The organism is Caulobacter sp. SRI_008, from assembly GCF_057586355.1.
In genome coordinates this window covers 53,783-109,028 of record NZ_JBYCZS010000010.1, presented here as the reverse complement: position 1 = coordinate 109,028, position 55,246 = coordinate 53,783, and the positions used below count along the sequence as shown (strand labels likewise).

Genomic DNA, 55,246 nt, shown 5'->3' with positions numbered 1-55,246 from the left:
AGCGTGCGGGCGTAGCCGTAGAGGTCAGAGCCGCCGCCGGCCGAGGTCTCCAGCTGGCGCATGGTCACGAACTGGTCGGCGAGCGCGACCTGCGCCTTGTCGATCTCGCCCCACGGGTCGCCGATCTCGGCCGACAGCTTGGGATCGGCGGCGACCTTGGTCTTCAGGTCCGTCTCGGCGGCGCGCTTGGCGTCCATGAACTTCTTGTCGCTCAGCACGAACTGTTGGCCGAAGAAGACCTTGAAGCTGTTCTCCACCCCGGCCAGCGGCTGGTTGGCGATGCGCTTGTTCTCTTCGCTCCGCTCGCCGAACTGGATCAGGCGGCCGCGCATCTCCGAGCGCTGCAGCTGGCCGACCGGGATGATCAGGTCGCGGTTGGTCTCCAGCTGCGAGACGGTCAGCTGGCGCTGGGTGGTGCCCGGATTGCCGGCCACGAAGGTCGGCTCGCCCTCGACCGGGGCGGTGGCGCGCCAGGTCAGGTGGCTGGGGGTCACCGCCGGCTTGCCGTCCTCGTACAGGCGCAGGAAGGCGCTATCGAGGTTGAAGCGCGGGAAGTTGAAGTTGTCCGGATCGCCGCCGAAAAAGGCCGTGGCGTATTCCGGCGCGAACACCAGGCGCACGTCTGCGTAGCGGCGGTACTTGTACACCTTGTACTGGCCGCCCCGGTAGAAGCTGATGGTCTGGCAGCGCAGGGTCTTGTCCTGGCCGCAGGCGGCCAGCTCGGCGGTGGCGAAGGCCGCGTCACGCGCCTTGACGAAGTCCTGGCCGGTCTTGCCCGCGCCCGCGGCCTTCACCTGGTCGGTGACGTCGACGATCGACAGCAGCACCTCGGCCTGCATGCCCGCGCACTTCAGTTCTTCCTCGCGCGCGCCGGTCAGGAAGCCGTCCTTGACGTAGTCCTTGCCCTCGCTCGACAGCGACTGCGAACAGTCGGCCACGCAGTGGTTGTTGGTCAGGACGAGGCCCTGCCCCGACACCACCGAGGCCGAGCAGCCGGTGGTCAGGCGCACGGCCGAGGCGCGCACGGTGTCGAGCCACTTCTGGTCGATGTCGACGCCGTAGGTCTGCTTGACCTTGGCCGAAGGGAAGTTGTCGAAGGTCCACATCCCCTCGTCGGCCTGGGCGGCGCCGGCGGCCGCGAACGAGAGCACCAGGGCCGAGGCGGCCAGAGTCGAAATCTTCATGAGGCGTCCTTGCCTAACGCGTGTCCCTGACGCGGATGATTACCTGGGCGTCGCCGATGCCGATACCGGCGTACAATGTAACAGTTCATAGCCAAGCCGAACCATCGCCGCCAGCCCTGTTTCAGAGGTCGGCGCGCCGACGCAACAAACGTGCTCACGCACGGCGTTTCGTCGAAGGGATTTAGCTTACCCCGATTTAACTTGGCCGCACGGCGATCCCGCTGTTCTCCTACAACCGTGAATTGGGGGAGCAGTCCGTAATGTCGTTGGCCTTGGCCACGTTGCTGTACGAGTGGCGTCGATACATGGCGGCCGTCGTCGCCCTGGCCTTCTCGGGCCTGCTGGTGCTGGCGCAGGTCGGCATGTTCGTCGGCATCGGCAAGGGCTTCACCGCCCAGATCGACCGCGCCCGCGCCGACATCATGGTGCTGGGCCCCGGCGCCAAGGCGCTGTTCGGCGGCCCCTCGGGCCTGCCCCGTCGGATGATCCCGCTGGTCTACAGCCACCCCGAGGTGATCCAGGTCGCCCCGCTCGACGGTTCGGGCGGCCGCTTCCAGAACATCCTGTCGCCCGAGGAGACGGCCAAGGCCGAGGCCCGCGCCAAGCGCGGCGAAAAGGGCGGCAACGGCCGCAAGACCGAATTCGTCAACGTCACCGTCATCGACGCCATCCCCGGCTACGTGACCGTGCCGACCGACTACACCAGTTCGATGATCGAGGCCCTGCGCCGCCCCTATGCCGTGGCCGTCGACCAGACCGCGCTCAAGCGCCTGGGCGTCAAGAAGGGCGACAAAGCTCTCTACAACGGCAAGACCATCACCATCGGCGTGGTCACCACCGGCTATCCCAACATCATCCAGCCCACCCTGGTGATGTCGCGCGACACCCTGCGGATGCTGGGCGAGGCCGACACCGGCCAGCGCGTCGGCCCGCTGATGGTGCAGATCCGCGACCCGGCCCACGCCGAGGTCGTCGCCGCCCAGCTCAACAAGAAGGCTGACGGCAAGTTCCGCGCCTGGACCCGCCAGGAACTGGCCGACGCCAATTCCGGGGCCATGCTGGAGGACCAGATCATCGGCATCATGCTGGGCTTCTCGGCGTTCCTGGGCCTGCTGATCGGCGTGGCCATCACCTGGCAGACCCTGCGCGGGGCGATCATGGCCAACATCAAGGAGTTCGCCTCCCTGCGGGCCCTGGGCGTCTCCATGGGCGACCTGCGCAACATCGTCATGGAGCTGTCCTTCTGGGTCGGGATCGTCGGCGTGTTCGCCGCGGGCCTGCTGACCTGGCTGGTCAGCCTGCTGGCCGTCGCCGGCGGCGTGCCGATGTACTTCCCGCCGGTGCTGGTCGCGGTCGTCGCCGTCTTCCTCGTCGTCATCGCCATGCTGTCGGGCTTCCTGTCGCTCGGCGTCCTCAAGAACAGCCAACCCGCGGACCTGCTGCGATGAGCGGAAACAACAACGCCCACAAGCGCGGCGAGACCGCCCTGGCCGCCAAGGGCCTGGTCAAGCGGTTCAAGACCGGCCGCACCTTCATCGAGGTGCTCAAGGGGGTCGACTTCAACGCCCGCCACGGCGACGTGACCATGGTCATGGGCCCCTCGGGCTCGGGCAAATCCACCCTGGTGGCGGCGCTCTCAGGCCTGCTCAAGCCCGACGAAGGCCACGTCTCGGCGCTGGAGGCCGACGACCTGTGGGCGCTGCCGCCCGGCCGCATCGACCGCTTCCGCCTGGATCACTGCGGCTTCATCTTCCAGGGCTTCAACCTCTTCCCCGCCCTCACCGCCAAGCAGCAGGTGATGACGGTGCTGAAGTACCAGGACGTCGGCCCCGGCGAGGCCGCCCGCCGCGCCCAGGCGGCGCTGGAGTCCGTGGGGCTTGGCCCCCGGGTCAACCAGCGCCCGTCGGAACTGTCGGGCGGCGAGAAGCAGCGCGTGGCCATCGCCCGGGCGCTCGCCAAGAACCCCAACCTGATCTTCGCCGACGAACCGACCTCCGCCCTCGACGGCAAGAGCGGCGAGACGGTGATCAAGCTGCTGCGCGCCGCCGCCACCGAGCGCGGCGCGGCGGTGGTCTGCGTGACTCACGACCCGCGGCTCGAGGCCTATGCCGACCGCGTCATCCACATCGAAGACGGCCGGATCCTGGACGACGTGCGCCGCACGCCGGACGCCGATCCCGCGCCGCTCAGCCACTGATTTCCCGGGGGAAGTTCCACATGCCCAGGTTCCTGCGCCGTCCGGCCTTCTGGATCGTCATCGTCGTCATCGGCCTGCTCGGCGGCGGCTTCTTCTACGTGAAGGGCCAGGCAGCCGAGAAAAAGAAGAAGCTGGAGGTCGCCGCCGCCCAGGAGGAGCCCTCCCCCTACGCGGCCATCGCCAACGGCAAGGCCGACGTCGAGGGCGGCGTGATCCAGGTGGCCGCGCGCCGCCAGGGCATCGTGCGCCAGGTCTTCGTGCAGGAAGGCGACGTCGTGGTCGCCGGCCAGCCGCTCGCCAAGCAGGAGGACGACGAGCCGCGCCTGGCCGCCCAGACCGCCGCCGCCAACCTCGCCTCCGCTCGCGCCCAGCTGGCCCTGCACCAGGTGCAGCTGCGCACCGCCCAGCGCGAGTACAAGCGCCTGCAGAACCTGTCGGCCTCCAACTTCGTCGCCGCCCAGCGCCTCGACCAGGCCAGCGACCAGATCGCCCAGGCCCAGGCCAATATCGGCGCCCAGCAGGCCGCCATCGCCGTCGCCACCGCCCAGGTCGGCCAGGCCAACTTCACCCAGGAGCTGACGGTGATCCGCGCGCCGGCCAACGGCCGCATCGCCCGCCGCTACGCCAATCCCGGCGCCGGCGCCTCGACCCTCAACGTCACCTCGATGTTCGATCTCGAACCCGACACCCAGCGCATCGTCCGCGCCGAGATCGTCGAGGCCGACCTGCCCAACGTGAAGCCCGGCCAAGAGGTCGAGATCCAGCCCGAGAGCGACCCCGACAAGGTCTACATCGGCCGCGTCCTGCGCCGCGCCGCCGTCTTCGGCGCCCGCAAGCTGGCCTCCGACGACCCCAGCCAGCGCAGCGACGAACGCGTCGTCGAAGTCGTCGTCAGCGCCGACGGCGCCCCGCTGCTGGTCGGCCAGCGCGTGCTGGTGAAGTTCATGAAGCCCGGCAAGAAAGCCGGCGCGAAACGCGACAAGCCGACCGCCCCGGTGGCCGGCGGCCTGACCAAGCCGAAGAAGACCTGACGACGAAGCCCAAGGCGGGGGCGCCCTTGACGCCCCCTCCCCGCCGCCGCACAAACGCGCGAAACCAAACACGCGTTTGAGGGAGACTTAGGGCATGGCGGACGACATTCGCTTCGACGGTCAGGTGGCGATCGTCACGGGCGCGGGCGGCGGGCTCGGGCGTCAGCACGCCCTGGAGCTGGCCCGGCGCGGGGCCAAGGTGGTGGTCAACGACCTGGGCGGATCCGTCGACGGCTCGGGCGGCTCGTCCGACGCGGCCAAGGCCGTGGTCGCCGAGATCGAGGCCTTCGGCGGGCAGGCCATCGCCCACGGCGCCTCGGTGACCGACGACGCCGGCGTCGCCGACCTCGTGAAGACCACGATCGACACCTGGGGCCGCATCGACATCCTGGTCGCCAACGCCGGCATCCTGCGCGACAAGACCCTGACCAAGATGGAGCTGGCCGACTTCGAGGCCGTGATCCAGGTCCACGTCTTCGGCACCTTCAAGCCGATCAAGGCCGTGTGGGACATCATGAAGGCCCAGAACTACGGCCGCATCGTCGTCACCACCTCGTCCTCGGGCATGTACGGCAACTTCGGCCAGTCCAACTACGGCGCGGCCAAGATGGCGGTGCTGGGCCTGATGAACACGCTGAAGCTCGAAGGCGCCAAGAACAACGTCAAGATCAACGCCATCAGCCCGGTGGCCGCCACCCGCATGACCGAGGGCCTGATGCCGCCGGAAGTGCTGGAGAAGCTGAAGCCGGAATACGTCACCCCCGGCGTCGTCTACCTGGTGTCGGAAGACGCCCCGACTGGCGCGATCCTGACCGCCGGCGCCGGCGCCTTCGCCCTGTCGCGGATCTTCGAGACCGAAGGCGTCTATCTGGGCGAAGGCGGGCTGTCGGCCGAGGAAGTCCGCGACAGCTGGGAGCAGATCACCGCCGAGCCCGGCCAGCAGGCCTATTTCAACGGCGGCGAGCAGGGTCAGAAGTTCTTCAGAAAGCTCGCCGGCGGCTGAAGCTTCCCTAAGGTAAAGCATTACGGCGCGGGCGCGGGATCCAGGTCTCGCGCCCGTCGCTTTTCAAAGCTGACAAAATTGTCAAAAGAGCGCCATTCGCGATTTAGGCGAATACATGGCTTTACCTAAGGGAAGGCCGCGTTTCTGACGTAACGACGAATAGAGTGAGACCTAAAAGCCGCCATTTCTTTGACGCGATGAACAAAATTCACCGCGAAGCGAATAAATAGCAACGTTTTTTGAAAAGATCAGTTAGAGGCGACAGCAACCTCCAGCGCTGCAAGGCGTTTGGCGGACCGAACAGCCTCCCCAAGCTCCCTTAGAAGGTGCGTCAGTCATGTCTCTCTCGCGTAAGCTCCTGGCCGCCGGCGCGGCCGTCGTCGCCCTCGCCGCCGCCTCGCAAGCCTCGGCCTCGGGCTTCTACCTGCAGGAACAATCGGTCCGCGGTTCGGGCCGCGCCTATTCGGGCGAAGTCGCCGACACCGGCGCCGCCAGCCTGTGGTGGAACCCGGCCGCCATCGCCAGCGTCGAGCACGCCGAAGTCTACGGCGGCCTGCACGCCATCCTGGTCAACTCGGACGTCAAGAACACCGGCTCGACCATCACCCGTCCGGGCCAGGCGACCACCGCCATCAGCGGCGAAACCCGCGAGAGCAACCCGATCCTGAACGGCCTGCTGCCGAACTTCGCCGGCGCCTGGCGCCTGAACGACAAGATCGTCGTCGGCCTGTCGACCGCCGCCCCGTACAACTTCACCACCAAGTACGGTGAAGGCAACTTCGCCCGCTACGACGCCCTGAAGTCGCGCCTGACCTCGATCGACATCCAGGGCACGGTGGCCTACCGCCTGACCGACCAGATCGACCTGGGCGTCGGCGTCAGCGCCGAATACGCCGATGCGAACCTGACCAACGCCCTGCCGCAGGTCTCGCCGCTGCTGGCCGACACCGGCCGCCAGTCACTGACCGGCGACGGCTGGGACTACGGCTGGACCGTCGGCGGCCAGTTCCGCCCGACCTCGACCCTGACCGTCGGCGCCAGCTACCGCTCGAAGATCGAACACACCCTGAAGGGCCAGGTGACGATCGCGGGCCTGAGCAGCGTCCTGGCCGCCAGCAACGGTTCGTTCGACGGTGAAGCCACCATCACCACCCCGTGGATGGCCACCCTCGGCGCCCGCTGGGCCGTGACCCCGAAGACCACCCTGAACGCCTCGGTCAGCCGCATCGGCTGGAGCGAGTTCGACGCCATCCGCGTCACCCGCGCCGCGGGCACCACCGTGATCGACCAGGACTACAAGGACATCACCACCATCGCCATCGGCGTCGATCACCAGCTGACCCCGCGCCTGACCCTGCGCGGCGGCGTCCAGAAGGACCCGACCCCGACGCCGGAAGTCGGCCGCACCGCCCGCGTGCCGGACGGCGACCGCATGCTCTACGCCGTCGGCGCCACCTGGGCCGCCAAGCCGAACCTGATGCTCGACGTCGGCGCCAGCTACATCGACTTCGACAAGGCCGTGATCACCCGCACCGACGTCTCGTACGCCGGCACCGCCGCGGCCACCACGACCGTACTGAAGGGCGAAGCCACCGGTTCGGGCGCCGTGCTCTCGACCGGCGTCCGCTGGACCTTCTAAGGCTTTCCAGCCTTGCGAAAACGGAAAGGCCGCCCGGATCGCTCCGGGCGGCCTTTTTGTTTGTCCGGGGGAGACCCCCTCCGGCCCTCCGGGCCACCTCCCCCAGAGGGGGAGGATTTACGCCGCGCAGATGCTCCCCCTCTGGGGAGCTGTCGCGAAGCGACTGAGGGGGTTTTAACCCCCGACCGTCGCCCAAACCGCCTTGGCCGCCTGCACGAACGCCTTGGCCGCCGCGCTGTCCGGCGCGGCCAGCACCACCGGCCGCCCGGCGTCGCCGGCTTCGCGCACGGCCATCTCGATCGGCACCTGGGCCAGCACCGGCACGCCCAGGGCCTCAGCCTCCGCGACCCCGCCGCCAGAGCCGAAGATCGGGATCGGCGCGCCGGTCGCCGGGTCGGCGAAGAAGGCCATGTTCTCGACCAGCCCCAGGATCGGCGTCGCGGTCTTGGCGAACATCGCCGCCGCGCGGCGAGCGTCGATCAGGGCGATCTCCTGCGGGGTGGTGACCAGCACCACGCCGTCGATGCGCAGCTTCTGCACCAGGGTCAGGTGGATATCGCCGGTGCCCGGCGGCAGGTCGACCACCATCACGTCCAGAGGCTCGACCTCGGAGCCCCAGGCCACGTCGTGGATCAGCTGGCGCACCGCCGACGAGGCCATCGGCCCGCGCCAGATCATCGCCCGGCCCTCGTCGACCATGAAGCCGATCGACATCAGCTTCACGCCGTGGGCCTCGAGCGGCAGCAGCTTCTTGTCCTCGAAGGTCGGCTCGCCGTCGACGCCCATCATCCGGGGCGCCGAGGGACCGTAGATGTCGGCGTCCAGCAGCCCGACCTTCAGCCCCAGCCCCGCAAGCGCGCAGGCGAGGTTCGTCGAGACGGTGGACTTGCCCACCCCGCCCTTGCCCGAGGCCACGGCGATCACGTGGCGCACGTGGGCGGGCTTTTCCGAGGCCGGCGGGGGGGCGACCTGGGCCTGCGGGTCGTCGGCCACCCGCGCGCCCTTGCGCACCCGGGTCGTCTCGGCCGGAGCCTGGGCGGTCAGCACCACCTGGGCCCGGGTGATCCCCGGCAGCGCCGCCAGCGCCTTCTCGGCCGCCTCGCGCACCGGCGCGTAGCCGCCCACGCGTGAGGCCGGCACCTCCAGCACGAAGCCGGCCTTGCCCTCGCGCACCACCAGCCCCTGCACCAGGCCGGCCTTCACCAGGCCGAGCCCCGTGGCCGGATCCTCGATGCGATCGAGGGCCTCGCGGGCGTCATCGGGAGTTGCAGAAGAGCTTGCGGTCACGTCAGTGTCTTGCCTTGTCGCGTGGGGGTCCTCATATCCGCGTGCGGGGTTTGTTTTACAACCCCGCCAGCCAACAAGCCTGAGGAGGTCGCCCCGCGGCCTCCGCACCAACAAGCCCAAGGAGGTTGCCCGCAACCTCCGCCAACAAGAACGAGCGACGGGAAGACAGCGCCGCCCATGCCCTGGAACGACAACGCCGGACCCGGCCCCTGGGGCTCGCCCCCGCCGGGCGACGACAAGAACGACGGCGGGCGCAAGTCCGACCCGACACGCCGCCCCCCCGGCCCGCCCGGCGTTCCGCCGCCGCCCATCGACGTCGCCGAACTGGTCGACCGCCTGACCGGTCGTCTGCGCGAGACCTTCGGCGGCCCTGGCCGCGGCAAGGCCATCGCCCTGGGCGCCGCGGCCGTGGTCGGCCTGTGGCTGGTGTCGGGCGTCTATGTCGTCCAGCCCAACCAGCAGGGCGTAGTCACCACCTTCGGCGCCTACAGCCGCACCAGCGATCCTGGCCTGCGCTACCGCCTGCCCTGGCCCATCGAGGACGTCGAGCGCGTGCCCGTCACCTCGATCCAGACCCTCGACGTCGGCGGCGTGCCCGGCGCGGAAGTCCCGGCCGAGCGCCTGATGCTGACCGGCGACGAGAACATCGTCGACCTCAGCTTCACCATCCAGTGGAGCGTGTCGGACGCCGGCAAGTTCGTGTTCAACGTCCGCGCCCCCGACGCCGTGATCAAGGACGTGGCCGAAAGCGCCATGCGCGAGGTGGTCGGCAAGACCGCCCTGACCCCGATCCTCACCAACGGCCGCGGCCAGGTCGAAAGCCAGACCCGCGCGCTGATGCAGCAGACTCTGGACCGCTACAACATCGGGGTCCGCATCGAAGGCGTCCGCATCCAGGTCGCCACAACCCCCGCCCCGGTGCTCGACGCCTTCCGCGACGTGCAGCGCGCGGCCCAGAACGCCCAGTCGGCGGCCAACATCGCCCGCGGCGAGGCGGCCACCGTCATCCAGCAGGCCAAGGGCTACCGCGAGCAGGTGGTGCGCGAGGCCGCCGGCGACGCGGCCCGCTTCAACCAGGTCTACGAGCAGTACAAGCTGGCCCCCGGCGTCACCCGCGAGCGCCTCTACATCGAGACCATGCAGCGCGTGCTGGCCAAGTCCAACAAGGTCATCATCGACAGCAAGGGCGCCAACGCCCCGGTGATCCTGCCGTCCGACACCTTCCGTCCGCGCGTCGCTCCCGCGCCCGTCGATGGAGCCGCCCGATGAGCCGCGTCCGCAATCCCAACACCCCGCTGATCGCGGCCGGCGCCACGGCCTTCGCCGCCCTGATCCTGCTGTCGACCACCGTCTACCAGGTCGACCAGCGCCAGCAGGCCCTGGTGGTGCGCTTCGGCGATCCGGTGCGCGTGGTCCTCGACCCCGGCCTCCACCTGAAGGCCCCGATCGACAAGGTGCTGCGCTTCGACAAGCGCAACATCGACATCGCCGCCAACCAGGAAGAGGTCACGGCCGCCGACCAGGAGAAGCTCGTCGTCGACGCCTTCGTCCGCTACCGCATCTCCGATCCGCGCCAGTTCTACCGCAAGCTCGGCCGCGAGAGCGTGGCCCGCGACCGGCTGGACCGCATCGTCAACGCCGCCCTGCGCGAGCAGATCGGCCGGCGGAACTCCGAGGACGTGATCGCCGGCAAGCGCGCCGAGATCATGGCCGACATCCGCACCGAGGTCGCCCGCCAGGTCGCCGGCTCGCAGCTGGGGCTCGAGATCATCGACGTGCGCATCAAGCGCGCCGACCTGCCCGAGCCCAACCAGCAGGCGGTGTTCGAGCGCATGCAGACGGCCCGCAAGCAGGAGGCCGCCGAACTGCGCGCCATCGGCGACCAGCAGCGCCGCGAGATCGTCGCCACCGCCTATGAGGAGGCCGAGAAGATCCGAGGCGAAGCCGACGCCCAGCGCGCCCAGCTGTTCGCCTCCAGCTTCGGCCGCGACCCCTCGTTCGCCGCCTTCTACCGCTCGATGCAGGCCTACGAGCAGTCGCTGGGCCAGGGCGACACCACCCTGGTGCTCTCCCCCGACAGCGCCTTCTTCAAATACTTCGACAAAGGCCCGGCAGGTTAAGATCCTCCCCCTCTGGGGGAGGTGTCGCGGAGAGACGGAGGGGGAAGCGGTTACGCCCCCTCCCGTAAAATCCCCGCGAAAGCGCAGCCGCCTGATCCCTCTCCCCTTGCGGGAGAGGGTGGCCTGCGAAGCAGGTCGGGTGAGGGGTCTCTCAGAACTGAAAACCGCTTGCGGCGGTCAAGCCGGGTGATGCGTCTCAAGTTTGAGAGACCCCTCATCCGTCGGCCTTCGGCCGCCACCTTCTCCCGCAAGGGGGAGAAGGATCGCTGACGGGGATCGAGCGCTGCCAATCCCCATCGACTGCGAACCAAACCCCAACCAATCCAGCCGCTTACAACTTTCTCACCGCCCTGGATCAGACGCGCCCAGAACCGCTGCATAATAACCCCGTCTCGCCGCACCGAAGGGGCGCGCGGCCAGCGACCATGCGGCGGTGGGATGCGATCGAGCGGGACTGGGGCGGATTGGGAAGATCCGTCGCGTCCGGGACCTGGCGCTGGCCAGGCCCGCCCGCCGTCGGCTTGGGCGAGGATTACAGAGCACCCCTCTCCTCGTCGCCGTCCAAACGGGAAACCCGGCGGATGGTCCTGGTAAGGCGTTAAGAGCGCCGCCGCCCGGGAAGCCGGCAGCCAAACGACCGCGCGGAGCGTCTAGGCTTCGTCGAAACGGTATCTGTCTACACACCTCCGGGCGTCGCCCGGGCGCTCCGCTCTCCTTCATCCACTCGCAGCGAAAGCGCGGGGACGAAGCGCCGTGCTTACCCCCTCAGTCGCTCCGCGACAGCTCCCCCAGAGGGGGAGCATCTTGAAGAGCGCCGCGCCAACCAGATCCTCCCCCTCTGGGGGAGGTGGCCCGGAGGGCCGGAGGGGGTCGCCGCAGGCGACTACCGCCGCTCCACCGTCTGGCGCGCCATCGGGGCCAGCTTGGCGAGCAGCTTGTTCTGGGCGGCGAAGGGCACGCCTTCCTTGTCCATCGCCCACTGCAGGTTCTCGACCAGGGCGTTGAAGTCGCGGGGCGTGATGCCCTGGTCCTTGTGGGCCTGGGTCATGTCCTTGCCGGTGTAGTCGCAGCCGCCGCCCAGCACGTAGCAGAACTGCTCGGTCAGGGTCCGCTTCAGGCGCACGACGTCGGCGGTGGCGAAGATGTCCTTGATGCGGGGGTCGGCGAGGTTGCGGTCCACCAGATCGCTGGTGATCCGGGCCAGGCCTTCGCGGCCGTGGAAGGCCTCGAACACCGCCCTGTCGCTCATCGGCGCCGCCCCGGCGTTGGCGTTGGACTGGACATAGGGGTCGACCGGCTGCTCGCCGGGCGGAACGGCGGCGTCCTGGGCCTGGGCGAGGCTCGAGAAGCCAAGAGCGAAACCAGCGGCCAGGGCTGCGCGGAGGGCGTTATGACGGATCATGCGAACGATCTCCTAGAAGCCGGCCTGCAGCGAGACATAGAGCCCGCGCTGGTCCTTGAAGGTGGCGATGTCGCCCAGGTCGACATAGGCCACGGTCACCGAGACGGTCTTGTTGACGGCGTAGGCGGCGAAGACATCGACCCAGTCGCTTTCCTTGGCGAAGCCGAGGTTGTCGGGCTTGGTGCGGTACTCGGCCCCCAGCGCCAGGCGCTTGCTGACCAGCCAGCCGGCCGAGCCCTCGAACTGGGCCCGGTAGCTGTCGTTCCTGTCGCCGCCGAAGCCCAGCAGGCCGGTCTGGTTGGCCTTGGTCAGCCGCACCGCGCCGTTGAGCAGCAGGCTCTTGTCGAGCAGCAGCTTGGTGGCGGCCGCGTAGTAGTCGACGCCGCTGTCGTCCTTGCCGCCCACGGCCCGCACGATCGCGCCCTGGTCGTTCTTCTTCCACTGGGCGCCGACAGCCACCTGCGGGACCCAGGTGTCCTGGTCATAGACCAGGTCGCCCAGCACCCGCACCTTCACGCCGACCACGTCCTGCTTGAAGGTGAAGCCCTTGCCGAGCCCCAGCTTGGCGCCCGTCGCCCCGGTGTCGAACTCCTGGCGGGCGAGCGACAGTTCAACCCGGTCGAACAGCCCCACCGCCCCGCCATAGGCGCGCAGTTCGTAGTCGGGCACGTTGACATAGGTGGCGTGGACCTTGCCGCCGACGCCGCGCGAGGTCTCGTTGCCGGCGATCACCGCCCAGGTCGACAGGCCTCCGCCGGCCCCGCCTTCCAGGGCGCTGACGCCGCCGGTCAGCAGCAGCTTGCCGCCGGGCTCCATCTCGCCGGCCAGGGCCGATCCGCCCCACAGCGCGCACCCCAGCGTCATGGCGCAATACGCACCCGCCAGCACCGCCGTCTTCGTCCCGCCCATGCCGCCCCGATCCCCGAAATCCATGCGGGCGACGCTAGGGACAAGACTTTACGTAATCGTTAGAACATCTCACCTAGGGTTAGACTTCAGCGCTGCGACAATTTGTCCATCAGCTTCGGGGAAATCATGCGCAAGATCGTCGCCAGCTCGATGAAGATCGCCTCAATACTATTTTCGGTTGCGATTTTCTCGACGCACGCCATGGCGGCGGACCTCACGCTCTCGGTGCGCGGGAGCGACGGCAAGCCCGTGGCCGACGCCGTCGTCACCGTCTATCCGGGCGGCCAGCCGACCAAGGGTCCGATCAAGTTCGACTGGCCCTATCGCGTCGCCCAGCAGAACATCCAGTTCAACCCGTTCGTGCTGATCGTCCCGGCCGGCGCCGAGGTCTCGTTCCCCAACCTCGATAAGGTGCGCCACCACGTCTATTCGTTCTCGGCCGGCAACAGGTTCGAGCTGAAGCTTTACGGCCGCGAGGAGAACCGGGTCGTGCGCATGCCCGCCGTCGGCGTGGCGGCCATCGGCTGCAACATCCACGACCAGATGGTCGGCTTCATCAAGGTGGTCGACACCCAGTACGCCGCCAAGACCGACGCCTCGGGCAAGGCCGTGATCCGCGGCGCGCCCGACGGCCCGGTCGTGGTCAAGGTCTGGCATCCCTATCTGCGGGCGCCCAAGAACGAGAAGACCGTCCCGCTCGCCGCCCTGCGCGGCGCGGTCTCGCAGGACGTCTCGATCGAGCTGCGCGCCCCGGCGGCGATGAGCCACTAGGGCCGACCCGATGTTCAACCGTCTGCAGACCAGGCTGACCGTCCTCTACGCCGGGCTCTTCGCCCTGGCGCTGGGGGCGATCGCGGTCACCGTCTACCTGACGATCGCGGCCACGGCCCAGCAGGCGGTGCGCCAGGAGCTGGCCGCCACCGGTGGCGTCTTCGACCGCGTCTGGGCGCTGCGCACCCAGCGCCTGCGCGACGGCGCCGACCTGCTGTCGCGCGACTTCGGCTTCCGCGCCGCCGTCGCCACCCGCGACGCCCCGACCATCACGTCCGCCCTGGCCAACCTGCGCGGCCGCATGGGCCTGGACCTGGCCGTGATGATGAACGTCGACGGCGAGCTGACCGGCGTCGATCCGTCCAAACTCGACGCCGAGCGCCTGTGGACCGCCCTCGACGCCGAGGACGGCGCCGGCGGCGTCTTCATGGTCGGCGGCGAGCCCTACCAGCTGATCTCGGCCCCGATCCTGTCGCCCACCCTCACCGGCTGGGTCGTGTTCGGCGTCCGCCTCGATGACCGCGAGATGCGGGCTCTGGAACGGTTGTCGGCGATCCGCCTCGACGCCGACGTCTTCAGTCGCGAGACGGGGCGCGACGGCGAGCCCTGGCGCGCCCAGGACGCCAGCCGCCAGACCCCCGCCCTCACCGCCTTCGTCGCCAAGACCCTCAAGGGAGACGGCGCCCCAGGCCGCGTCCAGGGCCCGGCCGGCGACGAACTGGTGCTGGCCAAGCCGCTGAAGGCGCTGGGCGGCGGCGCCTCGGCCCTGGTGCTGCGCTATCCCCTCGCCCTGGCCCTGGCGCCCTATCGGCTGCTGCTGGCCGCCGTGGCGCTGGCCGGCCTGGTCGGCGCGGCCCTGGTGATCGCCGCCAGCTGGATGCTCTCGCGGGGTCTCGCCCGTCCGATCGCCGAGCTCGACGCCGCCGCCCGGGAGCTGGAACAGGGCCGCGAGGTGCAGGTCGCCGTCCAGACCCGCGACGAGATCGGCCGCCTGGCCGAGAGCTTCAACCGCATGGCCGACGGCATCCGCGACCGCGAGGCGCGGATCACCCACCTGGCCATGCACGACGCCGAGACGGGCCTGGCCAACCGCCACGCCCTGGAAACCGAGATCGCCGCCCGCATGGCCGCCGATCCGAGCCAGCCGGTGATCATCGGCGCCCTGGGCCTGGACCGCTTCACCTTCGTGCGCGGGGCCATCGGCTACGCCCTGGCCACCGAACTGATCGTCGAGATCGGCGAGCGGGTCCGGTCGCACAATCCCGACGTCATGGTCGGGCGCCTGACCACCTCGACCCTCTGCGTCGTCTCCAGCTTCACCGATCTAGACGAGGCGGTCGCCGTCGTGACCTCGGCGACGCCGATCCTGGAGGCGCCCGTGCGCCTGGGCGGCGACCTGGTGGACATCCACGTCAGCAACGGCCTGGCCGCCGGCCGCCAGGGCGAGAGCGACCCGCACCGCCTGATCGAACAGGCGATGATCGCCCTGGACCAGGCCCGCGACGCCGGCAAGAAGGCCGCCGCCTTCGACGAGACGGCCTATGGCGACCCGGCCAGCAACCTCTCCCTGATGAGCGAGATGCTGGAGGCCGTGCGCACCGGCGCCCTCTTCCTCAACCACCAGCCCAAGCTGGATCTGCGCACCGGCGCGATCACCGGGGCCGAGGCCCTGGTGCGCTGGATCCACCCCACCCGCGGCTTCCTGGGTCCCGACCTCTTCGTCGGCATGGCCGAGGAGACCGGCCACATCCGCGCCCTCACCGACTACGTCATCGACCAGGCCATCGCCGACCAGCAGGTGCTGCGCGCCGCCGGCCACGACCTGCTGATGTCGGTCAACATCTCCGGCCGGCTGATCGACGACCTCGGCTTCGCCCGTCAGGCCATCGAGCGCGTCACCCAGGCCGGCGCGCGCATGTGCTTCGAGATCACCGAGACGGCCGTGGTCGGCAACGCCGCCGTGGCCCTGCAGGTGCTGGAGCAGTTCGCCGCCGCCGGCGTCGCCGTGTCGATCGACGACTACGGCTCGGGCCTGTCGTCCCTGGCCTATCTCAAGCAGATCCGCGCCGACGAGCTGAAGATCGACAAGGCCTTCGTCATGGGCATGGACCGCGAGGCCAAGGACGCCCTGCTGGTCAAGTCGACCGTCGACCTGGCCCACAGCCTGGGCCTCAAGGTCGTCGCCGAGGGCGTGGAATCGCGCGAGGCCCTGGCCATGCTGCAGGTCATGGGCTGCGACATCGCCCAAGGCTATCACATCGCCCGGCCGATGGGCCTGCCGGCCCTGACCGAGTTCCTGACCGCCTGGGGCGCCGAGGAAGAGGCGGCCGATCCCCAGGCCAAGAAAGCCTGAGCCTTCAGGCCTGCCGCTTCAGCAGGTCGAGCACGACGTGCAGGCTGTCGGCGATGTGGACGCACTTCTCGTGCATCTCCTCGGTCGGATCGAGGATGTCCGGGACCATGATCGTCATCATCCCCGCCCCGTGCGCCGCACGGACGCCGGGATGGGAATCCTCCAGCGCCAGGCACAGCGCCGGATCGACGCCCAGCCGCTCGGCGGCCAGCAGGTACGGGTCCGGGAACGGCTTGTGCCGCGTCACGTCATGGTGGGCGACCACCGCGTGGAAACGGGGCAGCAGGTCGAAGCGGCCCAGATACCGCTCCACCGCCGGCAGGCCGTTCGAGGTGGCGATGGCGCGCGGCAGACCCAGGTCGTCCAGGTGATCGAGGATCTCCTCGACGCCGTCCTTCAGCCGGATCTCGGCTTCGAGCAGCAGCTCGACGTCGGTCCACAGCCGCTCGAAGAACGGCTTCACGGGGAAGTCCTCGCCGTAGAGCTCGCGCAGCATCACCGCGCACTCGGGATTGGTCTTGCCGACCATCGAGGCGTAGGTCGCCGCCGTGATCGGCGCGCCGAACACCTTGCCGGCGTCGATCATCGCGGCGCGATAGACGGTCTCGGTGTCAAGCAGCAGGCCGTCCATGTCGAAGACCACCGCTTCGACCCGGCGCGGGAAGCTCACTGGGCGAACTCCTCGGCGCGATAGCCCTGGAAGTAGAGCAGCGCCGTCAGGTCGGCATGGTCGACCTTGGCGTGGGCCCGCGCCGCCACGATCGGCTTGGCCCGATAGGCGACGCCCAGGCCGGCGGCCTCGATCATCGCCAGGTCGTTGGCCCCGTCGCCCACGGCCAGGGCGTCGGCGGGAGTCAGGCCCAGGGCGGCGGTCTCCTCGTTGAGGGCGGCCAGCTTGGCCTCCTTGCCGAGGATCGGATCGCCGACCTCGCCGGTCAGGGCGTCGTCGGCCTCGATCAGCGTATTGGCGCGGTTCAGGTGGAACCCGGCGGCATCCGCCACCCGGCTGGTGAAGAAGGTGAAGCCCCCCGAGACCAGGGCGCAGCGGGCGCCGTGGGCGGCCATGGTCTTCACCAGCGTCTCGGCGCCGGGGTTGAGCCGCACGCGCTCGTCGAAACAGGTCTGCAGGGCCGTGGTCGCCAGCCCCTTCAGCATGCCGACCCGCTCGCGCAGCGCGCCCTCGAAGGCCAGCTCGCCGCGCATGGCGCGCTCGGTGATCTCGGACACCTTGTCCTTGACCCCGGCGAAGTCAGCCAGCTCGTCCAGGCATTCGACGTTGATGATCGTCGAGTCCATGTCGGCGATCAGCAGGCGCTTCCTGCGGTTCAGGGCCGGCTGGATGGCGAAGTCGACGGGCTTGTCGGCGATGGCGGCGATCACGCGCTCGCGGATCGGGGCCGGATCGGCGTCGAAGGTCACCTCGACCGCGTCAGGGCCGAGCGCGACGACCTCGCCGAGCGACAGAGCTGCGGCGAGGGTTTCGGCCTCCGGGCCGACGAGGGTCAGGACGTGCATGAACGGGGCGGCTAAGCCAGTCGCCCCGCCCCGTCAAGCAACTTGCAGAGCGAACCCGCTCAGCCCGCCTCGATCCCGGTGCATCGCTGCAGCAGGGCGACGCCGGCGCGCTTGCCGGCCGTCTCGGCGGATTCGCCCGGCGCCGGCTTGACGTTCTCGAACAGGAAGTCGAGCCCGTCCTCGTAGACCTTGCTCGCCTTGACGCCCTTCTCGGCGCCATCCTCGAAGGCCTCGTCCATCATCGTGCGCCCCTTGGCCCCGAAGGCTTCGAGCACGAACTGCATGCCGCGCCCGTCGGCGCCCTTGCTGGCGAAGACCTGCGGATAGCTGGTCGCCACCTTGCCCAGGATCACCAGCACCGCGCCGCAGCCGGCCTTCTCCTGAGGCGTCAGGTCAGGCGCCGGCGTGGCCGCCACGGCGGCGGCGGCGGCCGAAGGGGGCTTGGACTTGCTGGGCGTGACCGCAGCCAGCGCCGAGCCGGCCGTCAGGGAGGCGACCATCGCGGCCGCAATCATGTATGTACGCTTCATGGACCAAGCCGCCCCATACGCAACCGTCGCAACGCCCTTCGCTGACGACTCGCGCGTTTGGATGATCGCCGGACCGACGGCCAGCGGCAAGTCGGCCTATGCCCTCGACCTGGCCGAACGCACTGGCGGCGAGATCGTCAACGCCGACTCCATGCAGATCTACGCCGGCCTGCGGGTGCTGACCGCCGCCCCCTCGCCCGAGGAGGAAGCCCGCGCGCCGCATCACCTGTTCGGCGTCGCCGACGCGGCCGACGGCTGGTCGGTCGGCCGCTGGCAGGCGGCCGCCGTCAGGGTCCTGCACGACATCGCCGCTCGCGGCCGTCCCGCCATCGTCGTCGGCGGCACCGGCCTCTACTTCCGCGCCCTGACCCACGGCCTAGCCGAGGTGCCGCCGGTGCCCGAAAGCCAGCGGGAGATCTCCGGCCTGCTCTACGCCGCCCAGGGCGAGGCGGGGTTCCGCGACCTGCTGCGCCCTCTGGACCCCGCCGCCGAGGCCCGCATCGAAAGCGGCGATCGCCAGCGGCTGGTCCGCGCCCACGCCGTGGCCGTGGCCACCGGCCGGGCGCTGTCGGAATGGCAGGCCGACACCCGGCCCGTCCTGCAGGCCGGCGAATGGAGCGGCGTGGTCCTCGACCCGCCCCGCGCCGAACTCTACGCCCGCTGCGACGCGCGTCTGGCCCTGATGGTCGAGAACGGCGCGCTCGAAGAGGTGGCGGCCATGGAGACGCGGGGCCTGGATCCCGCCCTGCCCGCCCTCAAGGCCGTCGGCTATCGCGAACTGGCCGCCCATCTGCGCGGCGAGACCAGCCTCGAGCAGGCCCTCGACGCCGCCCGCCAGGAGACCCGCCGCTACGCCAAGCGCCAGCTCACCTGGTTCAGGAACCAGACGCCGGACTGGCGAAAGCTCGACCCGCTGCACAAAGGCTCGCAGGATCCGGGCGACTTGGCGTAAGGGCCTGGACCAGCCCGCCACAGGATTTTCCGATGACCGAACTCGCCCGCCTCGCCGCCGCCGTCGCCGCTCGCCTGACCGAGCGGGGCGAGACCGTGGCCGTCGCCGAGTCCTCCGCTGGCGGGCTGATCTCGTCGGCGCTACTGGCGACGCCCGGGGCCTCGAAGTTCTACGCCGGCGGCGCGGTCGTCTACACCGCCCGGGCGCGCCTCACCCTGCTGGACATTCCGCAGAAGGCCATGGACGGGCTGCGCTCGGCCAGCGAACCCTACGCCCTGCTGTTGGCCCGCGTGGCCGGCAAGAACCTGAAGGCGACGTGGGGCCTGTCGGAGACCGGCGCCGCCGGGCCGGAGGGCAATCGCTACGGCGACGCGGCGGGGCATGCCTGTTTCGCGGTCGTAGGCCAGGAGCGAGAGGTCAGTCTTACCATCGAGACCGGGATGGATGATCGGCAGGCGAACATGCAGCGCTTCGCCGAGCAAGCTCTTGCCCTGCTTCTCGAGACGTTGGGCTGAAATTCGCGCCAGACCCGTTGCGACTTATCCGCCACGGGTCGTTTCTTGCGTCAAACCGCGCCTTGACGCCCTCAGGCGAGCATGGCATTCCCCGATCATCCATTTGGAGCAACACTCGTGCGCACCACCATGATCGTACTTATGGAGCGGCCGTTCACGGCGTGACCTCGAAGTCACGTTGATAGATCGGTCGCGCGCACAAAGGTCCTTCGGGGCCTTTTTTCTTTTTCGCCGCACCCCAAAGCCCAGCTTTCCACGTCCATCCGGGACTTCCGCCATGACCGCCCATCAGACCATCGAGAGCAACGCTCCCGCCGATGCCGCCAACCGCGCCATGACCGGCGCCGAGATCGTGGTCCGCGGCCTCGTGGACCAGGGCGTCGAAGTCCTGTTCGGCTATCCGGGCGGCGCGGTCCTGCCGATCTACGACGCGCTGTTCCACGAGCCGCGCCTGCAGCACATCCTGGTTCGCCACGAACAGGGCGCGACCCACGCCGCCGAAGGCTATGCGCGCAGCTCGGGCAAGCCGGGCGTCGTCCTGGTCACCTCGGGTCCGGGCGCGACCAACGCCATCACCGGCATCATGGACGCCCTGATGGACTCGATCCCGATGGTCGTCATCACCGGCCAGGTCCCTACCCACCTGATCGGCACCGACGCCTTCCAGGAAGCCGACACCGTCGGCATGACCCGCTCGTGCACCAAGCACAACTACCTGGTCAAAGACGTCCGCGACCTGCCGCAGATCATCCACGAGGCCTTCAAGATCGCCACCACCGGCCGTCCGGGCCCGGTGCTGATCGACATCCCCAAGGACGTCCAGTTCGCCAAGGGCGAATATTACGGTCCGACCGAGGTCGCCTCGAGCCACGCCTATTCGCCGCGCATCAAGGGCGACGCCAGCCGCATCGCCGAGGCCGCCCGGATCATCGCGGGCGCCCGCCGGCCTATCTTCTATACCGGCGGCGGCGTCATCAACGCCGGCCCCAAGGCCAGCCAGGCGCTGCGTGAGTTCCAGGCCCTGACCGGCGCGCCGGTCACCTCGACCCTGATGGGCCTGGGCGCCTTCCCGGCCGCCGATCCGGCGTGGCTGGGCATGCTGGGCATGCACGGCACGTTCGAAGCCAACAACGCCATGCACGACTGCGACGTCATGATCTGCGTCGGCGCCCGGTTCGACGACCGCGTCACCGGCCGCCTGGACGCGTTCTCGCCGGGCAGCAAGAAGATCCACATCGATATCGACGCCTCGTCGATCAACAAGAACGTCCGCGTCGACCTGCCGATCGTCGGCGACGCCGGGAGCGTTCTGGAAGACCTGATCGAGGCCTGGAAGAGCGCCGGCCATCAGCCCAACAAGGCCGCCCTGACCGACTGGTGGGCCCAGATCGACGCCTGGCGCGCCCGCCAGTGCCTGTCCTACAAGCGCTCCGAGACGGTCATCAAGCCGCAGTACGCCATCCAGCGCCTGTACGAACTGTCCAAGGACAAGGACGTCTACATCACCACCGAAGTCGGCCAGCACCAGATGTGGGCCGCCCAGTTCTTCCGCTTCGAGGAGCCGAACCGCTGGATGACCTCCGGGGGCCTGGGCACCATGGGCTACGGCCTGCCCGCCGCCCTGGGCGTGCAACTGGCCCACCCCAAGAGCCTGGTCGTCGACATCGCCGGCGAAGCCTCGATCCAGATGTGCATCCAGGAACTGTCGACGGCGATCCAGTTCGACCTGCCGGTCAAGATCTTCATCCTGAACAACGAATGGATGGGCATGGTCCGCCAGTGGCAGCAGCTGCTGCACGGCGAGCGCTACAGCCACTCCTATTCCGACAGCCTGCCCGACTTCGTGAAGCTGGCCGAAGCCTATGGCGCGGTCGGCATCCGCTGCTCTGACCCGGCCGAGCTGGACGCCAAGATCCTGGAGATGATCAACAGCGACAAGCCGGTGATCTTCGACTGCCGCGTCGAGAAGCACGAGAACTGCCTGCCGATGATCCCCTCGGGCAAGGCCCACAACGAAATGATCATGGGCGAGGTCGAGGACATCGGTAACGTCATCGGCGAGGACGGCGCGGGGCTGGTCTGATCGGCCTCGCCCTTCCCCGCCCACTGCTCTAGGCTCGTTTCATGACCGCCAACGTCCAACCCGCCCCCGCCTCGGCCTACGACCTCAGCCCCAACGAGCAGGCCGAGCAGACGGCGACCTTCGCCCTGCTGGTCGATAACGAGCCGGGCGTGCTGCATCGCGTGGTCGGCCTGTTCGCCGCGCGCGGCTACAACATCGAAAGCCTCACGGTCGCCGAGACCGACCGCAAGGCCCACACCAGCCGCATCACCGTGGTCACCCGCGGCACGCGCCAGGTGCTCGACCAGATCGAGGCCCAGCTGAACAAGGTGGTCAACGTCCGCCGCGTGCACGACGTGACCCGCGACCCCAACGGCGTCGAGCGCGAGCTGGCCCTGGTCAAGGTGCGCGGCTCGGGTCCCGACCGCGTCGAGGCCCTGCGCATCGCCGAGATCTTCCGCGCCAAGCCGGTCGACACCACGCTGGAAAGCTTCGTGTTCGAGATCTCGGGCGCGCCGTCGAAGATCGACAAGTTCCTCGACCTGATGCGGCCGCTAGGCCTGGTGGAACTTTCCCGCACGGGCGTCCTTTCCATCGAGCGGGGCGTCGAAGGGATGTAAGCCGTCATGGGCGTGATCGGACCGGCCGTCTTCGCGGGAGCCTTGATGCTTTCCGCTCAAGGCCAGCCGGTCGCGCCCGTCGCTCCACCGCCGCCAGATCCGGCGGTCTGGTGGTCGAACGAGACTCCTCGCCCCGCCTCCGAGGTCGAACCACTGTCGGGCAGACGGTTGGGACGCAAGGAACAGCCCGTTCCCGTCGACAACGGCGTCGATCCCCTGCTCTACCGCCTGTGGGGCCTGCAGCCGCTGCAGATCCAGCTGGTCCGTCGCGGCGAACTGGTGCTGGAGGCCTGGGCCCGCCCCGCGCGCGGCGTGCGCCAGGCCGTCATCCGCGTCACCGTGCGCCGCGACGGCCGCGCCTTCGTCCAGGCCCGCGCCGGTCTCGGCTGCTGCACCCCCGAGATCGGCCGCCGGGTCGATATCAACGCCGAACTGCCGGGCGAGCGCATCGCCGCCTTCAAGGCCCTGGCCGGCGACCGCGCCTGGAGCCAGCCGCGCAGCGTGATCGTCGACTATGGCGGCGGCTCGATCGAGGCCCTGTGCGTCGACGGCGTCTCCTGGGACGTCACCCTCCTTGTCCCCGGCCAGGCCCGCCATTTGCGCCGCGCCTGCGACGACGCCGAGGTCGGCTCGATCGCCGGCGTGCTTTCGGCCGCGGTCGGAGCGGCGGCCGGACGCGATCCACTGTTCGACGCGGTGCTGCCGCGCGGCGGCGACTTCTCGCGCCAGTCCAAGGCCTATGCCGACCTGATCGCCCAGGGCGGCCAACTGAAGGCCGGAACCTCGAACCGTCCGCAGCCGCAGGCCGTGCCGGTGGTCGATGACGAGCCGGAACCGCCGACCGATACGCCCGTCACGCCTCCGGAAGGTGCCGCCCCGCCGCGCTGATCCGTAGGATCGTGCAATCAACGCGGAGCATCGCTCTACCGACTGGACGGCCGGCCGGGCCATAGTGGCCTCGTACCGCCGCAGCTGCCTGCGGCGCTCCCCCAAAACCAAAGCTCCAAATCAAAGCCAGGCCATGACCCGCCACACGCCCCGTCGCGCGACGGCGGCTCCGCGTTGGTTCGCCGCCGCCCTGCTGGCGGCCGCCGCCGTCGCGACCGCCCTGCCCGCCCTGTTATCGTCCGCTTCCGCCTGGAGGATCCTGCCATGATGATCGACCACCTCCCCGTTTCCGGCGTCTGGTCCTCGCCCGACGGCCGCTACAGCCTGGAGCTTCGCCCCAACGGCCGCTTCGTCGAGGTGCACGCCGAGCCGCGCGGCGTCTTCACCGGCGCCTACGTCCTGGTCGGCGAGACCCTGAAGCTGTTCGAGGACCACGGCGCGGTGATCACCGGCCGCCTCGCCGAAGGTCGCCTCAGCCTGGGGAGCGTTTGACGCATCCCCTTCCCTCCCGGGGTGCGAGCCCCTATATTGGGATTGTCCGGCTTCGGCCGAACTATGGGGATAAACGCGCACGTAATAAGCGGACTGGACCCGGGTGCGATTCCCGGCGGCTCCACCAAATCTCTCCCGAGTTATCACGGGACTGCATGGGGCCGATCAGCATCGACAGACGTGTAAAGGTGTATGCTTTCTCTCGGCTTGGCCCACCGTTTCGGGCCATTAAACTAAATGCGAACGATAACTTCGCTGAAGAGTTCGCCGTCGCTGCGTAATGCGGTGCAGGTGAATTCGCCTCTTAAGTCCTAGGGGTTCAGATCCTTAGGCGGGGCCCGGAGGGAGCCTGGCAACAGAATCCCTCCACTTCACCTAGAATGTGGACGGCTCCCTCCTCTCTCTTGAGAAGGAATGGGGGAGCCTGGCAACAGAATCCCTCCACTTTCTCAATCTTTCTGAGACTTTGGCCGCTCGCTAGCTCGGCGCGCCTTGCATTGAACTCAACTCACGCGAGGCTGGAGCATGGCGACCGGGCTCCCGACGGCCGGGACCTCGGCAGTCGATCCAGATGCGACACTCTCTAAAATAGTATGCGCCTACCGCATGCGGGCGCCTTTGCCGGAGGCCCGCGACGGGTTACGCTGGCCCTTCGAATTTCGTTTTTGCTTAATCGAAGATCCATGGCCCGCACTCCTCCGACCGAAGACCTGATGCAGTACGAGGCCATGGCCCAGGACGCCCTGCGCGGCGTCGTGAAGGCTGCGCTCAAGAAAGCCGCCGCGCCCGGCGGCCTGCCCGAGCCGCACCACCTCTACATCACCTTCAAGACCCAGGCCGCCGGCGTCTCGGCCCCGCAGGACCTGCTCGGCAAGTATCCCGACGAGATGACGATCATCCTGCAACACCAGTACTGGGACCTCGCCCCCGGCGAGACCTTCTTCTCGGTGACGCTGAAGTTCGGCGGCCAGCCCAAGCGCTTGTCGATCCCCTATTCGGCCGTGACCCGCTTCTACGATCCGTCGGTGCAGTTCGCCCTGCAGTTCGAGGCCCCGGAGATCGAGCCGGCCCCGGTCGAGCCGGAACCCGAGCCGACCCCGCCTCCGGCCGATGGCGACGAGGCGCCGAAGATCATCTCCCTCGACCAGTTCCGGAAGAAGTAGGCCTTGAACGACGTCGTCTCGGAGGAGCGATCCACTCTCACCGACGAGGCGATCCTCGCGCGTTTCAACGCCTCGAAGAACGCGCCGCCCAGCGCCCTAACGCTGGGCTTCAGGCTCATCGCCGTCAGCCAGGCCGAGCGCCGGGTCGAGATCGCCTTCGACGCCCGCGCCGACCTGCTGGCCAATCCGATGGGCCAGATCCAGGGCGGGTTCGTCTGCGCGATGCTGGACGAATGCATGTCGGTGGCCGGCCTGATCACCTCGGGCATGACCCACGTCGTGCCCACCCTCGAGATGAAGACCAGCTTCCTGCGGCCGGCCCTGCCCGGCCCGTTGCTCGGCGTCGGCCGGGTGGTGAAGTGGGGCCGTACGGTCTGCTTCATGGAAGGCGAACTCCATGACGCCGAGGGCCGCCTGCTGGCGACCTCCACGGGCACGGCCCTGCCGACGCCCTTCGCCAAATTCAAGAAATAGGGATCACGCGGAATGGGGCGAGCGGCGGGCTTTCTGGTCGGACTGGTCCTGGCCTGTCTGGCGATCGCGCCGGCCCGGGCCGAGAGCCCGTTCGACCACTGGGCCTCGGTGGTGATCGCCGGCGACTGGCGCGCCCACGGAGGCGGCTCGACCGAGGCCTTCGACAACGCCCGCCGCGATGTCGCCGAAAACCTGGTCGGCCTGGGCTTCCCGGCGCCGACGCAGTTCTCGGTCCGCCCCAAGCGCTATCGCAATCAGGCGCTGAACGTCTCGAACGCCAAGGCGATCGAGGACGGCCTGAGATCGGCGGCCAAGACCTCGACCGGCGGCTGCCTGGTCTACATCACCTCGCACGGCGCGCCTCAGGGCGTGATCATGGGCAAGAAGCTGCTGCGCCCGCAGGAACTGGCGGCGATGGTCGACGGCGCCTGCCCCGGCCGGCCGTCGATCGTGGTGATCTCGGCCTGCTTCTCCGGCGTCTTCGTGCCCTCGCTCGAACGCGACGACCGGATGATCCTGACCGCCGCCCGGCCCGATCGCACCTCGTTCGGCTGCGGCGAGAGCGACCGCTACCCCTATTTCGACGACTGCTTCCTGGGCGAGATCGGCAAGGCGCGCGACTTCGCCGTTCTGGGCCGGGCGGTTCAGGCCTGCGTTGCCCGCAAGGAGATCGACACCGGCGCCAGCCCGCCCTCGGAGCCGCAGCTGTGGATCGGCCCCGAACTGCGGCCGCTGCTGCCCCTCTACACCTTCGCCAAGGCCCGCAAACCGGCGCCCGCGCCGAACGCCGCGCCGCCATCGGCGGAAAATTGAACAGCTGCATACTGCTTGGCGTGATTTTCTTCCTGACGCCGGTGTCCCTCGCCTGACGAATTGGCCTAAGAAGACCCTTCTGACGCGTTAGCCGAAGAGGTGGGGTTCGTGACGTTGCGTATGTCGTCCAAGGCCGTGCGGTGCGCGGCGATCGTCGGCTTCTGGCTCATGGGGGCGAACGCCGCCACCAGTCAGGACGCCGCGCCGACGGCGACCGCGACGCCCGCGACCACGGCTCCCTCGGTTCCCGCCGCCACGCCGCCCAGGCCGACCTTCCGCCGTGCGCCGGCGACGCCTGTCGCCCCGATCACGCCACCTCCGGCCGCCGCCGTTCCAGGCGTCACGCCCCTGCCCGCCCCCGAGCTCGAAGCCTTCGTCGACGGCGCCGTGCGCCGGGCCATGGCCGAGGATCACATCGCCGGGGTCACCATCTCGGTCGTCCAGAACGGCCAGGTGGTGCTGAAGAAGGGCTATGGCGCGGCCAGCCTGGCGCGCGGTCGGCCAGTCGATCCTGACCGCACGCTGTTCCGCATCGGCTCGATCTCCAAGACCTTCACCTGGATCGCCCTGCAGAACGAGATCGACGCCGGCCGCATCCGTCCCGACGCGCCGATCAACGTCTACCTGCCCGAGAAGCTGCAGGTGCGCGACCAGGGCAAGAAAACGCCGATCCGGGTGCGCGACCTCTACACCCATACCGCCGGATTCGAGGACCGGGTCCTGGGCCAGCTGTTCGAGCGCGAGGAGCGCCGCGTGCGCCCGCTCGACGTCTATCTGCGCCAGGAGCGTCCCAACCGGGTGCGCGAGCCTGGCGTGCTGCCGGCCTATTCCAACTACGGCGTCGCCCTGGTCGGCGCGGCCCTGGCCAACACCGGCGCCAAGCCGTTCGAGGACCTGATCGCCGAGCGGGTGATCGTGCCGGCCGGCCTGCAACGCACCACGTTCCGCGAGCCGCGCGCCTGGCGCGACGACCTGCCCGCGCCGATGGCTCCGGCCCTGGCCGCCGACCTCGCTGAAGGCTACCGCTGGACGCCGCTGGGCCTGGAGGCCCAGCCGGTGGAGTTCGTCGGTCAGATCGCCCCCGCCGGCTCGGCCTCGAGCACCGCGGCCGACATGGCCCGCTACATGACCCTGCTGCTGAACGGCGGAACGATCGACGGCCGCACAGTCTTCTCGCAGCGCGCCGCCCAGGCCTTCCGCACGGCCGGCTATCGCCCGGCCGCCGGCGCCGCCGGCTGGAACGCCGGCTTCCAGGACATCCCCCTGCCTGGCGGCCGCCGCGGCTTCGGCCACGCCGGCGCGACCCTGTGGTTCCATTCCAACATGGTGCTGGTCCCCGACCTTGGCCTCGGCGTCTTCATCTCGGTCAACACCGACACCGGCCAAGACCTGCCCGCCACCCTGCCCGCCTCGATCGTCGAGCGCTTCTACGCGCCGGCCCGCGCCGTGCCCGCGTTCACGCCCCTGAGCCCGGAAGCGGCGCTGGCCTATGAAGGCGACTACCTGACCGACCGCCGTGCCTATGGCGGGCTGGAAGGCTTCGTCGATCGCCTGATCGGCGTCGCCAAGGTCCGCGCCAGCGCCCAGGGCGGCCTGGCGATCACCAGCGACGGCCGCACCCGCCTCTGGATCCCGACCGACCGCCAGGACGTCTTCAAGGCCGCCGACGGCGCTGACCTGCTGGTGTTCCAGCGCCAGGATGGCGCGCCCGCGCGCTTCTTCGCGCCGTCGGGCGCAGCCGCCTACGAGCGGGTCGGTCCTCTTCTCCGCACCGGCGTACTGGCCGGCGCGGCCCTCCTGGCGGCCCTGGCCTCGATCGCCACCCTGGCCGGCGTCTTCGTCCGCAGCCGTCGCGATACCCGCCAGACCACCAGCCAAGCCCGCGCCAGCCTGCTGCAGACCACCCAAGCCGTGCTGTGGCTAGTCGCCATCGCCTGCGTGGCCGCGTTTGCGGCAGGTTCGGGCGACGTGGCCGCCGTGGTCTTTGGCTGGCCCAGCGGCTGGCTGCTGACGGCCTCGGCCTGCGCCTTTATCGCCACGGTGCTGAGCCTCTTCACCCTGATCATGGCGCCGGTGATCTGGCGCGGCGGCCGTCGCGTCGACAGCTGGAGCGACCTGCGCAAGCTGGCCTTCACCGTCACGGCCCTGATCTTCACCAGCTTCTCGATCGTGCTGGCGGCCTGGGGCTTCCTGGAATTCTGGAACACCTGATCCGGCACGGCCCGTGCAGGCTCTCCCCCAGTAGCGATACTGGGGGAGTTCGCGCGTGTCGAAACGGAACGTCTGCATCCTGGCCGGAACGGGCCTTGGGGCCTGGCTGGCGGTCACGCTGTTCTACGGCGCCTTCGGGGCCGAGCTGATCGAGCGCGCCTTCTGGTTCTACGCGGCCAACGCCTTCCTGGCGGCGGCGCTGGTCACCTTCGCCTTCCAGGCCACAGCAAGGCTGCTGCGCATTCCCCGCAGCCGGCGACTCTATCCGGCCATGGCCTTCGCCCTGCCGGGCGCGGCGGCGGCCAATCTGATCCTGCTGGGCTTCGTGCCCCTGGCGCCAGGCGCGGAGCCCTCCAGCCTGGGCCGATACCTGGCCTTCCTGATCGTGCTCTACATCTCGATCGGCGCGTCAGCCCTCGAGCGTGCCCCGCAGAAAGCGCGACTCTAGCTTCCGCACCACGATCACGATCCGCTCGCGCTCGCCCTGGCGGCGCTCGACCAGCAACCGGGCGACCTGGGCGTCGTCGTGGAAGGCGAAGCCCTTGATGGCGTCGAGCAGCGCCTTGGCCAGGTTGTCGAGATCCAGCCACGGCGGCTCGCCGACGAACTCCATGCCGATCTCGACCGAGAATTCGCCCCAGGCCGGCCGCGAGCCGCGCCAGGTCTTGCGGAAGAACTCGTAGATCAGCGGCTTGTAGTACTTGGCCTGGGTGGTCAGGCCGTCGACGACGATGGTCAGCTCGCCGCCAGCCTCGCGCGCCCTGACCTTGCCGTGATGGACCCAGTCGTCCCGGTCGTGGTCGGCCACGCTCAGAGCTTTTCGACCTTCACGGCGGTGCCGTAGGCCAGGACCTCGGTGACCCCTTCCATGATCTCGTTGGCGTCGTAGCGCATGGCGATCACGGCGTCGGCACCCAGTTCGCGGGCGTGCTGCACCAGAAGCTCGTATGCCTCCTGCCGGGCCGTCTCGGCCAGCTTGGTGTAGATCGACAGGTTGCCGCCGAAGATCTGCTGGATCGAGCCGCCGATATTGCCGATCACGCTGCGCGAGCGGGCGGTCACGCCCCGCACCAGGCCGAGATGTTCGACGACGCGATAGCCGGGCAGATCGTTGGTGGTGGCGACGAGCATGGGATCCTCCTGAGGTCCGCCGGTATAACTAACGTCGTTGCGGCGCACCATGGCGTTGCGAAGGCGGCCCTCGGGGGGTAGACCGCCCGCATCATCGCTTGAGGATCCGCCGCATGACCGCCACGCGCACCGAGACCGACACCTTCGGTCCCATCGAAGTCGCCGCCGACCGCTACTGGGGCGCGCAAGCCCAGCGCAGCCTGGGCAACTTCAAGATCGGCTGGGAGAAGCAGCCGCTTCCGGTCGTCCGGGCCCTGGGCATCGTCAAGCGCGCCGCCGCCGAGACCAACCACAAGCTCGGCAAGCTCGACGCCGGCGTGAAAGACGCCATCGTCCAGGCGGCCAACGAGGTCATCGAAGGCAAGCTGAACGACCACTTCCCGCTGGTCGTCTGGCAGACCGGTTCGGGCACCCAGTCGAACATGAACGCCAACGAGGTGATCTCGAACCGCGCGATCGAGATCCTGGGCGGCGAGATGGGCACCAAGAAGCCCGTCCACCCGAACGACCACGTCAACATGAGCCAGTCGTCGAACGACACCTATCCGACGGCGATGCACGTGGCCTGCGCCGAGCAGATCGTCTCGGACCTGCTGCCCGCCCTCAAGCACCTGCACGCGGCCCTGAAGGCCAAGTCGGAAGCCTGGGCGCAGATCATCAAGATCGGCCGCACCCACACCCAGGACGCCACCCCGCTGACGCTGGGCCAGGAGTTCGGCGGCTACACCCAGCAGGTTGAGAACGGCATCGAGCGTATCGAGCAGACCCTTCCCAAGCTGATGCAGTTGGCCCAGGGCGGCACCGCCGTCGGCACTGGCCTGAACGCCCCGATCGGCTTCGCCGAAGGCGTGGCCGAGGCCATCGCCGCCATCACCGGCCTGCCCTTCACCACCGCTCCGAACAAGTTCGAGGCCCTGGCCGCCCACGACGCCATGGTGTTCAGCCACGGCGCCATCAACACGGTCGCCGCCAGCCTGTTCAAGATCGCCAACGACATCCGCTTCCTGGGCTCGGGTCCGCGCGCGGGTCTCGGCGAACTAGCCCTGCCGGAAAACGAGCCGGGCTCGTCGATCATGCCGGGCAAGGTCAACCCGACCCAGTGTGAAGCCCTGACCCAGGTCTGCGTGCAGGTGTTCGGCAACCACGCCGCCCTGACCTTCGCCGGATCGCAAGGCCACTTCGAGCTGAACGTCTTCAACCCGGTGATGGCCTACAACTTCCTGCAGTCGGTGCGCCTGCTGGCCGACGCAGCGATCAGCTTCACCGACAACTGCGTGGTCGGCATCGAGCCGCGCATCGACAACATCCAGAAGGGCGTCGAGAACTCGCTGATGCTGGTTACGGCCCTGAACGGCCGCCTGGGCTACGACATCTGCGCCAAGATCGCCAAGACCGCGCACAAGAACGGCACCACCCTGCGCGAAGAGGCCGTCGGCGGCGGCTACCTGACGAACGAAGAGTTCGACCAGTACGTCCGCCCGGAAAACATGGTCTCGCCGGGCTGAGCTTGATCCTCGACTTCCAGCGCGATGGGGCGGCGTATTTTCCCGCCGTCCTGTCTCCGGAGGCGCTCAAGCGTCTCCGGGCGCTGGCGGACGAGCGCACCGTCCGTAAGCCGGGCGCCCGCCTCGACGCCGGCGACCAGGGCCTTTGCGCCCTGCTCTCTTCCAAAGGTCCGATCGGGACCCTGGCGGCCCGCCTGACCTCGGCCGCGGCGCGCCCGGTGCGGGCGACGATGTTCGACAAGACCCCCGACGCCAACTGGTCCGTGGCCTGGCACCAGGACCGCGTGCTGCCCGTGGCCGAGCGGATCGAGGTCGAGGGCTTCGGCCCCTGGTCGGTCAAGGACGGCGTCCTGCACGTGGCCCCGCCCTTCGAGATCCTGGCCCGCATGGCCACCCTGCGCGTCCATCTCGACCCCGTCGACACCGGCAACGCGCCGCTGAAGGCGGCGCTCGGCAGCCATCGGCTGGGCCGCGTGCCCGCCGACGCAGCCACGACGGTCGCCGCCGATCACCAGATCATCACCTGCGAAGCCCAGGCCGGCGACGTCTGGGCGTATTCGACGCCTATCCTGCACGCCTCCGACCGCGCTGAACCGCCCCGTCGTCGGCGCGTGCTGCAGGTCGACTACGCCGACTTCGACCTGCCCGGCGGCCTCGCCTGGGCAGCGCCAGAGGCGCGATAGCGCCTCCCGGTTGCGCCACGGCGATGCTATGCGGAAAGTCGCATGACCGCTCTCGACCGCCCCTACTGGATCGAAGCCCGTTTCGAACGGCGCGAGGGCTGGACCCCGTCCGCCTATCCGTTCAACCTGCCGGTCGTGCGCGGTCTCGACACCCTGGCCTTCCACCCGCGTGTGACCTTCCTGGTCGGCGAGAACGGCTCGGGCAAGTCGACCCTGATCGAGGCCCTGGCCGTGGCCTGGGGCTTCAACGCCGAGGGCGGCTCGGCGAACGTCAATTTCTCCACCCGCGCCTCGCACTCCCCGCTCAGCCAGCACATTCGCCGCGTCCGGGGACATCTGCGGCCGATCGACGGCTATTTCCTGCGCGCCGAAAGCTTCTTCAACGTCGCCAGCTACATCGAGGAAGTCGGCGTCTCGGGCTACGGCGCGGTTCCGTTGCACGAGCAGTCGCACGGCGAAGCCTTCTTCTCGCTCTTCGACAACCGCTTCCGCGGCGACGGCCTCTACATCCTCGACGAACCGGAAGCGGCCTTGTCGCCCACCCGGCAGCTTTCGTTCCTGGCGCGGCTGCATGAACTGGTGCTGGCGCGCTCGCAGTTCATCATCGCCACCCACTCGCCGATCCTGCTGGGCTATCCGGACGCCTGGATCTACCAGGCCTCCGAACGCGGGCTTGAGAGGGTGGAGTACGAGGACACCGAGCACTTCCAGGTGACTCGCAACTTCCTCAACCGCCGCCAGACCTTCCTGGACGTGCTGCTGTCGAGCGACGACGAGGCATGATAGCCTTCGGGCCATGGGCAAGCCCGAACTCGACATCACGCCTGGGGGCGTCGATCCGGAACTGCTGGCGCAGGCGCAGCGGCTGGGGATTTCGGTCGCCGGCATGAGCGAGACGCAGCTTCGGCTGCACTTGCAGAAGGTGGACCCGGCCGGCGCCGAGGAACGCGCCCGGCGGTGGGCGGAAGAGAACGCCGAGGCGATCGCCGACCATAACGCCCGGGTCGCCCGGCGGGGCCTGATCTCGGACCATTTCCGGAAATGGTAGCTTGAGGCAGTTCGACGCCTACCGAAATCCCGTCCCCGCCGCGCGCGGCGTCGCACCATTCCTCGTCATACTGTCGTCCCATCACCTGCACGGACTGGCCGAGGTGGTCGTCGCTCCGGCTGTGAACGACGCTCAAAGCGCAGTCACCGAACTCGAAATCCCCGTCGTTATCGAGGATCAGGCGCTAACCCTGGTGGTGAGCGAACTGTTCAGCGTCAGTGCGCATGTGCTCCGCCAGCGCATCGTTTCCCTCGCCGCTCACGAAGACGCCATCCGGCGCGCCCTCGACCGGCTATTCACCGGGTTCTGAGCCTCAGTCCTGACTGCGTCAGGCCGGAAGCCCAGATCTTCTGTCTTGGCGCATTTTCTCACGACGAACCGGTACCTACTTCGTCGGAAAATGCTCTAGCGCTTGACCACCGTGCGGCCGATCGGGGCCAGGGCGATCCAGGCCAGTTGCAGGTCCTTGATGGCGAACGGGATGCCGATGATGCTGATGGCTTCGGCCACGGCGATCAGCAGGTGGCTGAGCGCGATGTACCAGCCGCCGAGCACGAACCAGATCACGTTCAGCACGAAACCCAGCGGGCCAGTGCCCAGGTCGCCGCGTCCCGTGACGAGGTCGCGGCTGACGATCTCCTTGCCGAACGGCCAGAAGGCGAAGCCGGCGATGCGCCAGGCCGCGCCCGCATAGGGCAGGCCGACGATGGTGACAGCCAGCAGCAGGCCGCCCAGCAGCCACAACAGGCCCGACAGCCAGCCGCCGAGGAAGAACCAGAGCAGGTTGAGGATGAAGCGGATCATCGCGGTCCTTTCGTCTCCGTCCGAGATTTGGGACGTCGCCGCGCCGTTGTCGAGCTTGCGGACGCGACCTTACGGCGAATTCACCGCAGCAGTTGCCAGCGCCTGGCCCAGCGCCCCTTGCCGAAGCGCGACAGGGCCAGGAGGTAGAGGCCGGCATAGACGACGACGCCCAGGCCAATCAGGGCCCAGCTCCAGGGGCCGGGCGCATGCCAGGTCGGGGCGGTCGTCAGCCAGTCGTGCGGAGGGGCGGTCAGCTCCAGCCACAGGCCCCCGACCCAGACGACCGAGAACAGCGCAACGACGGGATAGCGCAGCACCGGGCTCTTCTGGACGAGCAGCAGGAACTGGACGAACAGCGCCGCGCCGGCTGCCGCGAGGCCGGCCAGCCAGGGCTGCCAGGCGCCGGGCGTGAAGCGCGCCGCGCCGAGACCGGCGAAGACCGGAGCCCACAGCAGCGGGCCGAAGAACAGCAGGATCAGGGCGAAGCCGACCAGCACCCCCACGCCGCCGCCGATCACCTTGCCCGCCGCCTCGCCTGCCGCGTGGGCGCCGTGGTGACGGTCGTGACCGTGGGGGTCGCCGGAGGGATTGTAGCCCTGCGCCATCAGGCCCGGCGGCTGACCGCGAAGTCGGCGAGGCTTTCGAGGCTCTCGCGCCAGTCGTTCTGCGGGAACACCGCCAGGGCCGCCTTGGCCTTGTCGGCGTGCTCGGCGGCCAGGTCGAGGGTGGCGTCCAGGGCGCCGGTGCCGATGATCAGCTCGCGGGCGCGGCGGAAGTCGGCCTCGGTCTGCTCGCGACGGCCGATGGCCCGCTCCCAGAACTCGGCCTCGCGCGGACCGGAACGGGCGATGGCCAGCAGCAGCGGCAGGGTGGCCTTGCCTTCGCGGAAGTCGTCGCCGGCGTTCTTGCCCAGGGTCTCGGTCGCGCCGCCGTAGTCGAGGGCGTCGTCGGCAAGCTGGAAGGCCAGACCCAGGCTCATGCCGTAGTCGCGCAGGGCCTTGGACTTTTCGGCGTCGACCCCGGCCGACACCGCGCCGGCCTCGGCGGCGGCGGCGAACAGCTCGGCGGTCTTGGCCGCGATGATCTCGAGATAGAGCGCCTGCGACAGGTTGAGGTCGTGGCTGCGCATCAGCTGCATCACCTCGCCCTCGGCGATGACGCGGCTGGCCTGGGCCAGGATCTGCAGGGCGCGCATCGAGTCGGTCTCGACCATCAACTCGAAGGCGCGGGCGAACAGGAAGTCGCCGACCAGCACGCTTTGGGCCGCGCCCCAGATCAGGTGGGCGGCGACCTTGCCGCGACGCAGCTGGCTGCCGTCGACCACGTCGTCATGCAGCAGGGTGGCGGTGTGGATGAACTCGACGGCCGCGGCCAGCTTCAGGCAGTGATCGTTTTCAGAACCGGCCAGGCGCGCGGCGGCCACGGTCAGCAGCGGGCGCAGGCGCTTGCCGCCGGCGGCGATCAGATGCTCGGCCAGGGCCGGGATCACCGGCACGTCGCTCTGCATGCGATCGGTGATCAGGCTGTCGACGCCCGCCATGTCGGCGGAGGCCAGGCGCACGAGACGATCCACCGATCCCGGTTGTCGGGCGAGGGTCGCTGCAGCTGCGTCCAAGACCATGTACTCCTCAGGCGACGCCACGCGCGGCGCCAGGACCGTTGCGAGCGACAATGGTGGCGGGATAGGTCAGGGTCAAGGCGAGCACAAGGCCCGAAACGTTGTCAGACCCCTCCTCAGTTCCCTCCGTCACCGAAGATCGCGTGCTGGACGGCCGCGTCAAGCTTCGCCAATCGGCGGCGGGATACCGGGCCGGGCTCGACGCGGCCCTGCTGGCGGCCGCCTGCGACGCGGGCGACGGCGATCGCGTGATCGAGGCCGGCTGCGGGGTCGGCGGGGCCCTGCTGGCCGCCGCGACCCGCCGATCCTGCGCGCGATTCGTCGGACTGGAGCGCGATCCGGTCGCCGCCGCCCTGGCCCGGGAGAACGCGGGTCTCAACGGGCTGGCCGATCGGGTCGAGATATTCGAGGGCGACGTCGCCGCCGGCTTCCGGGCGCTGGGGCTGCCGGTGTTCGACGCGATGATCAGCAATCCGCCGTTCTTCGACGACCCCAAGGCCCTGCGCGCGCCCTCCCCCGAAAAGTCCGGCGCCTGGATGGCCGACGCGGGTCTTTCGGCCTGGACCGCCTTCGCCCTGAAGGCGGTGCGCGAGGGCGGGACCATCACCCTGATCCACCGCGCCGACCGCCTGGCCGACATGCTGGCCCTGCTGGCCCCCAAGGCCGGCTCGTTCCGCATCCGCCCGGTGCAGCCGTTTTCGGATGCGCCGGCCAAGCGCGTGCTGGTGCGGGCGGTGAAGACCGGCAAGGCGCCGCTGGTGCTGCTGCCGGCGCTGGTCATGCACGACCGGGACGGCGGGAAGCATTCGGCGCAGGCCGAGGCGATCCTGCGGGGAGAAGCGGCGCTGGGGTGGTAGCCGATCCTTCTCCCCTTGCGGGAGAAGGCGGCGGCCGAAGGCTGTCGGATGAGGGGTTTCTCGGATATCGGAAACCTCCGCCCGGCCTGACCGCTGCACGCGGCTTTTAGTTCTGAGAGACCCCTCACCCGACCTGCTTCGCAGGCCACCCTCTCCCGCAAGGGGAGAGGGCACGGCTTTTCGGCCTCCCGTGAAAACTCACGAAAGTTGATGGGGAGGCGCGGAGCGGCCGGGCGGAGCCCGGAGACCGTGATGTGTTTTAGCGTTTCGGCTTCGTCTGACCGCTCCGCCGCATCATTGGCTCGAAGGACCGGGGGCGCGGGTGCTTTTTCAACCCTGGACCCGGTTGTCCCTCGGACGGGCAGGACCAATAGCCCCGCGGTGATCCGGCGGCGCCTCGGCTGATCCTGTTAGGCCGGTTTGAAACGATCCCGACCCTGTCGACCCGCTCGTCTCGTCACGGAACGGCTGGCGGCCCAATCACGCCTTCTGAGCGATCCTGCAAACCCGCCCTTCCCATGACGCCCCAAGCGGCCCCGCTCGATGCGATCCACAGCCGCTAACTCGGGCCGGTACCAAGAGCCCTCCCCATGGCTGGGATGGCTTTGATTATGGGGCGGCTCGAGCAGGTGGGGATAAGTTGGGGTTATAAAGTTGCAGGGCGTTGAGTTCGCTCAACTCTTTTCCGATTACGCCGTGCGAGCAGCGTGCGTAAGGCCCACCCAACTCCGTAAAATCCCCGCGAAAGCGGGGACCCAGGTGTTTTATCGTCGAGCGCCTGGGGCTTCAGAAAAAGCCTGGGTCCCCGCTTTCGCGGGGATTTTACGGGAAGAGGAGCGGACAGGCCGAGCCCGGTCTCGCCCCCTCCACCACTTCGTGGTCCCCCTCCCCCGTTTCACGGGGGAGGAGTGGCGCTGAATGGTCTGAGAGACCCCTCACCCGACCCTGCTCCGCAGGGCCGCCCTCTCCCGCAAGGGGAGAGGGAACGGAGGCTGATAACTTTTCCGCGCATCCTAACGATCCGCTAACGCAACGCGTGCAGAACTGCGCCTTGGATGCAAAACGCGTCCTTGGCCAGAACGGCCGCGCCGGGAAACGGGTCGATGCCGCTGAACAGCATCAACACCAATGTGGGGGCGATGATCGCCCTGCAGTCGCTGAACGCCATCAATGGCGAACTGGCGACGACGCTGCGCCGCATCGCGACCGGCCTGAAGATCTCGAGCCCCAAGGACAATCCCGCCGTCTGGGCGACCGCCAAGATGCAGTCGGCCGAAGCCAAGTCGCTGGACGCCGTGCGCGCCTCGCTGCAACGCGGCCAATCCACGACGGACGTGGCCCTGGCGGCCGGCGACACGGTCACCGACCTGCTCGAGCAGATGAAGCAGAAGATGCTGGCGGCCTCCGACGCCAGCCTGACCACCGCCAGCCGCAAGGCGCTGAGCGACGACTATGTCTCGCTGCGCAAGCAGATCGACCGGGCGGTCGAGAACGCCAGCTTCAACGGGGTGAACCTGATCTCGTCGGGCTCGAACGGCTCGATCAAGGCCCTGGCCAACGCCAAGGCCGACTCGACCATCGACGTCGACCACGTGGACCTGTCGACCTCGGGCGCGACGATGTCGGGCATGCCCGCCGACCTGCTGACCCAGCCGACAAACGTCGAGATCAAGGCCATGGACGGCGTGATGCAGAAGGTCACCGCCGCCCTCTCCACCCTGGGCACCCAGGCCAACGCGCTCGACACCCACCTGACCTTCATCGACAAGCTGCAGGACACGCTGGAGGCCTCGGTCGGCCGGCTGGTCGACGCCGACATGGCCCAGGAGGCGACGCGTCTCCAGGCGCTCCAGATCAAGCAGCAGCTGGCGATCAAGTCGCTGTCGATCGCCAACGCCGCGCCGAGCTATCTGCTGAAGCTGTTCGGGGGCTGAGGTTCTCCACCGTAGAATCCCCGCGAAAACGGGGACCCAGGTGTTTTGTCGTCGAGCGCCGCGCGTTTCAGAAAAAGCCTGGGTCCCTGCTTTCGCGGGGATTTTACGGAAGGAGGATTGGCCGCAAAGTCCGTTCCCAATCCCCCCTTTCCCCGCGTGAGTCGCCATGGCCCAGCACCTCGCCCTCCTGTCCCTGCTCGTGCGCGACTATGACGAGGCCCTGGGCTTCTATGTCGGCAAGATGGGCTTCGACCTCGTGGAGGACAGCGAACTGGGCGCGGGCAAGCGCTGGGTCGTCGTCTCGCCCGGCCCCGGCGGCTCGCGGTTCCTGCTGGCCAAGGCGGCCGACGAGCGCCAGGCGGCGATGGTCGGGGCCCAGGGCGGCGGCCGGGTCTGGCTTTTCCTGCACACCGACGACTTCGACGGCGACCACGCGCGGCTGAGCGCGGCCGGGGTGACGTTCCTCGAGGAGCCCCGGCACGAGGCCTATGGCAGCGTGGCGGTGTTCGAGGACCTCTACGGCAATCGCTGGGACCTGTTGCAGCCGCGCGGCAAGGCCTGAAGGCCGTGCGCGCCCTGCTCGTCCTGGTCGCGGCGGTCCTCAGCCTGGCGGGCGCCAGCGTCGCCACGGCGGCCGAGAAGCCGATCCGCGTGCTCTATCTCGACCAGTCGGTCGGCTGGCGGCATCGACCGGTGACGCGGCCGGCGGACGGCGGCCTGGCCCCTTCCGAGGCGGCGATGATCGCCATCGGCAAGAAGAGCGGCGCCTTCACCACCGAGGTCACCCAGGACGCCCGCGAGATCACGCCGCAGCGGCTGGAGACCGTGGACGTGCTGGTGTTCTACACCACCGGCGCCCTGCCCGTTTCCGCGGAGGCCTGGGCGGCCGTGCAGGCGCGGCTGGCGGCCGGCAAGCTGGGGTTCGTGGGCCTGCACAGCGCCGCCGACACCGGCTGGGACTATGCGGGTCCGGGGCTGGACTACACGACCATGCTGAACGGCCAGTTCGGCGGCCATCCGTGGACCGAGGAGCAGAAGGTCCGCGTCAAGGCGCTCGACAACCATCCGCTGGCCGCGCCCTGGGGCCGGAGCGCCGACCTGGTCGAGGAAATCTACCAGTACAAGCGCTTCGACCCGGCCGCCGTGCGGGTGATCCAGAGCCTGGACTTTTCGGGCGCGCCGCTGAAGCGGCCCTACGCCGTGCCGGTGAGCTGGGTGCGGAGCGTGGGGAACGGCCGACTGTTCTTCACCAACCTCGGCCACAACGAAACGACCTGGGCCGACCCGCGCTTCGCCGAGCAGATTGTGCGGGCGGTGCGATGGACGGCCTGGAGGGCGCGAGGCGATGCGACGCCCAATCCGCGCGAGCAGGCGCGCGACCAGGTGCGGGCGCTGCTGACCTATGCCGGCGAGGCCGATGTCGAGGCGCGGGTGGCTCAGATGAAGGACGAGGCGTGGCTGTCGGCGGTCGCGGGCCGGATCGCGGCGTTGCGGGAGGTTTATCCGGGCAAGCCGGAGGCCGATCGGACGCGGTTTGACACGGCCTATGGGGCGGTGTTGGCGGAGGTCAGGGCGAGATGATCCCTCTCCTCTTGCGGGAGAGGGTGGCCCCACGGAGTGGGGTCGGGTGAGGGGTCGATAGCCCGGTAAGCTGCTTGAAGCGGATAGGCTGGGCGTAATCGTTCAGTTCTGAGAGACCCCTCATCCGACGGCCTTCGGCCGCCACCTTCTCCCGCAAGGGGAGAAGGATCTAGAACTCGGCCAACGTCCTAGCGTGCGCGGCGACGTCGGCGGGCCATTGCACGAGGCCGGCCTCGAACCCTTCCTTGTCCCCCGCATACAGCGCCCGCATGGCCGCCTCGAAGCCCGGCGCGTCGCCGGCGGCGGCGCTGGCGAAGCGGTAGGCGGCGTCGCGGGCGCGACGCAGGCGGTCGGGGGCATCGGCCTCGCGGCGGGCGGCCTCGACCAGCTTGCGCAAGGCGACCGAAGCGCCGCCGGGCTGGGCGGCGAGCCAGTCCCAGTGACGCGGCAACAGGGTGACTTCACGCGCGACGACGCCGAGCTTGGGCCGGCCGCGGCCACGCGGCGTTTCCGGTTCGGCCTCGACTGGCGCCAGGCGGGCGGCGAGATCCTCGGGGCCGCCGCGCAGGTTGAAGTCCACCTGCCGGCCGTCGGGATCGAAGATCAGCAGCGGCGCGTCGGGGCGCCTTGCGAACACCGCCTGGGCGGCCAGGGCGACGGTCAGCTGGTCGCCGGCGGCGAGGCGAGCGCCGGTCTCGAACAGGGCGTAGGTCATCGGATGAGGTCTACCGCGTTCAGGGCTTCGCACCAGTGCCTGCGGCGGTCGGCCAGGCGCAGCGCCCTGCCCTTCGGCTCCAGGCCCTCGGCGTCGATGGTCTCCAGCACCTCGAAGGCGAAAGCCGTTTCGCCATGAGCGTTCCAGGCGCCCTGCAGGCGGGCGTTGGGATGCGAGCCGAGGCGCAACGAGAACCAGACGCCGTTCTGGCGGGTCGCCACGTTCTCGGTTCCGCCGACGAAAGCCTGGCCGGTGCGCCCGCAGCGCACGGCGTAGACGCCGGGCCGGGGCTTTTCTTCCTTGTAGGCGCGCAGCAGCGCCTTGCGCGAGTTCATCGCCGCCTCCTTGAGTTGACGGCTTTTTACCCGGGCAAATTATGGAGTCAATATTACCCGGGTATTTTCTTCGCCATCAGGCCCCAGTAGAGCGCGCCGGCCAGGCCCGCCCCGACGAACCAGGCGTACTGGTAGAGGGTCGTCCACGGCGCGCCGATCCCGGCGAAGGCGTGCGGGGCGGCCGCGTGCAGGAAGCCCGGCAGGTTGGGCGCCACCCCGACCGCGAAGGCGATCAGGGCCGCCGGGTTCCAGCCGTTGCGATAGGTGTAGGGTCCAGTGCGGTCATAGAGGCCGGGCGCGTCCAGCACCGTGCAGCGCAGCAGCCAGTAGTCGACGATCAGTATGCCGGCGATGGGGCCCAGCAGCGCGCCGTAGCCGGTGAGCCAGACGAAGATGTAGCCCGCCGTGCTCTCCAGGAGCTTCCAGGGCATGATCAGCACGCCGATGACGGCGGTGATGTAGCCGCCGATGCGGTAGGTGATCCGCTTGGGCCAGAGGGCGGCGAAGTCGTAGGCGGGGCCGACCAGGTTGGCGGCGATGTTGCACGAGACGGTGTCGAGGCTGATCACCACCAGGCCGACCAGCACCGCGATCCCGCCGATGTCGCCCGACAGGGCCACCGGGTCCCAGATCGCCTTGCCGAAGATCAGCACCGTTGCCGAGGTGACGACGACGCTCATCGCCGCCAGCAGGGCCATGGGGCCAGGAAGGCCCAGGGCCTGGCCGACGATCTGGTCCTTCTGGGTGCGGGCGAAGCGGGTGAAGTCGGGGATGTTGAGGGCGAGCGTGGCCCAATAGCCGGTCATGGCGGTGACGGCCGGACCGAAGTCGGCCCAGAAACGGCCGGCCTTGGCCCCGCCAGCGTCATAGGCCGAGGGCTCGTGCAGGATGGGTCCCAGGCCGCCAGCCTTGGACAACGCCCACCAGACCAGGGCGACGCAGACGATCACCTTGACCGGCGCGGTCCAGGTCTCGAGCTTGCGGACGGTCTCCAGCCCCTTGGTGACGAAGGCCAGTTGGATCAGCCAGAAGGCCAGAAAGGCCAGCAGTTGGCCCACCCCGATGCCCAGCAGCGGGATCATCGGGCCATCGAGCTTCGCCCCAACCATGACGCCGAGCAGGGTCAGGAGCGCGCCGCCGCCGATCCAGGTCTGGATGCCGTACCAGCCGCAGGCGACGATGGCGCGGGCCAGCGCGGGCAAACGGGCGCCGCACCAGCCGAACGAGGCCCGGGCCAGCACGGCGTAGGGCACGCCGTGCTTGGCGCCGGCGTGGCCGATCAGCAGCATGGGGACCAGGACGATCAGGTTGCCCAGCAGCACCGCCCAGACGGCTTGGACCGCCGACATCCCCTGCTCCACCAGGCCGGCGGCCAGCATGTAGGCGGGCACGGCGATGACCATGCCCAGCCACAGGGCCGCGAAGTGGCGGGCGCGCCAGGTTCGCTGGGCGGCCGTGGTCGGCGCCAGGTCGTCGTTCCAGAGATTGCTCGTCTCGTCCGCCATGCGCTCCCCCAAGCCCCCGCCCTGAAGAACGAGCGTCGAAAGGAGAGAGCATGGCGCGACGAGACCACCGCCGTCACCTGGGAAATCGGTGATCGGCGGCGCGATTCAGAGCGCTGCGTAGGCCCAGGTCGCCAGGCCGGCGCCGAACACCAGCACCATGGCGATGATGCCGACCCTGTCCCACTGGATGCAGGGCCCGGCGTGCCGGAGTTCGGGCGACTCCGGCTTGTTGACGTCACAGGTCTTGAAGAACACGGGACGCACGGAAACACGCATGGCGTGGGCCATGTTGAACCTCCCTAACGATTACCACGCCTCTGACGGGCGCGTGCTGGAAGGTTAACACGAAACTCGCCCAACAGGCGAAAACATCGCTCAGTAGGCGAAACGCAGGCTCAGACCCACGCGGCGCGGCTGGGGCGAGAACGACTGCGGCAGGCGGCCGGTGGTGATGAACAGCGGGGCGTCGGAGTCGAGCAGGTTCTCGACGAACAGGCCCACCGACCCCCGCCCCTGCTCGATCGCCAAGCGGCCGTCCAGCAGGGTGACGCCGCCCAGGTCGCGGCCAGAGCCGGGGCTGACGGACTCGAAGGTCGAGCGCGACTGGCCGACATAGGCGGCCGAGCCGTTGAGGATCAGGGCCGCTCCGCCCGGCAGCTCGCGGCGGGTCTCGCCCCAGACGGTGAAGGCTTCGCGCGGCACGGCCGGCAGGTGGTCGCCCTCGTGACCGAGCCCCGCCATGGCGCCCGAGGTCTGGTCCTGGGTCAGCACGGCGTCGGTGGCGGCGAGGTTGAAGCCGAGCTTCGAGACGCCGCGGCTCCAGACCATGTCGAACTCCGCGCCGTCGATGCGGGCCCGGCCCAGGTTGGTGACGAAGGCGAAGGCCCCGTTGGCGCTGGTCGCCGAATACTGCATGTCGCGCCAGTCGATGCTGTAGAATGCGAGGTTCGCCGACAGCCGCCCGCCGGCCCAGCGCGACTTGAGGCCGAGCTCGCGGTTCCACAGCATGTCGGACCCGTAGGCCTGAAGCTCGGCCGGCAGGCCGGGGGCGGTGTTGACGCCGCCGGGTCGGAAGCCCTGCGAGATCTGGGCGTAGCCCATCAGCCGGGGCGTGAAGCGGCGCGAAGCCACGGCCTTCATGCTCCAGCCGTCCTCCTCGACCCGGTTGCGGAAATTCCCCCCCGACGTGTCTGAGATGACGTTGACCACCAGCACCCGGCCGACGGTCTTCTTGTCGTAGGCGAAGCGGCGAGCGCCGAGGGTGATGTCGGTCCGATCGTCCACCGCCAGGGTCGCCTCGCCATAGGCCGCGACCTGGTCGAGGCGGGTGTCGACGATGCGGCGGCCGGTGTAGCCGGCGGCGTCGACCGGCAGGCCGGTGACGGGATCAGCGACGCGCACCTGGCTGTCGATGCTGTCGCGGCGGGTCTCGGAGAACAGGCCGACCGTCCATTGTAGCGCCCCCTCGTAGTCGGAGGTCAGGCGCGCCTCGCGCACGTCGGCGACGAGGTCGATGGGCTGGTACAGCAGGCCCGGCGTGCGGCTGTCGACGTAGGAGGCGTAGGCGACCATCTGGCCCGCGTCGCAGGCGACGCTGGATCCGAGCGCCAGCCAGCGGGCGCAGCCGGCGGCGCTGCCGCGCTCGGACTGCAGGGTTCCGGTGTAGTCGATCTGGCGGATGTTGCGCCATTCGTAGCGGGCCAGAGAGGCCGAGAAGCGCACGCCCGGCAGGCGGCTCTCGAACGACAGGGCGCCGAACCAGACCTGGCTGTCGAACGGGGTGCGGACGAAGTTGCGCGAGACGTGCGAGGGCTCGCCCGGCGCGCCGGCCCCGGTGTCGCGCAGCTTGGAGTCCTGGGCGGCCAGCAGCAGGTCGATCCGCATCTCGTCGCGCGGACGCCAGGCGGCGGCCAGGCGCGCGCCGATGGTGCGGCCGGCGTTGACGCCGGTCAGGCCCAGGCGGGCGTTGTCGGCGAAGGCGGCCTCGTCGCGGCGATAGGCCGTCAGGCGCACGGCGACGCGGTCATCGGCGAAGGTCTTGTTGGCCACGGCGGTGGCCGCCCCGCCGGCCCGGCCGCCGACGACGCCACCTTCCAGCTCGAGGCCGGCCTGGTCGCGTGACAGGTCGGCGCGGTTGAAGGCCACCTTCACCGCCCCGCCCATGGCGCTGGAGCCGTAGAGCGTGCCCTGCGGCCCGCGCAGCACCTCCAGCCGGTCGACATCGACCAGCAGCAGGTCGGGGAACGAGCCGCCGGGATCGGCGGTGGTGCCGCTGGGACCGGAGACCGGCACGTCGTTGTAATAGAGGGCCGTCGTCGCCTCGCCCGAGCCGTAGACGCCGCGCAGGGTCATGCGCATGCGGCCCACGCCCGTGCTGGTCAGGGTCAGTCCCGGCAGGCGCTGGGCGACACGCTCGAAGGTCACCGCGCCGGTGGCGTTCAGGGCCTCGCCGCCGATCACCCGCATCGACAGCGGCGTGCTCTGTTCGGGCATGGAACGGCGCAGGGCGGTGACCATCACCGCATCGACCTCGGCCGTGGCGAGCGGCGCGGCGGAAGACGGCGCGGCGGCGATGGCGCGCGGCGGCGCGGCCCGCTCGATCAGCAGCCGGCCGCCATGCCGGCGGGCGACCAGGCCCGAACCGGCCAGCAGCCGCCGCAGGGCCTCATCGGGCTCCAGCTGGCCGCGCACGCGGGGCGACGACAGGCCCACCACCAGGGCCGGGTTGAACAGGATCTCGGTGTCGGTCTGGGCGGAGAAGGACGTCAGGGCCCGCGCCATCGGCGTTCCCGCCGGAATGTCGACCCGGCGCGGCGCGGCCGCGACGGCGGCGGCCGGCGTCGCCATGGCGGCGAGCGCGAGCCACCCCGCCAGGGCGGATCGACAATGGCGTGTGTGCAAGACCCCCGGGGCTCCAGTACTCGGCAGCGCCCCTTCCTTCACCGCTGCGTTTCCCAAGGCCAGTCCCCTCGTCGCCGTTGGCCGGCGATCCCGTCCCCTCGCCCCCACCTGGGCCCCCGCCTGGCGGACATTCCGGAGACTCTGCCTGTTAATCTGGCAGGCCGGGCGCCCCGACGGCAAGTGCGAGAACGTGGGTTGACCCGCTCGTCACGCTGCTGACGAATGATCGCAACAAAAAAGACTCGTTGTGTCGGGGACGACGTATGGCGCTGGCGAATCTGGCCGCTGGAGCGCGAGGGAGCGAGGGCCTGGCCCAAGCTTCCCTGCCCTACCAGCAGGCCCTGAGAGCTTTCTTCCGCCGCAGGGTGGAAGGCGGCGAGGTCGACGACCTCGTCCAGGAGGTTCTTCTCCGACTGCATAACCGACGTGACGGCGGCGAAGTGTCGAACCTCGGCAGCTTCATTTTCCAGACCGCCACCAACGTCCTGCTCGACCGCCGCCGCCGCGACACCGTGCGCAAGCGCCAGGCCCACTGCGAGCTGGAGGAGATCCACCACCCGCTCGACGAACTGTCACCCGACCGGATCCTTCAGGCCAAGCAGGCGGCCGCCGTCGCCGCCGCGGCCCTTGGTGATCTTCCTTTAAGGACACGCGCTGCATTCATGCTCGTGCGTTTTGAAGGCATGAGTTACAAGGCGGCGGCCGCTCAACTGGGACTCTCAGTCAGCGCGGTCGAAAAACACGTCGCCAAGGCTCTCAAACACCTGACGAGCCGTCTGCAGGAACACGATGCGCCACACCGCCCCAAACCTGGCTTCTTCCGGTGAACCGGACGCCGCGGAATGGGTCGCGCGCCTGCACAACCGGCCGAACGACCTGGGCTTGCGGCGTGACTTCGATTCCTGGCTGAAGGCCGATCCGAACCACAAGGACGCCTTCGATTCCGCCGCCGACGCCTGGTCGCGCATCGGCGCGCTGTCTGACGAGCCCGAGATTCTGGCCGCCCGCGCCTCGCTGAGGGCCGAGCTGGCGGCCGATGTCCGCCGCCGCCGCGCCCGCCCGCAGATGCGCTGGGCCGCGGCGATCGCCGGCATGGTCATGGCCGGCGGCTTCGGCACGGCCCTGTGGCTGGCCACCGCTCCTTCCGATCATTCAGCGCCCGCGCTCGCCCCGGCCCAGACAGCCCAGGTCGTCTACCGCACCGGCGTCGGCGAGCAGAAGAGCATCACCCTGGCCGACGGCTCGGTCGCCACCCTGTCGACCGACACCGTGCTGCGCGTCACCGAATGGGGTCAGCGCCGCGGCCTGACGCTCGATCGCGGCGAGGCCTTCTTCCAGGTCGCCAAGAACCCGCAGCGCCCGTTCGTGGTGACGGCGCAGGGCCGCACGGTCACGGCGCTGGGCACCGCGTTCAACGTGCGCATCGATCCGGGCGTCTGGTCGGTCAGCCTGCTGGAAGGCAAGATCCGCGTCGCCGATCCGGTCGCCCACAACAGCGTCGACCTGCTGCCCGGCTCGCGCCTGGAGCAGCGTTCGGGCGCGACCTGGGCGGTGGCCGCGGCCGACGTCTCGGCCCTGACCAGCTGGCGCCAGGGCAGCCTGACCTTCGACAACCAGCCGCTGTCGGAGATCGTCGGCGAGCTGAACCGCTATTCGGACCGCAAGATCCGCATCGCCTCGCCGCGCGTCGCCGCCACCCCGATGAGCGGCCGCTTCAAGACCGGCGACGTCGGCGGCTTCGTGGATGCGCTCAGCGCCTACGGCGCGGCCAAGGTGCGTCAGGGCGAAGGCGGCGAGATCGTTCTGGTTTCGCCGTAGCGGCGATCCACGTCCCTCCAGATCGCGTTCTTCAGCCGCGGATCAGCCCAACGAGAGCGAGACGGGCCAGCAGCCTCTCGGCCGCCGGCCCGCGCCGCTGTCACTCGCCGAAGCGGAAGCGCAGGCCCAGGCCGTAGTAGCGGCCCTCGTAGCGGACATCGACCGGATAGGTCCGGTCGGGCGAGTAGTTGTTGTAGTTCTCGAACGGCTTGGCCAGCAGGTTGCTGACGTCGAGGCTGACGGTCAGTTGCTTGGAAATGTCGTAGCTCAAGGAGGCGTCCAGACGGGACGTCGCCCGCACCCCTACGCCGGTGTACTGCGAGCCGTCGGTCGCCTGACGGTAGTAGCTGACCCAGGGCGAGCGTCGATTGTAGGAGATCCGCCCCGTCACGCCGTTGCGCTCGTAGAACAGAGCGGCGTTGTAGGTCCACTTGGAAAGGCCCGTGATCTTGACGTAGGACGCATCGGCGCCGAGCGTCTGGGGGAACTGGTTCTTGCCGTCGATGTAGGTGACGTTGCCCTGGACGCCGAAGCCCTTGAAGGCTTCGGGCAGGAAATCCAGGAAGGTCTGGGCGTTGACCTCGAAACCCTTGATCTTGCCCGCCCCGGAGTTTTCCGGACGGCTGATTTCGATCAGGCCATAGACCGGATCCTGGACCCGGCTGGTGTAGTTGCTCGTGAACCCGAAGAGGTCGCGATAGAAGCCGGCGACGGTGATGCTGCCCGTGCTGGAGAAATAGTACTCGGCGCTGATGTCGTAGTTCTTGGACGTGAGCGGCACGAGGTCGGGATTTCCGCCCGAGCCGTAGGCGTTGGGTTGCACCGGCGCGTTGGGATCGACCGGTTCGTTGGGGTCGCGAACGACCTGCGTGACGTTGAGGGCCGGGTTGAGCGCGCCGAAATCGACGCGGGTGCGGGTCTCGGTATAGCCCAGGCGCAACTGCACCTTGTCGAGCGGCCGGATCCGCAGGCTGATGTTCGGCAGCACGTCCGTGTAGTTCTGCTCGATCGTCCTGGGGATCAGGCTCGTGGCGCCGTTGACCGAGACGCGCGAGACGCCGGAGTATTCACCGACCGTCTGCACCACCCGGACGCCGGCCACGCCGTCGAACGCGATCGAACCCACGTCGAAGGCGTACTTGGCCTGGACGTACCCGGCGTAGCTCTGTTCGGTGGCGCTGAAGGCGCCGCCCTGGTCGAGGGGCACGTCCGGGCTGCTGAAGGCCGTCAGGGTGTCCTTGTAGCCCTGGTCGTTGGGATAGAGCGCGATCAGCTGCTGCAGGGCCTCGATCGAGCGTTGCCGCAAGGCGGCGGCGTTCGCCGCGATCCCCTCGCGGGTCGGCATCAGATACTGGGTAAAGCCCTGTGAACTGCCGCGGAACGGATCCTCGATCATCTCCAGTTGGCCCACCGGCAGACTGGACAGCGCGATCTTCAGCGGCAGCACCCAGGCGTAACGCGAGCCCTGGATCAACGAGGCGTCGCGATCGGTGTAGCGCAGTCCGAACTTGATCTCGGGCAGGAACGACAGGCGGGTGTCGAACACCGCGTCGCCGCGCCATTGGACCCCGCTGCCCTTGGCGATGTAGTGGCGCTCGTAATAGCCGCGCCAGTAGTAGTTGGCCGGGTTGGCGGCGTCGAAGCCGGTGAGGTCGAACGCCGCGCCATCCTTCTCATTGAACTTGACGACCACGGTCGGCGCGGTGGTGAAGGCGCTATCCAGGCTCCAGTTGCGGGCCTCGTACTCGCTGTCCTCGTAGGCGAGGTCGGTCGACAGGGTCAGGCGATCACCGCGCCAGACGGCGCCGACCGCGCCCTGGTAGGTGTTGGTGTGATCGGCGCCGGTCGAGCGATAGGCCTGGGGCGCGACGCCGCCGGTCTTGGTGAAGCCGGCGGCCTGGTCGGTCGTCCCCGGAACCAGCGTGACGTTCGTCAGGGTCGGGTCCTGCAGGACGGTGGAGTCCCAGTCGCGAAGATTGACGTCCAGGTTGTCGGTCGCCTGACGGCCGCGATAGCCCTGGTAGATCCCATCGAAATAGATCTCGAGCTTGTCGTTCGGCTTCCACTGGAGGGCGACGTTCGCCGAAGGCCGGTAGCGCTTGCCGCCGTCGTTATAGAGACCCACCGAGTGGGGGTAGTAGAAGCTGTTGCCGGCGCTGGCCGGCGAGACGCTCGAGGCGGGGCTGACCTGGCGGATCCACTGATTGTTGTACCGCACGCCGTTGCGGTACTGCGACTGGGCGTAGGTGGCGTTGGCCAGCACGCCGATCTCGCCGATCGACGTGTCCCAGCGGTCCGAGAACAGGATGTTGCCGTTCGGGTCGAACTTCTCGGTCTGGTCGTTGTAGGTGAGGCGCACGCCGCCGCCGATGAACCGGCCCTTGAAATCCAGCGGGCGACGCGTGCGGACATTGATCAGGCCGGCCAGGCCCGGCTCGACGATGTCGGCGGTGCCGGACTTGTAGATCTCGATCCCCGCCAGGGCCTGGGCCGGGAAGTCCTGCAGCTGCACGCGACGCAGTTCGGCGGTGAAGATCTCGCGGCCGTTGTAGGTGGTGGCGACATCGGGCAGGCCTCGGATCAGGACGCGATTGGCCTCGTCGCTGAAACGTTCGACCTGCACGCCGGAGATGCGCGCCAGGGTCTCAGCGGCCGTGTTGTCGGGAAGCTTGCCGATGTCTTCGGCGACGACCGCGTCGAGGATCGCGTCCGAGGTGCGCTTGATGGTCTGCGCCGAGCGCATGCTCTGGCGAAGGCCGGTCACGACGACCTCGGTCACGGCCGAGGTCTCCGTCGTATCGGTGGTTGTGTCCGTAGCTGCGGCCGTCGTCTGCGCGACCGCGGGCATGCCCAGAAGCGCCATCGGCGCGACCGACAGCATGAAGGCAATACGCTTCATCAATCCCTCCCATGTCGAGCGCGAGGTATTTTCCTCGTCGCTTCATTTGTCCGACTAAATGTGCAGAGCAATCATTTCCGGTCAATCCAATTGATATGATCAATGCGAAAATTGAAATATGGATTTCACATTTCAGCAGATTTCGAAATCGCATTCAGGGATGCGGACGCGCATAACCCCATACGAGGAAGGGAAGCTTGGCTTTTTCGGATGGGCGCTCGTTTCAGATGTCGATGCAGAGCGTCGGTTCGACAAAGGCGAGCAGCAGCAAGCTATACTCTGACAAAATGGAGTTTGCATCGGGCTCAGCTTGACCTTGCGGCACCCGCCGCGACGGGGGCGGAGGTCCTCGACTCCAGGGCGGCGACGACCGGAGACGGGGCGCACCCGCCCACTTTCTCCCCTCTCCGGTTGAGGAACGGCCTCCCCCCTGCGTCATGGAAGTAGACAGCGGCGCCGTTCGCGTCGCGTTCAGGGAGGCTTTTCGTGACTTCGATCTTCAAGACCGCCGCCGCAGGCTTGGTTTGCGCGCTGATGGCCTCGAGCGCCATGGCAGCGCCGCTGAGCGCCGCCCAGAAGACCCAGCTGAAGGCGAACGTCGACGCCTACACGCCGCAGATGAACGAGGCGGCCCTGAAGATCTGGGATTACGCCGAGCTCGGCTACCTGGAGGCCAAGAGCACGGTCGTGCTGCAGGACCAGCTGAAGGCCGCGGGCTTCGAGGTGAAGGCCGGGGTCGCCGACGAACCGACCGCCTTCGTCGCCAGCTTCAAGCAGGGCAAGGGCCCGGTGATCGCGGTGCTGGCCGAGTTCGACGCCCTGCCGGGCCTGTCGCAGGCCGCCGTGCCGACCAAGACCCCGCGTGAAGGCGCCGACAACGGTCACGGCTGCGGCCACAACCTGTTCGGCGCGGCCTCGGTGGCCGGCGCGGTCGCTCTCAAGCAGTGGATGATCCAGAACAAGGTGCAGGGCGAGATCCGCGTCTACGGCACGCCGGCCGAGGAAGGCGGTTCGGGCAAGGTCTACATGGTGCGCGAGGGCCTGTTCGACGACGTCGACGTGACCCTGCACTGGCACCCGGGCAACGAGAACTCGGCCCGCCAGGGCACCTCGATGGCCAATATCAGCGGCAAGTTCCGCTTCCGCGGCAAGTCCTCGCACGCCTCGGGCGCGCCGTGGGCCGGGCGCTCGGCGCTGGACGGCGTGGAGATCCTCGACACCGCCGCCAACTTCATGCGCGAGCACATCCCCGACGGCACGCGGATCCACTACGTGATCACCAACGGCGGCAAGGCCCCGAACGTGGTGCCGGACTTCGCCGAGGTCTATTACTACATCCGCAACAGCGACCCGAAGGTCGTGGTCAGCGTGATGGATCGCGTCAAGAAGGCGGCCGAGGGCGCGGCCATGGCCACCGAGACGACGGTGGAGTTCGAGCAGACCGGCGGCGTCTACAACCTGCTGCCCAACGACGTGCTGGGCAAGGTGATGAACGACAGCCTGGTCAGCGTCGGCGGGATCACCTGGACGCCGGAAGAGACCGCGTTCGCCAAGACGCTCGCCAAGAGCCTGACCAACGGCGGCGGCGACCTGGCCTCGGTGGGCAAGATCGAGCCCTACGCCCCGGCCGACATGAAGGGCGGCGTGGGCGGCTCGACCGACGTCTCGGACATCTCGTGGGTGACCCCGACCGTGGGCCTATCGACGGCGACCTTCGTGCCGGGCTCGGCCGGTCACAGCTGGCAGAACGTCGCGGCGGCGGGCAACTCGATCGGCCTCAAGGGCGCGGCCGTGGCGGCCAAGACCCTGTCGATCACCGGCGCCGAGCTGTTCATGAACCCCAAGCTGATCGCCGACGCCAAGGCCGAGCTGAACAGCCGCCGCGGCGACGGCTTCCAGTACAAGGCCATGGTCGGCGACCGCAAGCCGCCGCTGGACTACCGCAAGGCCGGCGGGGCGGAATAAGGCCGTCGCAGGAGACCCTCCCCCTGAAGGGGGAGGTGTCGCCGGAGGCGACGGAGGGGGATGTGATTGCTGGTTTCGAAGTGAGACCGGCCTTCGCAGACCCTTCCCCCTCCGGCCCTTCGGGCCACCTCCCCCTTCGGGGGGGAGGGCCTTTCTACAGAAGCTTCGGGCCCAGGAAGATCGCCAGGGCCGCGACCAGCCAGGCGGCCAGGGCGCCGAGGATGGCCAGGCGGTAGTCGACCCGCTCGCTCAGCAGCCAGGCGACACCGAGAAAGACGAGATAGGCCGGGATGGTCTTGGCGCCGGCCAGGCACGCGGTCCTGAAGCCGCCCGGCTCGCCCTTGGAGCCTACGGCCAGCAGAGCGATGATGGCGAAGGTCGGGGCCAGCGGCAGGATGCCGGGCAGGACGTTGCCCTTCTTCGAGGCCAGCACGATCAGGGCGGTTACGAGGCCGCCCAGCAGCCCCTTCCACAGAACCTCCAGCAAAATCGGCATCAGGCCTGGACGCCCCGCGCCCGCAGCTTGGCCTTCAGTTCGCGGATCGGCCGGGCCAGCAGGAAGCCGAACGACACCGCGCCCTCCTTGGTGTGGACGGCGTGGTGGATGCGGTGGGCCTGGATCAGGCGTTTCCAGTAGGCCGACTTGCCCAGCGGGACCTTGAAGCGCTGGTGCACCATGCCGTCGTGGAAGATGAAATAGACCGCGCCATAGGCGGTGATCCCCAGGCCGACGGGCAGCAGCCACGGCAGGCCGCCATTGGTCCCGAACCAGATGGCGACGATGGCGGGCGCGGCGAAGACCACCGCGAAGAGGTCGTTGAGCTCGAAGGCGCCGTGGCGGGGCTCGTGGTGCGAGCGGTGCCAGACCCACAAGAAGCCGTGCATGACGTACTTGTGGGTGAACCAGGCGAAACCTTCCATGAAGGCGAAGGCGGCCAGGAACAGGGCGACCTGAAGTCCGAAGGTGACCATCGCTTTCCTACTCTGGAGACCGCCGCCCGATTGGATCAGGCTTTTGCAGGCTCATCCTTGCCCTGGCTCAAATCTAGCGCTGCGGATCGCGCGACAGGGCCTGGGCGACACCGAGACCCGTCGCGCCGACGGCGGCCAGCACGATCCAGGCCTTATACACCGCGCCGATCCCGCCGTCGCGCCAGAGCACGGCCTGATAGGCGTCGATCACCCAGGCGTGGGGGGTGAGCCAGCCCAGGCTCTGCAGCCAGGCGGGCATGAGAAAGCGCGGGGCCATGCTGCCGCCGATCGCGGCCAGCACTAGGATCACGAAGGTCGACAGCATCTGAGCCTGGTCGCGGGTGCGGCACAGCGAGACGAGGCCGAGCGCCAGGCCCGCCGAGCAGACGCCGGCCGCCAGGGTGGTGGGCAGCCACAGGGCGAAGTGCTGAAGCGCCTCGACGCCGTAGACGGCTTGGGCGACGACGAAGATCATCACCGCCTGCACAATGGCCTGAGCGGTCAGGAACAGGAACTTGCCGGTGACCACCGGCCCCATGCCGGCCACGCCCGCCAGCAGGCGGTCGGCGACGCCGGCCCGGCGCTCCTCCATCAGCGACAGCGCCCCCTGCATGGCCGAGAACAAAGCAAACAGGATCATCACCGCCCCGGCGTAGTAGGCGATCACCGCCCCGCCCTTGCGGGCCCCGGCGATCTGCTCGCGGTCGAACAGATCGTCCTTCACGGCCTGGGGTTCGGCCCGCAACTGCTCGGTGGCGGCCTCGACGCGGAGCGACTGCTCGGGCGTCAGATCGCCCAGGGCCGGCGTGACCGAGTCGATCGAACGGCGCAGGGCCGCGTCGGGCGCAGCGGCGGCCAGGGCCTGCTGGGTGCGGGCCTGGGCCAGAGGCGCCGCGACGGCTCGGGAAGGATCGGCTACGATCAGGAACGGCTTGCCCGGCGCGGCGGGGTCGGCGCGGATGACGAGACCGACATCGACCTGTCCGGACTTGACCCTGGCCCGTACGGCCGCGGGATCGGGCGCGGTCTCGGCGCGGACGTCGGGGCTCTTGAGCAGGGCGGCGGCGACCCGGCGCGAGGCGTCGGTCTTGGCGAGATCGGTCACGGCCAGCTTGGGCTGCAGATTGTCGCCCGAAGTCCCGGCGAACACCGACGAGAAGATCAGGAACACCAGCGGCGGCAGCAGGAAGGTCATGACCAGGGCCGCGCGGTCGCGCCACAGCTCCAGGGCCATGACCCGCATCATGGCCAGCGCCATCGCGATCCGCATCTTCATGCGGCCTTCCGGTCGGCGACGAGGGTGAAGAGGTTGGCCAGGGACGGCTCACGCACGCGGATCTCGCGCGGGGCCAAACCGAGCTTGCGCAGACGGGCGTCCAGGCGCCCGGCCGCCGCATAGCCGCCGGCGTCGAGGCGGGTCCAGACGCCCGGACGACGGGTCGGCTCCAGCCCCTCGGCGGCCAGGCGGATCTCGCCGGCGGTGTCGAGGCCTTCGGAGAGGTGGACCAGGATCTCCATCTGGTCGCCATAGGCCTCGGCGACCAGGGCGCGCGGCTCGCCTTCCAGCACCATGCTCCCGTCGCGCAGGAAACCGACGCGGTCGGCCAGGGCCCCGGCCTGGTCCAGGTCGTGGGTGACGATCAGCACGGCGACGCCCAGGTCGCGCAGGTCGCGGATCACCGCATCGACCGCCTCGCGGGCGTCGATGTCGACCCCGACGGTCGGCTCGTCGAGGATCAGCAAGGTGGGCTGGTGGACGATGGCGGCGGCGATGTTGGCGCGGCGCTGGAAGCCGCCCGACAGGGTGCGGACCGGCGCGTCGGCCCGCTCCAGCGTGCGGGTCAGCTCCATGGCCCGGCGCACGGCGGCGGGGATGGCGGCGCGCGGCACACCGGCCAGGACGGCGAAGGTCTCGATGTTCTCGCGCACCGACAGATTGGCGTAGAGGGCGATCTCCTGCGGCACGAGGCCCAGGCCCGCGCGCGCGGCGGGGGTGCGAGCCGGATCGGCGCCGTTGAGGCGCACAGTCCCGGCGTCGGGCCGCAGGCGGCCGCAGATGGCGCGCACCAGGGTGGTCTTGCCCGCGCCGTTGTGGCCCAGCAGGGCGTAGATCTCGCCCGGATGCAGGGTCAGGTCGACGCCCTTGAGCACCCGGCGCTGACCGTACGACCGAACCACGCCTTCAGCGACCAGAATGGGGCCTGGATTCACGCCGCCGCCTTGCGCGCGGCGAACAGCCGGCCGGCGTAGGGACCCAGCAGCCCGCCGCCGCCGGCGCTCGCCAGGGCGGCCTCGGCGGCGGAGAGATGTTCCTCCATGGCCGCGCGGGCGCCGGCCAGGCCCAGGCGCGACACGGCCGTGGTCATGGCGGCGTCCTTGCCAACGTCCTTGCCGGCGGCCTCGACCGAGCCCTCGGCGTCGATGATGTCGTCGCGGATCTGGAAGGCCAGGCCCACCCGGCGGGCGAACTCGCCAACCTGTTCGACGGCGGCCGCGTCGGCCCCGCCAATCAGGGCCCCGACCTGGGCGGCGGCGATGATCAGCACGCCGGTCTTCTCATGGTTCAGCCGGTCGATGGCGGCCATGTCGCGCAGCTGGTCGCGGTCGAGCAGGTCGCGGGCCTGACCGGCCACCAGGCCCATGAAGCCGACGGCCTCAGCGGCGCGCGCCACGATCTCGGCCCGCAGCTCGCCAGGCAGCGCCTTGTCGGCGGCGATGACGGCGTAGGCCTGGTTCAGCAAACCCACGCCCGCGAGGATGGCCGTGGCCTCGTCGAAGGCGCGGTGGATGGTCGGCAGGCCGCGACGCAGGCCCGCATCGTCCATGGCCGGCAGGTCGTCGAGC

57 protein-coding genes and 1 other RNA gene (2 of these 58 cut by a window edge) are annotated in these 55,246 nt (G+C 69.2%); 35 read left to right on the top strand and 23 right to left on the bottom strand.

The window, feature by feature from the left end:
• A protein-coding gene (locus AC2YHT_RS11015; protein ID WP_487289711.1) for a S46 family peptidase crosses the window boundary here: on the bottom strand, positions 1-1,184 show its 5' portion. The gene continues 889 nt to the left of window position 1, outside the view; the window shows 1,184 of its 2,073 coding nt (coding positions 1-1,184); the start codon lies at positions 1,182-1,184; its stop codon lies off the left edge, out of view.
• A 260-nt stretch (positions 1,185-1,444) separates the two neighbouring features.
• Here AC2YHT_RS11015 and AC2YHT_RS11010 point away from each other — a divergent pair, with 260 nt between their 5' ends.
• From AC2YHT_RS11010 to AC2YHT_RS10990, 5 genes are all read left to right on the top strand, one after another.
• Positions 1,445-2,632 (top strand): ABC transporter permease, encoded by a 1,188-nt coding sequence (locus AC2YHT_RS11010; RefSeq protein WP_487289710.1) that lies wholly within the window; start codon positions 1,445-1,447, stop codon positions 2,630-2,632.
• Positions 2,629-3,381, top strand: a complete 753-nt coding sequence (locus AC2YHT_RS11005) for an ABC transporter ATP-binding protein (protein WP_487289709.1) — start codon at positions 2,629-2,631, stop codon at positions 3,379-3,381. The genes AC2YHT_RS11010 and AC2YHT_RS11005 overlap by 4 nt, the downstream gene beginning before the upstream one ends.
• A 20-nt stretch (positions 3,382-3,401) precedes the next feature.
• On the top strand, positions 3,402-4,412 hold the full coding sequence (locus tag AC2YHT_RS11000; protein WP_487289708.1) for an HlyD family secretion protein: 1,011 nt from the start codon (positions 3,402-3,404) through the stop codon (positions 4,410-4,412).
• 94 nt (positions 4,413-4,506) lie between these two features.
• On the top strand, positions 4,507-5,415 hold the full coding sequence (locus AC2YHT_RS10995) for an SDR family NAD(P)-dependent oxidoreductase (RefSeq protein ID WP_487289707.1): 909 nt from the start codon (positions 4,507-4,509) through the stop codon (positions 5,413-5,415).
• Positions 5,416-5,752: 337 nt separating this feature from the next.
• On the top strand, positions 5,753-7,054 hold the full coding sequence (locus AC2YHT_RS10990; protein ID WP_487289706.1) for an outer membrane protein transport protein: 1,302 nt from the start codon (positions 5,753-5,755) through the stop codon (positions 7,052-7,054).
• Between the two features lie 174 nt (positions 7,055-7,228).
• Here AC2YHT_RS10990 and AC2YHT_RS10985 read toward each other — a convergent pair whose 3' ends face one another.
• A complete protein-coding gene (locus AC2YHT_RS10985; protein WP_487289705.1) occupies positions 7,229-8,341 on the bottom strand; it encodes an Mrp/NBP35 family ATP-binding protein in 1,113 nt (370 codons plus the stop codon).
• Between the two features lie 177 nt (positions 8,342-8,518).
• Between AC2YHT_RS10985 and hflK the strand changes: the two genes are divergently transcribed.
• Both hflK and hflC read left to right on the top strand, forming a co-directional pair.
• Positions 8,519-9,610: an FtsH protease activity modulator HflK gene (hflK, locus tag AC2YHT_RS10980; protein WP_487289704.1), complete on the top strand. Its 1,092-nt coding sequence runs from the start codon at positions 8,519-8,521 to the stop codon at positions 9,608-9,610.
• Entirely contained in the window at positions 9,607-10,461 is an 855-nt protein-coding gene (hflC, locus tag AC2YHT_RS10975) for a protease modulator HflC (protein WP_487289703.1), read from the top strand. The genes hflK and hflC overlap by 4 nt, the downstream gene beginning before the upstream one ends.
• 883 nt (positions 10,462-11,344) lie before the next feature.
• Here hflC and AC2YHT_RS10970 read toward each other — a convergent pair.
• Both AC2YHT_RS10970 and AC2YHT_RS10965 read right to left on the bottom strand, forming a co-directional pair.
• Positions 11,345-11,863, bottom strand: a complete 519-nt coding sequence (locus AC2YHT_RS10970; protein ID WP_487289702.1) for a group I truncated hemoglobin — start codon at positions 11,861-11,863, stop codon at positions 11,345-11,347.
• 12 nt (positions 11,864-11,875) lie between these two features.
• A complete protein-coding gene (locus AC2YHT_RS10965; RefSeq protein WP_487289701.1) occupies positions 11,876-12,772 on the bottom strand; it encodes a DUF3034 family protein in 897 nt (298 codons plus the stop codon).
• Between the two features lie 126 nt (positions 12,773-12,898).
• Here AC2YHT_RS10965 and AC2YHT_RS10960 point away from each other — a divergent pair, with 126 nt between their 5' ends.
• Together AC2YHT_RS10960 and AC2YHT_RS10955 are read left to right on the top strand one after the other, a co-directional pair.
• A complete protein-coding gene (locus tag AC2YHT_RS10960) occupies positions 12,899-13,543 on the top strand; it encodes a cupredoxin domain-containing protein (RefSeq protein WP_487289700.1) in 645 nt (214 codons plus the stop codon).
• A 10-nt stretch (positions 13,544-13,553) separates the two neighbouring features.
• The gene (locus tag AC2YHT_RS10955; RefSeq protein ID WP_487289698.1) at positions 13,554-15,896 is read left to right on the top strand and encodes a putative bifunctional diguanylate cyclase/phosphodiesterase; all 2,343 of its coding nucleotides are present in this window, start codon (positions 13,554-13,556) and stop codon (positions 15,894-15,896) included.
• Positions 15,897-15,900: 4 nt separating this feature from the next.
• Here AC2YHT_RS10955 and AC2YHT_RS10950 read toward each other — a convergent pair whose 3' ends face one another.
• Genes AC2YHT_RS10950 through AC2YHT_RS10940 form a run of 3 tightly spaced genes read right to left on the bottom strand, consistent with a single transcriptional unit; the run spans position 15,901 to position 17,941 of the window.
• On the bottom strand, positions 15,901-16,566 hold the full coding sequence (locus tag AC2YHT_RS10950; RefSeq protein ID WP_487289697.1) for an HAD family hydrolase: 666 nt from the start codon (positions 16,564-16,566) through the stop codon (positions 15,901-15,903).
• Entirely contained in the window at positions 16,563-17,411 is an 849-nt protein-coding gene (serB, locus tag AC2YHT_RS10945; protein ID WP_487289695.1) for a phosphoserine phosphatase SerB, read from the bottom strand. Before serB ends, AC2YHT_RS10950 begins: the two co-directional genes overlap by 4 nt.
• A gap of 59 nt (positions 17,412-17,470) precedes the next feature.
• Entirely contained in the window at positions 17,471-17,941 is a 471-nt protein-coding gene (locus AC2YHT_RS10940) for a hypothetical protein (protein ID WP_487289693.1), read from the bottom strand.
• Between the two features lie 61 nt (positions 17,942-18,002).
• Here AC2YHT_RS10940 and miaA point away from each other — a divergent pair, with 61 nt between their 5' ends.
• From miaA to AC2YHT_RS10870, 14 genes are all read left to right on the top strand, one after another.
• Positions 18,003-18,893: a tRNA (adenosine(37)-N6)-dimethylallyltransferase MiaA gene (gene miaA, locus AC2YHT_RS10935; RefSeq protein ID WP_487289692.1), complete on the top strand. Its 891-nt coding sequence runs from the start codon at positions 18,003-18,005 to the stop codon at positions 18,891-18,893.
• Positions 18,894-18,925: 32 nt separating this feature from the next.
• Positions 18,926-19,408, top strand: coding sequence for a CinA family protein (locus tag AC2YHT_RS10930; RefSeq protein ID WP_487289691.1), 483 nt, complete (start codon positions 18,926-18,928; stop codon positions 19,406-19,408).
• 117 nt (positions 19,409-19,525) lie between these two features.
• A complete protein-coding gene (locus AC2YHT_RS10925; protein WP_370444040.1) occupies positions 19,526-19,573 on the top strand; it encodes a hypothetical protein in 48 nt (15 codons plus the stop codon).
• 112 nt (positions 19,574-19,685) lie between these two features.
• Positions 19,686-21,491: an acetolactate synthase 3 large subunit gene (locus tag AC2YHT_RS10920; RefSeq protein WP_487289690.1), complete on the top strand. Its 1,806-nt coding sequence runs from the start codon at positions 19,686-19,688 to the stop codon at positions 21,489-21,491.
• 41 nt (positions 21,492-21,532) lie between these two features.
• Positions 21,533-22,090, top strand: coding sequence for an acetolactate synthase small subunit (gene ilvN / locus AC2YHT_RS10915; protein ID WP_110121059.1), 558 nt, complete (start codon positions 21,533-21,535; stop codon positions 22,088-22,090).
• A 45-nt stretch (positions 22,091-22,135) separates the two neighbouring features.
• Complete coding sequence (locus AC2YHT_RS10910) at positions 22,136-22,978, top strand: hypothetical protein (protein WP_487289689.1); 843 nt, start codon at positions 22,136-22,138, stop codon at positions 22,976-22,978.
• 133 nt (positions 22,979-23,111) lie between these two features.
• Positions 23,112-23,246 (top strand): hypothetical protein, encoded by a 135-nt coding sequence (locus AC2YHT_RS10905; protein WP_487289688.1) that lies wholly within the window; start codon positions 23,112-23,114, stop codon positions 23,244-23,246.
• Positions 23,246-23,470 (top strand): Atu4866 domain-containing protein, encoded by a 225-nt coding sequence (locus tag AC2YHT_RS10900; RefSeq protein ID WP_487289687.1) that lies wholly within the window; start codon positions 23,246-23,248, stop codon positions 23,468-23,470. Before AC2YHT_RS10905 ends, AC2YHT_RS10900 begins: the two co-directional genes overlap by 1 nt.
• A 5-nt stretch (positions 23,471-23,475) precedes the next feature.
• Positions 23,476-23,841, top strand: a transfer-messenger RNA (tmRNA) gene (ssrA, locus tag AC2YHT_RS10895).
• Between the two features lie 312 nt (positions 23,842-24,153).
• A complete protein-coding gene (locus AC2YHT_RS10890) occupies positions 24,154-24,633 on the top strand; it encodes an SspB family protein (protein ID WP_110121058.1) in 480 nt (159 codons plus the stop codon).
• A gap of 3 nt (positions 24,634-24,636) precedes the next feature.
• A complete protein-coding gene (locus tag AC2YHT_RS10885; protein ID WP_487289685.1) occupies positions 24,637-25,107 on the top strand; it encodes a PaaI family thioesterase in 471 nt (156 codons plus the stop codon).
• A 12-nt stretch (positions 25,108-25,119) separates the two neighbouring features.
• Positions 25,120-25,920 (top strand): C13 family peptidase, encoded by an 801-nt coding sequence (locus AC2YHT_RS10880; protein ID WP_110121056.1) that lies wholly within the window; start codon positions 25,120-25,122, stop codon positions 25,918-25,920.
• Between the two features lie 108 nt (positions 25,921-26,028).
• Entirely contained in the window at positions 26,029-28,131 is a 2,103-nt protein-coding gene (locus AC2YHT_RS10875; RefSeq protein WP_487289683.1) for a serine hydrolase domain-containing protein, read from the top strand.
• A gap of 55 nt (positions 28,132-28,186) precedes the next feature.
• Positions 28,187-28,579 (top strand): hypothetical protein, encoded by a 393-nt coding sequence (locus AC2YHT_RS10870; RefSeq protein ID WP_487289681.1) that lies wholly within the window; start codon positions 28,187-28,189, stop codon positions 28,577-28,579.
• Here the strand turns inward: AC2YHT_RS10870 and AC2YHT_RS10865 are convergent.
• Complete coding sequence (locus tag AC2YHT_RS10865) at positions 28,541-28,939, bottom strand: RusA family crossover junction endodeoxyribonuclease (protein ID WP_487289679.1); 399 nt, start codon at positions 28,937-28,939, stop codon at positions 28,541-28,543. The two genes, AC2YHT_RS10870 and AC2YHT_RS10865, sit on opposite strands and share 39 nt — an antisense overlap.
• Positions 28,940-28,941: 2 nt before the next feature.
• Positions 28,942-29,262 (bottom strand): YbjQ family protein, encoded by a 321-nt coding sequence (locus AC2YHT_RS10860; protein ID WP_110132722.1) that lies wholly within the window; start codon positions 29,260-29,262, stop codon positions 28,942-28,944.
• A 113-nt stretch (positions 29,263-29,375) separates the two neighbouring features.
• Between AC2YHT_RS10860 and fumC the strand changes: the two genes are divergently transcribed.
• The 5 genes from fumC to AC2YHT_RS10835 are packed head-to-tail and all read left to right on the top strand — an operon-like array spanning position 29,376 to position 32,808.
• The gene (gene fumC, locus AC2YHT_RS10855) at positions 29,376-30,767 is read left to right on the top strand and encodes a class II fumarate hydratase (protein WP_487289677.1); all 1,392 of its coding nucleotides are present in this window, start codon (positions 29,376-29,378) and stop codon (positions 30,765-30,767) included.
• A gap of 2 nt (positions 30,768-30,769) precedes the next feature.
• Positions 30,770-31,450: a phytanoyl-CoA dioxygenase family protein gene (locus tag AC2YHT_RS10850; protein ID WP_487289676.1), complete on the top strand. Its 681-nt coding sequence runs from the start codon at positions 30,770-30,772 to the stop codon at positions 31,448-31,450.
• Positions 31,451-31,492: 42 nt separating this feature from the next.
• Complete coding sequence (locus AC2YHT_RS10845) at positions 31,493-32,233, top strand: AAA family ATPase (RefSeq protein ID WP_487289675.1); 741 nt, start codon at positions 31,493-31,495, stop codon at positions 32,231-32,233.
• A gap of 13 nt (positions 32,234-32,246) precedes the next feature.
• Positions 32,247-32,498, top strand: coding sequence for a type II toxin-antitoxin system CcdA family antitoxin (locus AC2YHT_RS10840; RefSeq protein WP_487289674.1), 252 nt, complete (start codon positions 32,247-32,249; stop codon positions 32,496-32,498).
• A gap of 1 nt (position 32,499) precedes the next feature.
• On the top strand, positions 32,500-32,808 hold the full coding sequence (locus tag AC2YHT_RS10835) for a CcdB family protein (protein ID WP_487289672.1): 309 nt from the start codon (positions 32,500-32,502) through the stop codon (positions 32,806-32,808).
• Between the two features lie 95 nt (positions 32,809-32,903).
• Here AC2YHT_RS10835 and AC2YHT_RS10830 read toward each other — a convergent pair whose 3' ends face one another.
• From AC2YHT_RS10830 to AC2YHT_RS10820, 3 genes are all read right to left on the bottom strand, one after another.
• A complete protein-coding gene (locus tag AC2YHT_RS10830) occupies positions 32,904-33,302 on the bottom strand; it encodes a YccF domain-containing protein (RefSeq protein ID WP_487289671.1) in 399 nt (132 codons plus the stop codon).
• 80 nt (positions 33,303-33,382) lie between these two features.
• Positions 33,383-33,907 carry a hypothetical protein gene (locus AC2YHT_RS10825; protein WP_487289669.1) on the bottom strand — a complete coding sequence of 175 codons (525 nt, stop codon included), beginning with the start codon at positions 33,905-33,907 and terminating at the stop codon, positions 33,383-33,385.
• The gene (locus AC2YHT_RS10820; RefSeq protein ID WP_487289668.1) at positions 33,907-34,917 is read right to left on the bottom strand and encodes a polyprenyl synthetase family protein; all 1,011 of its coding nucleotides are present in this window, start codon (positions 34,915-34,917) and stop codon (positions 33,907-33,909) included. The genes AC2YHT_RS10825 and AC2YHT_RS10820 overlap by 1 nt, the downstream gene beginning before the upstream one ends.
• A gap of 104 nt (positions 34,918-35,021) precedes the next feature.
• Between AC2YHT_RS10820 and AC2YHT_RS10815 the strand changes: the two genes are divergently transcribed.
• The 4 genes from AC2YHT_RS10815 (at position 35,022) to AC2YHT_RS10800 (ending at position 39,292) form a co-directional block, all read left to right on the top strand.
• Positions 35,022-35,777 (top strand): tRNA1(Val) (adenine(37)-N6)-methyltransferase, encoded by a 756-nt coding sequence (locus AC2YHT_RS10815; RefSeq protein WP_487289667.1) that lies wholly within the window; start codon positions 35,022-35,024, stop codon positions 35,775-35,777.
• 1,103 nt (positions 35,778-36,880) lie between these two features.
• The gene (locus AC2YHT_RS10810; protein WP_487289666.1) at positions 36,881-37,711 is read left to right on the top strand and encodes a flagellin; all 831 of its coding nucleotides are present in this window, start codon (positions 36,881-36,883) and stop codon (positions 37,709-37,711) included.
• Positions 37,712-37,877: 166 nt separating this feature from the next.
• Positions 37,878-38,273 carry a VOC family protein gene (locus tag AC2YHT_RS10805; protein WP_487289665.1) on the top strand — a complete coding sequence of 132 codons (396 nt, stop codon included), beginning with the start codon at positions 37,878-37,880 and terminating at the stop codon, positions 38,271-38,273.
• 5 nt (positions 38,274-38,278) lie between these two features.
• Positions 38,279-39,292 carry a ThuA domain-containing protein gene (locus tag AC2YHT_RS10800; protein ID WP_487289663.1) on the top strand — a complete coding sequence of 338 codons (1,014 nt, stop codon included), beginning with the start codon at positions 38,279-38,281 and terminating at the stop codon, positions 39,290-39,292.
• A gap of 169 nt (positions 39,293-39,461) precedes the next feature.
• On the opposite strand, the gene AC2YHT_RS10795 is transcribed toward AC2YHT_RS10800, so the two are convergent.
• The 5 genes from AC2YHT_RS10795 to AC2YHT_RS10775 all read right to left on the bottom strand — a co-directional run bounded on the left by AC2YHT_RS10795 (position 39,462) and on the right by AC2YHT_RS10775 (position 44,694).
• A complete protein-coding gene (locus AC2YHT_RS10795; RefSeq protein WP_487289661.1) occupies positions 39,462-40,007 on the bottom strand; it encodes a DUF2239 family protein in 546 nt (181 codons plus the stop codon).
• Positions 40,004-40,342 (bottom strand): GIY-YIG nuclease family protein, encoded by a 339-nt coding sequence (locus tag AC2YHT_RS10790; RefSeq protein WP_487289659.1) that lies wholly within the window; start codon positions 40,340-40,342, stop codon positions 40,004-40,006. The genes AC2YHT_RS10795 and AC2YHT_RS10790 overlap by 4 nt, the downstream gene beginning before the upstream one ends.
• A 53-nt stretch (positions 40,343-40,395) precedes the next feature.
• Positions 40,396-41,847, bottom strand: a complete 1,452-nt coding sequence (locus AC2YHT_RS10785; protein ID WP_487289658.1) for an NCS1 family nucleobase:cation symporter-1 — start codon at positions 41,845-41,847, stop codon at positions 40,396-40,398.
• Positions 41,848-41,952: 105 nt separating this feature from the next.
• Complete coding sequence (locus AC2YHT_RS10780; protein WP_233245147.1) at positions 41,953-42,123, bottom strand: hypothetical protein; 171 nt, start codon at positions 42,121-42,123, stop codon at positions 41,953-41,955.
• Positions 42,124-42,222: 99 nt separating this feature from the next.
• Entirely contained in the window at positions 42,223-44,694 is a 2,472-nt protein-coding gene (locus AC2YHT_RS10775; protein WP_487289655.1) for a TonB-dependent receptor, read from the bottom strand.
• 317 nt (positions 44,695-45,011) lie between these two features.
• Between AC2YHT_RS10775 and AC2YHT_RS10770 the strand changes: the two genes are divergently transcribed.
• Both AC2YHT_RS10770 and AC2YHT_RS10765 read left to right on the top strand, forming a co-directional pair.
• Positions 45,012-45,575 (top strand): RNA polymerase sigma factor, encoded by a 564-nt coding sequence (locus AC2YHT_RS10770; protein WP_487289654.1) that lies wholly within the window; start codon positions 45,012-45,014, stop codon positions 45,573-45,575.
• On the top strand, positions 45,538-46,566 hold the full coding sequence (locus AC2YHT_RS10765; protein ID WP_487289653.1) for a FecR family protein: 1,029 nt from the start codon (positions 45,538-45,540) through the stop codon (positions 46,564-46,566). Before AC2YHT_RS10770 ends, AC2YHT_RS10765 begins: the two co-directional genes overlap by 38 nt.
• Positions 46,567-46,666: 100 nt before the next feature.
• On the opposite strand, the gene AC2YHT_RS10760 is transcribed toward AC2YHT_RS10765, so the two are convergent.
• A complete protein-coding gene (locus tag AC2YHT_RS10760; protein WP_487289652.1) occupies positions 46,667-49,465 on the bottom strand; it encodes a TonB-dependent receptor in 2,799 nt (932 codons plus the stop codon).
• 534 nt (positions 49,466-49,999) lie between these two features.
• On the opposite strand from AC2YHT_RS10760, the gene AC2YHT_RS10755 reads away from it, so the two are divergent.
• Positions 50,000-51,430, top strand: coding sequence for an amidohydrolase (locus AC2YHT_RS10755; RefSeq protein ID WP_487289795.1), 1,431 nt, complete (start codon positions 50,000-50,002; stop codon positions 51,428-51,430).
• Between the two features lie 154 nt (positions 51,431-51,584).
• Here the strand turns inward: AC2YHT_RS10755 and AC2YHT_RS10750 are convergent, their stop codons facing one another.
• The 5 genes from AC2YHT_RS10750 to AC2YHT_RS10730 all read right to left on the bottom strand — a co-directional run.
• On the bottom strand, positions 51,585-51,926 hold the full coding sequence (locus AC2YHT_RS10750; protein ID WP_487289650.1) for a GlpM family protein: 342 nt from the start codon (positions 51,924-51,926) through the stop codon (positions 51,585-51,587).
• Positions 51,926-52,402 carry a sterol desaturase family protein gene (locus tag AC2YHT_RS10745; RefSeq protein ID WP_487289648.1) on the bottom strand — a complete coding sequence of 159 codons (477 nt, stop codon included), beginning with the start codon at positions 52,400-52,402 and terminating at the stop codon, positions 51,926-51,928. The genes AC2YHT_RS10750 and AC2YHT_RS10745 overlap by 1 nt, the downstream gene beginning before the upstream one ends.
• A 73-nt stretch (positions 52,403-52,475) precedes the next feature.
• Complete coding sequence (locus tag AC2YHT_RS10740) at positions 52,476-53,678, bottom strand: ABC transporter permease (RefSeq protein WP_487289647.1); 1,203 nt, start codon at positions 53,676-53,678, stop codon at positions 52,476-52,478.
• Positions 53,675-54,613 (bottom strand): ABC transporter ATP-binding protein, encoded by a 939-nt coding sequence (locus AC2YHT_RS10735; protein ID WP_487289646.1) that lies wholly within the window; start codon positions 54,611-54,613, stop codon positions 53,675-53,677. The genes AC2YHT_RS10740 and AC2YHT_RS10735 overlap by 4 nt, the downstream gene beginning before the upstream one ends.
• Positions 54,610-55,246 carry the 3' portion of a polyprenyl synthetase family protein gene (locus AC2YHT_RS10730; RefSeq protein WP_487289645.1) on the bottom strand. Its footprint extends 260 nt past the window's final position, so only the last 637 of its 897 coding nucleotides appear in the window; its start codon lies off the right edge, out of view; its stop codon occupies positions 54,610-54,612. Before AC2YHT_RS10730 ends, AC2YHT_RS10735 begins: the two co-directional genes overlap by 4 nt.

Excerpts from the sequence above, each read along its gene's own strand:
- AC2YHT_RS10790 (WP_487289659.1), bottom strand. The coding sequence starts at position 40,342 with ATGAACTCGCGCAAGGCGCTGCTGCGCGCCTACAAGGAAGAAAAGCCC.
- AC2YHT_RS10930 (WP_487289691.1), top strand. The coding sequence starts at position 18,926 with ATGACCGAACTCGCCCGCCTCGCCGCCGCCGTCGCCGCTCGCCTGACC.
- AC2YHT_RS10845 (WP_487289675.1), top strand. The coding sequence starts at position 31,493 with ATGACCGCTCTCGACCGCCCCTACTGGATCGAAGCCCGTTTCGAACGG.
- AC2YHT_RS10995 (WP_487289707.1), top strand. The coding sequence starts at position 4,507 with ATGGCGGACGACATTCGCTTCGACGGTCAGGTGGCGATCGTCACGGGC.
- AC2YHT_RS10965 (WP_487289701.1), bottom strand. The coding sequence starts at position 12,772 with ATGGGCGGGACGAAGACGGCGGTGCTGGCGGGTGCGTATTGCGCCATG.
- AC2YHT_RS11000 (WP_487289708.1), top strand. The coding sequence starts at position 3,402 with ATGCCCAGGTTCCTGCGCCGTCCGGCCTTCTGGATCGTCATCGTCGTC.
- AC2YHT_RS10960 (WP_487289700.1), top strand. The coding sequence starts at position 12,899 with ATGCGCAAGATCGTCGCCAGCTCGATGAAGATCGCCTCAATACTATTT.
- AC2YHT_RS10755 (WP_487289795.1), top strand. The coding sequence starts at position 50,000 with ATGGCCTCGAGCGCCATGGCAGCGCCGCTGAGCGCCGCCCAGAAGACC.
- AC2YHT_RS10740 (WP_487289647.1), bottom strand. The coding sequence starts at position 53,678 with ATGAAGATGCGGATCGCGATGGCGCTGGCCATGATGCGGGTCATGGCC.
- AC2YHT_RS10970 (WP_487289702.1), bottom strand. The coding sequence starts at position 11,863 with ATGATCCGTCATAACGCCCTCCGCGCAGCCCTGGCCGCTGGTTTCGCT.
- AC2YHT_RS10940 (WP_487289693.1), bottom strand. The coding sequence starts at position 17,941 with ATGAAGCGTACATACATGATTGCGGCCGCGATGGTCGCCTCCCTGACG.
- AC2YHT_RS10750 (WP_487289650.1), bottom strand. The coding sequence starts at position 51,926 with ATGCCGATTTTGCTGGAGGTTCTGTGGAAGGGGCTGCTGGGCGGCCTC.
- fumC (WP_487289677.1), top strand. The coding sequence starts at position 29,376 with ATGACCGCCACGCGCACCGAGACCGACACCTTCGGTCCCATCGAAGTC.
- AC2YHT_RS10890 (WP_110121058.1), top strand. The coding sequence starts at position 24,154 with ATGGCCCGCACTCCTCCGACCGAAGACCTGATGCAGTACGAGGCCATG.
- AC2YHT_RS10955 (WP_487289698.1), top strand. The coding sequence starts at position 13,554 with ATGTTCAACCGTCTGCAGACCAGGCTGACCGTCCTCTACGCCGGGCTC.
- AC2YHT_RS10825 (WP_487289669.1), bottom strand. The coding sequence starts at position 33,907 with ATGGCGCAGGGCTACAATCCCTCCGGCGACCCCCACGGTCACGACCGT.
- AC2YHT_RS10860 (WP_110132722.1), bottom strand. The coding sequence starts at position 29,262 with ATGCTCGTCGCCACCACCAACGATCTGCCCGGCTATCGCGTCGTCGAA.
- AC2YHT_RS10770 (WP_487289654.1), top strand. The coding sequence starts at position 45,012 with ATGGCGCTGGCGAATCTGGCCGCTGGAGCGCGAGGGAGCGAGGGCCTG.
- hflC (WP_487289703.1), top strand. The coding sequence starts at position 9,607 with ATGAGCCGCGTCCGCAATCCCAACACCCCGCTGATCGCGGCCGGCGCC.
- AC2YHT_RS10805 (WP_487289665.1), top strand. The coding sequence starts at position 37,878 with ATGGCCCAGCACCTCGCCCTCCTGTCCCTGCTCGTGCGCGACTATGAC.
- AC2YHT_RS10775 (WP_487289655.1), bottom strand. The coding sequence starts at position 44,694 with ATGGCGACGCCGGCCGCCGCCGTCGCGGCCGCGCCGCGCCGGGTCGAC.
- AC2YHT_RS10840 (WP_487289674.1), top strand. The coding sequence starts at position 32,247 with ATGGGCAAGCCCGAACTCGACATCACGCCTGGGGGCGTCGATCCGGAA.
- AC2YHT_RS10780 (WP_233245147.1), bottom strand. The coding sequence starts at position 42,123 with ATGCGTGTTTCCGTGCGTCCCGTGTTCTTCAAGACCTGTGACGTCAAC.
- hflK (WP_487289704.1), top strand. The coding sequence starts at position 8,519 with ATGCCCTGGAACGACAACGCCGGACCCGGCCCCTGGGGCTCGCCCCCG.
- AC2YHT_RS10905 (WP_487289688.1), top strand. The coding sequence starts at position 23,112 with ATGACCCGCCACACGCCCCGTCGCGCGACGGCGGCTCCGCGTTGGTTC.
- AC2YHT_RS10990 (WP_487289706.1), top strand. The coding sequence starts at position 5,753 with ATGTCTCTCTCGCGTAAGCTCCTGGCCGCCGGCGCGGCCGTCGTCGCC.
- AC2YHT_RS10920 (WP_487289690.1), top strand. The coding sequence starts at position 19,686 with ATGACCGCCCATCAGACCATCGAGAGCAACGCTCCCGCCGATGCCGCC.
- AC2YHT_RS10910 (WP_487289689.1), top strand. The coding sequence starts at position 22,136 with ATGCTTTCCGCTCAAGGCCAGCCGGTCGCGCCCGTCGCTCCACCGCCG.
- AC2YHT_RS11010 (WP_487289710.1), top strand. The coding sequence starts at position 1,445 with ATGTCGTTGGCCTTGGCCACGTTGCTGTACGAGTGGCGTCGATACATG.
- ilvN (WP_110121059.1), top strand. The coding sequence starts at position 21,533 with ATGACCGCCAACGTCCAACCCGCCCCCGCCTCGGCCTACGACCTCAGC.
- AC2YHT_RS10765 (WP_487289653.1), top strand. The coding sequence starts at position 45,538 with ATGCGCCACACCGCCCCAAACCTGGCTTCTTCCGGTGAACCGGACGCC.
- AC2YHT_RS10760 (WP_487289652.1), bottom strand. The coding sequence starts at position 49,465 with ATGAAGCGTATTGCCTTCATGCTGTCGGTCGCGCCGATGGCGCTTCTG.
- serB (WP_487289695.1), bottom strand. The coding sequence starts at position 17,411 with ATGCACGTCCTGACCCTCGTCGGCCCGGAGGCCGAAACCCTCGCCGCA.
- AC2YHT_RS10810 (WP_487289666.1), top strand. The coding sequence starts at position 36,881 with ATGCCGCTGAACAGCATCAACACCAATGTGGGGGCGATGATCGCCCTG.
- AC2YHT_RS10880 (WP_110121056.1), top strand. The coding sequence starts at position 25,120 with ATGGGGCGAGCGGCGGGCTTTCTGGTCGGACTGGTCCTGGCCTGTCTG.
- AC2YHT_RS10795 (WP_487289661.1), bottom strand. The coding sequence starts at position 40,007 with ATGACCTACGCCCTGTTCGAGACCGGCGCTCGCCTCGCCGCCGGCGAC.
- AC2YHT_RS10900 (WP_487289687.1), top strand. The coding sequence starts at position 23,246 with ATGATCGACCACCTCCCCGTTTCCGGCGTCTGGTCCTCGCCCGACGGC.
- AC2YHT_RS10785 (WP_487289658.1), bottom strand. The coding sequence starts at position 41,847 with ATGGCGGACGAGACGAGCAATCTCTGGAACGACGACCTGGCGCCGACC.
- miaA (WP_487289692.1), top strand. The coding sequence starts at position 18,003 with ATGATCGCCGGACCGACGGCCAGCGGCAAGTCGGCCTATGCCCTCGAC.
- AC2YHT_RS10830 (WP_487289671.1), bottom strand. The coding sequence starts at position 33,302 with ATGATCCGCTTCATCCTCAACCTGCTCTGGTTCTTCCTCGGCGGCTGG.
- AC2YHT_RS10745 (WP_487289648.1), bottom strand. The coding sequence starts at position 52,402 with ATGGTCACCTTCGGACTTCAGGTCGCCCTGTTCCTGGCCGCCTTCGCC.
- AC2YHT_RS11005 (WP_487289709.1), top strand. The coding sequence starts at position 2,629 with ATGAGCGGAAACAACAACGCCCACAAGCGCGGCGAGACCGCCCTGGCC.